The sequence below is a fragment of the Prosthecobacter sp. GW821-HT29F12 genome, from assembly GCF_058803405.1.
In genome coordinates this window covers 6474458-6530740 of record NZ_CM179517.1, presented here as the reverse complement: position 1 = coordinate 6530740, position 56283 = coordinate 6474458, and the positions used below count along the sequence as shown (strand labels likewise).

General features: G+C 59.5%; 53 protein-coding genes (2 of these 53 only partly in view). 16 read left to right on the top strand and 37 right to left on the bottom strand.

From position 1 onward, the window contains the following. A protein-coding gene (locus AC3RLQ_RS26975) for a sulfatase (RefSeq protein ID WP_493031761.1) crosses the window boundary here: on the top strand, positions 1 to 526 show its 3' end. 1400 nt of this gene lie to the left of the window's left edge; the window shows 526 of its 1926 coding nt (coding positions 1401–1926); its start codon lies beyond the left edge, outside the window; the stop codon is at positions 524 to 526. A gap of 19 nt (positions 527 to 545) precedes the next feature. Beyond that, entirely contained in the window at positions 546 to 842 is a 297-nt protein-coding gene (locus AC3RLQ_RS26970) for a Dabb family protein (protein ID WP_493031760.1), read from the top strand. A 456-nt stretch (positions 843 to 1298) separates the two neighbouring features. On the opposite strand, the gene AC3RLQ_RS26965 is transcribed toward AC3RLQ_RS26970, so the two are convergent. Continuing rightward, positions 1299 to 1532: an SWIB/MDM2 domain-containing protein gene (locus tag AC3RLQ_RS26965; RefSeq protein ID WP_422319887.1), complete on the bottom strand. Its 234-nt coding sequence runs from the start codon at positions 1530 to 1532 to the stop codon at positions 1299 to 1301. On the opposite strand from AC3RLQ_RS26965, the gene AC3RLQ_RS26960 reads away from it, so the two are divergent. After that, positions 1531 to 1773 (top strand): hypothetical protein, encoded by a 243-nt coding sequence (locus AC3RLQ_RS26960; protein WP_461524195.1) that lies wholly within the window; start codon positions 1531 to 1533, stop codon positions 1771 to 1773. The genes AC3RLQ_RS26965 and AC3RLQ_RS26960 overlap by 2 nt on opposite strands. 193 nt (positions 1774 to 1966) lie before the next feature. Here AC3RLQ_RS26960 and AC3RLQ_RS26955 read toward each other — a convergent pair whose 3' ends face one another. The 4 genes from AC3RLQ_RS26955 to AC3RLQ_RS26940 all read right to left on the bottom strand — a co-directional run bounded on the left by AC3RLQ_RS26955 (position 1967) and on the right by AC3RLQ_RS26940 (position 5145). After that, positions 1967 to 2644 (bottom strand): response regulator, encoded by a 678-nt coding sequence (locus tag AC3RLQ_RS26955; protein ID WP_422319889.1) that lies wholly within the window; start codon positions 2642 to 2644, stop codon positions 1967 to 1969. Further along, positions 2611 to 3678, bottom strand: a complete 1068-nt coding sequence (locus AC3RLQ_RS26950; RefSeq protein ID WP_493031759.1) for a sensor histidine kinase — start codon at positions 3676 to 3678, stop codon at positions 2611 to 2613. The genes AC3RLQ_RS26955 and AC3RLQ_RS26950 overlap by 34 nt, the downstream gene beginning before the upstream one ends. 13 nt (positions 3679 to 3691) lie before the next feature. Further along, positions 3692 to 4597 (bottom strand): universal stress protein, encoded by a 906-nt coding sequence (locus tag AC3RLQ_RS26945; RefSeq protein ID WP_493031758.1) that lies wholly within the window; start codon positions 4595 to 4597, stop codon positions 3692 to 3694. 89 nt (positions 4598 to 4686) lie between these two features. Then, positions 4687 to 5145 (bottom strand): hypothetical protein, encoded by a 459-nt coding sequence (locus tag AC3RLQ_RS26940; protein WP_493031757.1) that lies wholly within the window; start codon positions 5143 to 5145, stop codon positions 4687 to 4689. Positions 5146 to 5183: 38 nt separating this feature from the next. Here AC3RLQ_RS26940 and AC3RLQ_RS26935 point away from each other — a divergent pair, with 38 nt between their 5' ends. From AC3RLQ_RS26935 to AC3RLQ_RS26920, 4 genes are all read left to right on the top strand, one after another. Further along, positions 5184 to 6551, top strand: a complete 1368-nt coding sequence (locus AC3RLQ_RS26935; protein ID WP_493031756.1) for an outer membrane protein assembly factor BamB family protein — start codon at positions 5184 to 5186, stop codon at positions 6549 to 6551. 205 nt (positions 6552 to 6756) lie between these two features. After that, entirely contained in the window at positions 6757 to 7110 is a 354-nt protein-coding gene (locus AC3RLQ_RS26930; protein WP_395730041.1) for a hypothetical protein, read from the top strand. Between the two features lie 108 nt (positions 7111 to 7218). Further along, positions 7219 to 7599: an NADH-quinone oxidoreductase subunit A gene (locus AC3RLQ_RS26925; RefSeq protein ID WP_397379988.1), complete on the top strand. Its 381-nt coding sequence runs from the start codon at positions 7219 to 7221 to the stop codon at positions 7597 to 7599. Between the two features lie 39 nt (positions 7600 to 7638). Next, on the top strand, positions 7639 to 7956 hold the full coding sequence (locus tag AC3RLQ_RS26920) for a Dabb family protein (RefSeq protein ID WP_422319894.1): 318 nt from the start codon (positions 7639 to 7641) through the stop codon (positions 7954 to 7956). Between the two features lie 19 nt (positions 7957 to 7975). On the opposite strand, the gene AC3RLQ_RS26915 is transcribed toward AC3RLQ_RS26920, so the two are convergent. The 4 genes from AC3RLQ_RS26915 to AC3RLQ_RS26900 are packed head-to-tail and all read right to left on the bottom strand — an operon-like array spanning position 7976 to position 12894. After that, the gene (locus AC3RLQ_RS26915; protein ID WP_493031755.1) at positions 7976 to 9055 is read right to left on the bottom strand and encodes a lipocalin-like domain-containing protein; all 1080 of its coding nucleotides are present in this window, start codon (positions 9053 to 9055) and stop codon (positions 7976 to 7978) included. A gap of 1 nt (position 9056) precedes the next feature. After that, the gene (locus AC3RLQ_RS26910; RefSeq protein ID WP_493031754.1) at positions 9057 to 11597 is read right to left on the bottom strand and encodes an ABC transporter permease; all 2541 of its coding nucleotides are present in this window, start codon (positions 11595 to 11597) and stop codon (positions 9057 to 9059) included. Then, complete coding sequence (locus AC3RLQ_RS26905; RefSeq protein WP_493031753.1) at positions 11594 to 12259, bottom strand: ABC transporter ATP-binding protein; 666 nt, start codon at positions 12257 to 12259, stop codon at positions 11594 to 11596. The genes AC3RLQ_RS26910 and AC3RLQ_RS26905 overlap by 4 nt, the downstream gene beginning before the upstream one ends. A gap of 35 nt (positions 12260 to 12294) precedes the next feature. Continuing rightward, positions 12295 to 12894 carry a riboflavin synthase gene (locus AC3RLQ_RS26900; protein WP_422319898.1) on the bottom strand — a complete coding sequence of 200 codons (600 nt, stop codon included), beginning with the start codon at positions 12892 to 12894 and terminating at the stop codon, positions 12295 to 12297. Positions 12895 to 12968: 74 nt separating this feature from the next. Here AC3RLQ_RS26900 and AC3RLQ_RS26895 point away from each other — a divergent pair, with 74 nt between their 5' ends. Further along, positions 12969 to 15578, top strand: a complete 2610-nt coding sequence (locus tag AC3RLQ_RS26895; RefSeq protein WP_493031752.1) for a DUF1549 and DUF1553 domain-containing protein — start codon at positions 12969 to 12971, stop codon at positions 15576 to 15578. A gap of 10 nt (positions 15579 to 15588) precedes the next feature. Continuing rightward, the gene (locus AC3RLQ_RS26890) at positions 15589 to 16956 is read left to right on the top strand and encodes a DUF1501 domain-containing protein (protein ID WP_422319900.1); all 1368 of its coding nucleotides are present in this window, start codon (positions 15589 to 15591) and stop codon (positions 16954 to 16956) included. A 227-nt stretch (positions 16957 to 17183) separates the two neighbouring features. On the opposite strand, the gene AC3RLQ_RS26885 is transcribed toward AC3RLQ_RS26890, so the two are convergent. Both AC3RLQ_RS26885 and AC3RLQ_RS26880 read right to left on the bottom strand, forming a co-directional pair. Beyond that, positions 17184 to 20300, bottom strand: a complete 3117-nt coding sequence (locus AC3RLQ_RS26885) for a PVC-type heme-binding CxxCH protein (RefSeq protein ID WP_493031751.1) — start codon at positions 20298 to 20300, stop codon at positions 17184 to 17186. Positions 20301 to 20357: 57 nt separating this feature from the next. Further along, positions 20358 to 21041, bottom strand: a complete 684-nt coding sequence (locus AC3RLQ_RS26880; protein ID WP_493031750.1) for a matrixin family metalloprotease — start codon at positions 21039 to 21041, stop codon at positions 20358 to 20360. 161 nt (positions 21042 to 21202) lie between these two features. Here AC3RLQ_RS26880 and AC3RLQ_RS26875 point away from each other — a divergent pair, with 161 nt between their 5' ends. Next, complete coding sequence (locus tag AC3RLQ_RS26875; RefSeq protein ID WP_493038763.1) at positions 21203 to 22435, top strand: LL-diaminopimelate aminotransferase; 1233 nt, start codon at positions 21203 to 21205, stop codon at positions 22433 to 22435. Positions 22436 to 22491: 56 nt separating this feature from the next. Here AC3RLQ_RS26875 and AC3RLQ_RS26870 read toward each other — a convergent pair whose 3' ends face one another. Genes AC3RLQ_RS26870 through AC3RLQ_RS26850 form a run of 5 tightly spaced genes read right to left on the bottom strand, consistent with a single transcriptional unit; the run spans position 22492 to position 26104 of the window. Next, positions 22492 to 23763, bottom strand: coding sequence for a deoxyguanosinetriphosphate triphosphohydrolase family protein (locus AC3RLQ_RS26870; RefSeq protein WP_493031749.1), 1272 nt, complete (start codon positions 23761 to 23763; stop codon positions 22492 to 22494). Between the two features lie 53 nt (positions 23764 to 23816). Continuing rightward, the gene (locus AC3RLQ_RS26865) at positions 23817 to 24011 is read right to left on the bottom strand and encodes a hypothetical protein (protein WP_422319906.1); all 195 of its coding nucleotides are present in this window, start codon (positions 24009 to 24011) and stop codon (positions 23817 to 23819) included. Positions 24012 to 24050: 39 nt separating this feature from the next. Further along, positions 24051 to 24419 (bottom strand): CoA-binding protein, encoded by a 369-nt coding sequence (locus AC3RLQ_RS26860; RefSeq protein WP_493031748.1) that lies wholly within the window; start codon positions 24417 to 24419, stop codon positions 24051 to 24053. Beyond that, entirely contained in the window at positions 24416 to 24769 is a 354-nt protein-coding gene (locus AC3RLQ_RS26855; protein WP_493031747.1) for a hypothetical protein, read from the bottom strand. Before AC3RLQ_RS26855 ends, AC3RLQ_RS26860 begins: the two co-directional genes overlap by 4 nt. A 6-nt stretch (positions 24770 to 24775) precedes the next feature. Then, positions 24776 to 26104, bottom strand: a complete 1329-nt coding sequence (locus AC3RLQ_RS26850) for a c-type cytochrome domain-containing protein (RefSeq protein WP_493031746.1) — start codon at positions 26102 to 26104, stop codon at positions 24776 to 24778. A gap of 76 nt (positions 26105 to 26180) precedes the next feature. Here AC3RLQ_RS26850 and AC3RLQ_RS26845 point away from each other — a divergent pair, with 76 nt between their 5' ends. From AC3RLQ_RS26845 to AC3RLQ_RS26825, 5 genes are all read left to right on the top strand, one after another. Then, a complete protein-coding gene (locus AC3RLQ_RS26845) occupies positions 26181 to 26957 on the top strand; it encodes a creatininase family protein (protein WP_493031745.1) in 777 nt (258 codons plus the stop codon). Further along, on the top strand, positions 26954 to 27874 hold the full coding sequence (locus AC3RLQ_RS26840; RefSeq protein ID WP_493031744.1) for an ABC transporter permease: 921 nt from the start codon (positions 26954 to 26956) through the stop codon (positions 27872 to 27874). The genes AC3RLQ_RS26845 and AC3RLQ_RS26840 overlap by 4 nt, the downstream gene beginning before the upstream one ends. Continuing rightward, entirely contained in the window at positions 27871 to 28740 is an 870-nt protein-coding gene (locus tag AC3RLQ_RS26835) for an ABC transporter permease (RefSeq protein ID WP_493031743.1), read from the top strand. Before AC3RLQ_RS26840 ends, AC3RLQ_RS26835 begins: the two co-directional genes overlap by 4 nt. 80 nt (positions 28741 to 28820) lie before the next feature. Then, complete coding sequence (locus tag AC3RLQ_RS26830; RefSeq protein ID WP_493031742.1) at positions 28821 to 29192, top strand: hypothetical protein; 372 nt, start codon at positions 28821 to 28823, stop codon at positions 29190 to 29192. A 111-nt stretch (positions 29193 to 29303) separates the two neighbouring features. Further along, positions 29304 to 30932: a peptide ABC transporter substrate-binding protein gene (locus AC3RLQ_RS26825; protein WP_493031741.1), complete on the top strand. Its 1629-nt coding sequence runs from the start codon at positions 29304 to 29306 to the stop codon at positions 30930 to 30932. A gap of 65 nt (positions 30933 to 30997) precedes the next feature. Here AC3RLQ_RS26825 and AC3RLQ_RS26820 read toward each other — a convergent pair whose 3' ends face one another. From AC3RLQ_RS26820 to AC3RLQ_RS26780, 9 genes are read right to left on the bottom strand one after another with little or no spacing between them, the layout of a single operon-like run. Further along, positions 30998 to 32812 (bottom strand): heparinase II/III family protein, encoded by a 1815-nt coding sequence (locus tag AC3RLQ_RS26820; RefSeq protein WP_493031740.1) that lies wholly within the window; start codon positions 32810 to 32812, stop codon positions 30998 to 31000. A gap of 17 nt (positions 32813 to 32829) precedes the next feature. Further along, positions 32830 to 34965, bottom strand: a complete 2136-nt coding sequence (locus tag AC3RLQ_RS26815; protein ID WP_493031739.1) for a bi-domain-containing oxidoreductase — start codon at positions 34963 to 34965, stop codon at positions 32830 to 32832. A gap of 16 nt (positions 34966 to 34981) precedes the next feature. Further along, entirely contained in the window at positions 34982 to 36343 is a 1362-nt protein-coding gene (locus tag AC3RLQ_RS26810; RefSeq protein WP_493031738.1) for a phenylacetate--CoA ligase family protein, read from the bottom strand. Positions 36344 to 36345: 2 nt separating this feature from the next. Then, a complete protein-coding gene (gene larB, locus AC3RLQ_RS26805; protein WP_493031737.1) occupies positions 36346 to 37104 on the bottom strand; it encodes a nickel pincer cofactor biosynthesis protein LarB in 759 nt (252 codons plus the stop codon). After that, the gene (larE, locus tag AC3RLQ_RS26800) at positions 37101 to 37901 is read right to left on the bottom strand and encodes an ATP-dependent sacrificial sulfur transferase LarE (protein WP_493031736.1); all 801 of its coding nucleotides are present in this window, start codon (positions 37899 to 37901) and stop codon (positions 37101 to 37103) included. The genes larB and larE overlap by 4 nt, the downstream gene beginning before the upstream one ends. Next, on the bottom strand, positions 37898 to 38548 hold the full coding sequence (locus AC3RLQ_RS26795; RefSeq protein ID WP_461524226.1) for a class I SAM-dependent methyltransferase: 651 nt from the start codon (positions 38546 to 38548) through the stop codon (positions 37898 to 37900). Before AC3RLQ_RS26795 ends, larE begins: the two co-directional genes overlap by 4 nt. Next, positions 38545 to 39258, bottom strand: coding sequence for an exosortase-associated EpsI family protein (locus AC3RLQ_RS26790; protein ID WP_493031735.1), 714 nt, complete (start codon positions 39256 to 39258; stop codon positions 38545 to 38547). The genes AC3RLQ_RS26795 and AC3RLQ_RS26790 overlap by 4 nt, the downstream gene beginning before the upstream one ends. After that, positions 39255 to 40229: an exosortase/archaeosortase family protein gene (locus tag AC3RLQ_RS26785; protein WP_493031734.1), complete on the bottom strand. Its 975-nt coding sequence runs from the start codon at positions 40227 to 40229 to the stop codon at positions 39255 to 39257. The genes AC3RLQ_RS26790 and AC3RLQ_RS26785 overlap by 4 nt, the downstream gene beginning before the upstream one ends. Next, a complete protein-coding gene (locus AC3RLQ_RS26780; RefSeq protein WP_461524229.1) occupies positions 40226 to 40381 on the bottom strand; it encodes a hypothetical protein in 156 nt (51 codons plus the stop codon). The genes AC3RLQ_RS26785 and AC3RLQ_RS26780 overlap by 4 nt, the downstream gene beginning before the upstream one ends. Positions 40382 to 40468: 87 nt before the next feature. On the opposite strand from AC3RLQ_RS26780, the gene AC3RLQ_RS26775 reads away from it, so the two are divergent. Further along, positions 40469 to 41479, top strand: a complete 1011-nt coding sequence (locus AC3RLQ_RS26775) for a glycosyltransferase family 9 protein (protein ID WP_493031733.1) — start codon at positions 40469 to 40471, stop codon at positions 41477 to 41479. On the opposite strand, the gene AC3RLQ_RS26770 is transcribed toward AC3RLQ_RS26775, so the two are convergent. The 12 genes from AC3RLQ_RS26770 to AC3RLQ_RS26715 form a co-directional block, all read right to left on the bottom strand. Then, positions 41465 to 42274, bottom strand: coding sequence for an FkbM family methyltransferase (locus AC3RLQ_RS26770; protein WP_493031732.1), 810 nt, complete (start codon positions 42272 to 42274; stop codon positions 41465 to 41467). The two genes, AC3RLQ_RS26775 and AC3RLQ_RS26770, sit on opposite strands and share 15 nt — an antisense overlap. A gap of 4 nt (positions 42275 to 42278) precedes the next feature. Next, positions 42279 to 43013 (bottom strand): class I SAM-dependent DNA methyltransferase, encoded by a 735-nt coding sequence (locus AC3RLQ_RS26765; RefSeq protein WP_493031731.1) that lies wholly within the window; start codon positions 43011 to 43013, stop codon positions 42279 to 42281. After that, the gene (locus tag AC3RLQ_RS26760) at positions 43010 to 44161 is read right to left on the bottom strand and encodes a glycosyltransferase (protein WP_493031730.1); all 1152 of its coding nucleotides are present in this window, start codon (positions 44159 to 44161) and stop codon (positions 43010 to 43012) included. Before AC3RLQ_RS26760 ends, AC3RLQ_RS26765 begins: the two co-directional genes overlap by 4 nt. Further along, the gene (locus AC3RLQ_RS26755; RefSeq protein WP_493031729.1) at positions 44158 to 45264 is read right to left on the bottom strand and encodes a glycosyltransferase; all 1107 of its coding nucleotides are present in this window, start codon (positions 45262 to 45264) and stop codon (positions 44158 to 44160) included. Before AC3RLQ_RS26755 ends, AC3RLQ_RS26760 begins: the two co-directional genes overlap by 4 nt. Further along, positions 45257 to 46807 carry a DUF3844 domain-containing protein gene (locus AC3RLQ_RS26750; RefSeq protein ID WP_493031728.1) on the bottom strand — a complete coding sequence of 517 codons (1551 nt, stop codon included), beginning with the start codon at positions 46805 to 46807 and terminating at the stop codon, positions 45257 to 45259. The genes AC3RLQ_RS26755 and AC3RLQ_RS26750 overlap by 8 nt, the downstream gene beginning before the upstream one ends. Positions 46808 to 46814: 7 nt before the next feature. After that, on the bottom strand, positions 46815 to 48116 hold the full coding sequence (locus AC3RLQ_RS26745; RefSeq protein WP_493031727.1) for a flippase: 1302 nt from the start codon (positions 48114 to 48116) through the stop codon (positions 46815 to 46817). A 21-nt stretch (positions 48117 to 48137) separates the two neighbouring features. After that, positions 48138 to 48719, bottom strand: coding sequence for an SIS domain-containing protein (locus tag AC3RLQ_RS26740; RefSeq protein ID WP_493031726.1), 582 nt, complete (start codon positions 48717 to 48719; stop codon positions 48138 to 48140). Further along, on the bottom strand, positions 48716 to 49711 hold the full coding sequence (locus tag AC3RLQ_RS26735) for a bifunctional heptose 7-phosphate kinase/heptose 1-phosphate adenyltransferase (RefSeq protein ID WP_493031725.1): 996 nt from the start codon (positions 49709 to 49711) through the stop codon (positions 48716 to 48718). Before AC3RLQ_RS26735 ends, AC3RLQ_RS26740 begins: the two co-directional genes overlap by 4 nt. Next, entirely contained in the window at positions 49708 to 50772 is a 1065-nt protein-coding gene (locus AC3RLQ_RS26730; RefSeq protein WP_493031724.1) for a 3-deoxy-7-phosphoheptulonate synthase, read from the bottom strand. Before AC3RLQ_RS26730 ends, AC3RLQ_RS26735 begins: the two co-directional genes overlap by 4 nt. A 375-nt stretch (positions 50773 to 51147) precedes the next feature. After that, on the bottom strand, positions 51148 to 51744 hold the full coding sequence (gene tsf, locus AC3RLQ_RS26725; RefSeq protein ID WP_493031723.1) for a translation elongation factor Ts: 597 nt from the start codon (positions 51742 to 51744) through the stop codon (positions 51148 to 51150). A 24-nt stretch (positions 51745 to 51768) separates the two neighbouring features. Next, entirely contained in the window at positions 51769 to 52461 is a 693-nt protein-coding gene (gene rpsB / locus AC3RLQ_RS26720; protein ID WP_422319933.1) for a 30S ribosomal protein S2, read from the bottom strand. 231 nt (positions 52462 to 52692) lie between these two features. After that, positions 52693 to 56283 carry the 3' portion of a beta strand repeat-containing protein gene (locus AC3RLQ_RS26715; RefSeq protein WP_493031722.1) on the bottom strand. Its footprint extends 222 nt past the window's final position, so the window shows 3591 of its 3813 coding nt (coding positions 223–3813); its start codon lies beyond the right edge, outside the window — the gene reads right to left on this strand; it ends in the stop codon at positions 52693 to 52695.

Here is a 56283-nt window from a genome sequence, read left to right as displayed (position 1 = left end):
TGATCTTGCGACGACGATGCCCGAGAAGGTGAAGGAACTCGATGCGCTGATTGATGGTTTTCTCAAGGATACTGGCGCGACTTATCCACGGCCGAATCCCGCTTATAAACCCGTGGCTGCCAAGGTGCCTGCGACAAAGACTGATCCGCTGGATGCGTGGAAGGAGCGCCAATGCAAGGCCACGGTGAACGCGGGTATTCTGACGATGAAGAGCACCGGGAAAGCGGGGACGGGATTCCTGGGCCATGGGATGGCCAAGATGAACGGACCTGCCACGGTGAAACTGCGGGTGCGCAGTGAAGCTGGCGGCGCAGGAAAGATTGACTCGCTGCCTCATGGTGCGGCTGATCCCAGTGTGGTGCATTCCGCCGCGCTTGAGGTGAAAGCGGGTGACTGGCAGGAGTTGAAGATTGAGCTGGGTGACAAGGGGCCGCTCGGCACGCTGCGTGTCTATCTGCCCGATGGTGAGATTGACTTTATTGAAGTTGCGCCTGCCAACGGGAAAGTGCAGCGGTGGGATTTTTGAATTCAACTCCCCTTCCCTTATGATCCGCCATACTGTCGCCTTCCGTCTCAAGCATGCACCTGGCTCCGCCGCCGAGCGGGATTTTTTACTGGCAGCCTGCGAACTCGCGAAGATCGAAGGCGTGCAAAAGTTTGAGTGTCTGCGCCAGACCAGCGTGAAGAACAGCTTCACCTTCGGACTCTCGATGGAGTTTGCGGATGCAGCGGCGTATGCTTTTTACAGCGAGCATCCGGAACACACGGCATTTGTGCAGCAACGGTGGATTCCTGAAGTGGTGGAGTTCATAGAGCTGGATTACGTGGCGCATGCGCCGTGAGAAGCGTGCCTGGGTGAGATTCAGCCGGGGCTCTTGAGGTGGAGAGGGGAGCGACGCTTCTGTGTCACCGCTACGCGGTTCCACCGAATATACTGGCGCGGGTCATGGGGATCCGTGGGTTGGCACCCACGGCTACCATTGTGCCAGCGCTACGCGCTTCCGAGCCTGCCAAAAGATGGCTTTGGATGAGATCACGAATTCCCCAAATGAATTTTCGAAAAGGATGCATGGGGACGTTCGGCGGAGGTTGGAGGACCAACCTCCCTACCTTCGCACAATGAATGATCGTGCGCCCTGGGTAAGCACGTCAACGGCGAGAGATATGCGGCTGGAATTCGAGGAGGTGGTTTCTCCGTGCTGAGCAGGCAGACGCGCGACAAGCTATGAAACGGAACCAAAAAAAAAAGCGCCGCGCCTGGTGTGAACCGGACGCGGCGTGAGGAATTCAGGATTGAATCAGGCGCTGATGTGATTGGAGACCAGCTTGGTCATCTCAAACATCGTCACTGTCTTCTTGCCGCCGAACACCGCCTTCAATGCGTCATCGGCATTGATGTTGCGCTTGTTCTTTGCGTCCTGGAGACCATTCTTTTTGATGTAGTCCCAAAGCTTCTTCGTGATCTGGCCACGAGGAGCAGGCTTGTTGCCGACGACGGCTCCGAGGATCGCGTCAGGCTGCACTGGCTTCATGAGCGCAGGATTGGGTTTCCGCTTTGCTTTGGCAGCCTTCTTGGCTGCCGGTGCTTTGGCAGCTTTCTTGGCTGCCGGTGCTTTGACAGCCTTCTTGGCTGCCGGTGCTTTGGCAGCCTTCTTGGCTGCTGGTTTTGCTTTGGTTGCTTTCTTGGCCATAGTGTTGTTGGCGGCTGTTGCCGTAGGAGCAGGTTATGAGAGCGCACTGCGGAGCGTCAACGCAAATTTCATCAATATTTGAGGTTGTTTCCCTGCGTACAGGCACTCTGCGCCCTGTGTAAATGCGGTTCCGCATATGTCGACGACAACCCTTTTTTCATTGCTGCATTTGTGCAGCATCGCGACCGAACACCAGCGTCAATCCATAAGCATCTACTGGATCAAAGATGGGTTAACCCCATGTCCATGAAGATGATTTCAAACCGAAAAGAAGGCTACACTTTCGCGCGGCTTTCAACCCATTGCACGGCGTAGCGAACCAGAGAGGCACCGTCGGTCATACCGAGTTTTTCTTTGATGTGAGCGCGATGGGCTTCGACGGTGCGGGCGCTGATGCTGAGCTGAGCGGCGATGTTTTTGGTGGGGACGCCACTGCCGATGAGCGAAAGGATTTCGAGCTCGCGGTCTGTGAGGGCATCCATGCCCGTGGCTTTGGAACGTGAAGCGCCGGTGACCTGCTCAAGCATGCGTGCGTTGAGAGATTCACTGACATAGAGACCACCGCTGATGACTTTGTGAATGGCGGTGACGAGGTGATCAGCGGCCTCCTCCTTCATCACATAGCCACGAGCACCTGCACGCAGGGAGCGCTCACCATAGAGTGTCTCATCGTGCATGGAGAGCACGATGCACTGGGTGGAAGGGTGCAGGGCGCGGATGTCTTTGACGAGTTCGAGGCCGTTCTTGTCCGGCAGGGTGAGATCAATGACCGCGAGATCGGGCTTGAGTTTGCCAACGACTTCGAGCCCGTCACGTGCGCTGCCGGCTTCACCGATGACATCCAGCCCCTCCTCGGCACGGATCAACTGTGCGAGACCATGGCGCATGATGGGGTGATCGTCGATGAGGACGAGGCGCTTTACAGATTTTTCGCTGGTGCGGGAACGCTGCATATGACCTGGGTGCCGCCGCCGGTGCGCGGCTCGATTTTGAGTGTGCCTCCTATCATTTGAGCGCGATGGCTCATGGTCAAGAGGCCCATGCCAGTTCCTTTGGCCGGCGAATCGGGAATGCCAATGCCATTGTCGCGGACATGGAGGACGATATTGCCACTCTGGCGGGCAAGATGAATGTCCACCCGGCCGGCCTGGCCATGCTTGACCGCGTTGGAGACGGCCTCCTGGGCGATGCGAAAGAGCTGCACGGAGAGCTTGTTGTCGGCCAGCTGCACCGGGTTGTCATAACGAAAATCACATGCGATCTCAAAGGCCCGGGCGGTGCTCTGGGCGAGCTCCTCAAGCGCTTTCATGAGACCGCCGGAGTCGATCACCACGGGCATGAGGCCGCGGGAGGTTTCACGGGCACGTGTGTTGGCCTTGCTGATGAGATCGACGATTTCCGCCAAGCTCCGGGCTTCGGCGCTGCCGGCCTTGGTGAGTTTTTTTTGCGCCACCTTCGCGAGGCAGCCGATGGCAGCGAGCTGCTGGCAGAGATCATCGTGGATGTCCTGGCCGATGCGCGCCTGCTCCTCCTCGCTGATGTGGAGGATCTTGTCCTCCAGAGCCTTGCGCTCCGTGATGTCACGGATGATGCCGGTGAAAATGCGACGGCCGCTGGGCAGCACGGCTTCACCGACGGAGAGGTCGATGGGGAAGACGGTGCCGTCTTTGCGCTGGCCCACGACTTCACGCCCGATGCCGATGATGCGCTTCACGCCGGAGTTCAGGTAGTTCTGAATGTAGCCGTCGTGCCGGTCGCGATAGGGCTGCGGCATGAGCAGGCTGATGTTTTTGCCGATGATCTCAGCGCGCTGGTAGCCAAAGAGACGAACCGTGGCGGTGTTGGCGGTTTCGATGATGCCATGGGAGTCGATCGTAACGATGGCATTGACCGCTGTCTCGACGATGGCGCTGGAGATTTGCTCGCTGGCCTGCAATGCCGCCTGCAACTGGGCAATGCTGGGATCATCAGGCGCTGGTCGCTGCATCGGCATAAGGATCTCAATCTGGAGCGATGACAAAGCCGTCCGGCTTCACGGCGAGGATCGAGCAGGGAGCATGCTGAACGATTTTCTCAGCCGTGGTGCCGATGAGCATCTCGCGCAGGCCCGTTTTGCCATTGGTGCCGAGCACGACGAGGGTGGCGTGCACTTCGTTGACATGATCCAGAATGGCTTCACGGATGTTCACGCGCTCCGTGACGTGCTGAGCGACCGTGACGTTTTCTGCATCACGTGTGAGCGGCTCCAGGAAGGCAGCCAGATCTTTGCGCCAAGTCGCCACAGCCTCAGGATCGTAGGTGGCAGGGAGCGAGGGAGCGAAGCCGCCGTAATCGAGCGACATGGCGAGGGCGCTTTGATACACATGAAGACAGTCGAGCGAGCCACCATCCTGCTGCGCGACATGGAGCGCGCATTGCACCGCCTTGGCGGAGTTTTCAGAAAAATCGACGCAGGCGACGATCTGCTTGAAGGGCCCCTGGGCATCTTCGCGCACAACGAGGACATCGACGGGGGCTTTGCGCACGCACTTGGCGGTGATGACGCCGATGCGGTGCGACTCATTGCGCGATCCCTTGGCCCCCATGACGAGGAGGTCGGCGCTGTGGGAGCGGCAGGCTTCGACAAGTTCGGAGAAGGGATTACCGATGCGTACTTCGGCATTCACGCCTGCACCCACTTCGGCATCATCCACAAACTTTTTGAGCCGTTCCACCCATTCAGCACGAATGGTGGCCTGATCGGCGGAAAGCGCGCTTTTGAGTTCATGCACGAGGAACTCGTCCATGACATGCACAGCGGTGATGGCGGCGCCGTCAAGTGAGGCGCGATGCACCGCCTCCCGCAGCGCGATGCGGCAGGAAGGGGTGAAGTCGATGGCGGCGATGACGTGATGGAGCTTTTTCATGGTGTGTTTGAATTAAAGTCATTTCACCATAGCCGTCGGAAAAAGGCAATGCCGCGCCGGGGTTGCGGCGTAGTGGGCAGAGCTTGTGCTCAAAGCCCGGCTTCTTCCTGCGCCTGCTCGACGGCGGCTTCAAGAGTCCACAGGGTGCGATCAAAGCTCTTCTGGCGTGCACGAAACTGGGCTTCGTCGGTGATGGCGGTGAGCGTTTCCAGTTCCTTGACCGCGAAGGCGTGATGCTGCTCCAGAGCGGCGATGCGTGTTTTGAAGTAATCGCGGCCGCCCTGATCCTTGAGCACATCGATGTCCGCCTTCCAGCCGGTGAGCGCAGTGCCGGCCTGCTGGAGGTATTCTGTGCGGCTGGTGGTCACATGGTCCTTGGCTTTTTTGTACCACTCGCGGCCTTTGATTTCGCCCTGCTCCTTCACTTTGGAGAATTCGTTTTTCAGCTTTTCCGCAGCGCGGCGGAGCTGATCATTGAGGCTGTCTTCGGCACGGAGCGAAAGAGCGCAAAGGCAGAGGGCGAGGCAGGTGATAAGGGCTTTTTTCATGGTCGTCGAGGGATACGGCTGGATGCCGCCAACCATGCATGCTCTTTTCCTTGGCGAAAGAATTTCCCACCAGCTCCGTCAACTTCACGCCCATGATCCGCACGACCGCCCTCACCGCCCTGTCCATTTCCCTGCTGAGTGTTCTTTCGAGCGCCCAGCCTGCCACGAAGCCTGTATTCTGGCCCGGGAAGGGAGGCCCGACGCAAGACAGCATCGTCCCGGCGGCCGATGTGGCGCGCATTCCTCTGGAGTGGGACAGCGCCTCCGGCAAAAACATTGCCTGGCGTACGCCGCTGGAAGGCCTGGGGCATTCCTCGCCAGTGATCGGCGGTGACATGATCTGGTTCACCTCCGCCACGGCGGACGGCACCAAGCAGTTCATCTATGGCATCGACCGTCACAGTGGGAAGATCGTGCATCATGACGTGGTGTTTGAGAACGTGGCTCCTGAAGACCTGGGCAACCCCATCAACAATTACGCAGCCCCTTCTCCTGTGCTGGAAGAGGACGCGCTGTATGTACACTTCGGCACCTATGGCACGGCGCGCATCGATCCTGCGACGGGCAAGAAAGTGTGGGAGCGCCGCGACATCAACGTGCGCCACTTCCGTGGTCCGGGCTCATCGCCAATCATCTACGGCGACCTGATCATTCTGACCTTTGATGGCATTGACCAGCAGTTCGTCACGGCGCTGGACAAGAAGACGGGCAAGAGCGTGTGGAAAACCGCCCGCACCACGGACTATGGCGACCTGGACAAAGAAGGTAAGCCGACCCGGGACGGGGACATGCGCAAAGCCTACCATACGCCAGGCGTGTTTAAAATGGGGGGCAAGGATGTGCTCGTCTCCATTGGATCCAGAGCCGCTTTTGGCTATGAGGTTTCCACAGGGAAGGAACTCTGGACCATCCGCCACGGGGGATTCAATGCCGCGATTCCGCCACTGCGTTACGAGGACATGCTGATCCTTAACACGGGGGCGGAAAGGGCGCACACCCTTTGCGTACGCATTGATGACAAGATGAGCGGGGACATCACTGAAAGCCATGTGCTGTGGGACCGGGAGAAGCGGAATGCGAGCGAGGCGGCCCCGGTGCTGGTGAATGGCATCCTGTATCAGACCACGCGTGGCGGCATCGTGAGTGCGGTGGATGTCAAATCGGGCAAGGATCTCTGGGATGACCGGCTGGCGGGCAAGCACGTCCCTGCCCCCTTGGTGCTCGGGGACAAGCTGCTGTTCGCCAATGACCGTGGGGAATGCTTTCTGGTCCGTGCCTCGCCGGAAAAATTTGAGGTCGTCGGGCAAAACCAGCTCGGCGAGCAGATCACGGCCTCTCCTGCGGTGGCAGACGGGGCGCTGTTTATTCGCAGCAGCGGAGCGCTTTACAAGATTGCGACCAAGTAGTCGGAAAGGGCAGATTCCCGGGTGAAGGCTGCTTAAGCCACTGAAAATTGGCCATCCAAAGTAAATACAAAAACGGAACTCCAGCCTGATAAAACGTTAGTCACGGGGGGCTTCTTTCAGTGCGCATGTGGCGTAGGGGAAAAATCCGCCCCCAATCACAAAACCGTCGCAAAGAGACCAAGGATGTGCTAGGTTTAAAGTCCATATGCCTACCACCACACCGACACGTAAGACACGCTTCTCCCGCCGAGTCCCTGATCATGTCACTGACGAGCTAGTCAATGTTCTCTCAAAGCCGGAGACCTATGAATTCAACACTCTGTTTGGATTGGTGTATGACAATCTCAAGCTGAAAAATGCTGTGAGCGGTGGCGAAGAAATGCTGCGCCTGCGCTCCTATGAGAAGCTGCAGAATCTCGTGAGCCGCGGCCTTTGCGCCAAGGTTGGCAAGACCTACCGCGGCCTTGATGGCCTGCGTGCCGCCCACAATGCCGCGATCGCCGCCCGCAGCGCTGCTGTTGTGGCCCGCACCACGGCTGCTGCGGCTGCCCGGGGCTGATGCTTCCGTCGATTTTGGGCCGCTCTGCCACAGTGCAGGGCGGCCCTTTTTGTTTCCGGGTTTGACGCTGCGCCGCCTCTCGCTAACCATTCGGCATCATTCACCCCCATGTTTGAGAATTACATCCCAGTCCTGCTCCAGATTGTCATCGCCGGTGGTTTCGCCGTGGTGACCCTCATCGCGTCAGCGCTGCTCGGCAAATCCGCCAAGCGCAACACGATCAAAGATTCCGCCTATGAGTGCGGCATGCTTCCCGTGGGAGACAGCCAGCCGCGTTTCAGCGTGAAGTTTTACATCGTGGCGATGCTCTTCGTGCTGTTCGACATCGAAGTCGTCTTTCTGTATCCCTGGGCCATCATTTACAAGGACTACCTCGCTGCCGTTGGCGGAGGCGCCTCGATCCTTGCAGTCGCCGCCGGCTTCGCTTCCATCCTGCTTGTTGCTTTCGGCTATGCCTGGAAGAAGGGCGTGCTGGACTGGAAGTCCTAGTCTGTCTGCAAGCTGCCACGGGACTTTCCTTCTGCCTTCATGATCGCCTACCTCAGCCTGTTTCAGCTCAAGCCCCAGGTCACGGAGGAGAAGCTGGAGCAGATGATGTCCCAGACGCGTGTGATGCTGCTTCGGGTTCCGGAGGTGTTGACGGTGAAGACGGGCAAGCGCGTCAATCCGTCTGATCCCTACCCGTGGTTTGTGTATCTGGAGGTCGAGACGATGGACAAGCTAGCCATCTGCCAGGACGATCCGCACTACTTCAAGTTTCGTGAGGAAGTGCTCAAGCCGAACATCTCTGAGCAGGAGTCCACGGCCTTTGAGATGGAGCCGCGCAAAGACGTGAAGTATTCCTGAGTGGTGTGGTGAGGGGCAGTTACTTTGCCTTGGGCGCCAGATGTCCGGAGAGGTCGCCTGCGTAACCTGCCAGCTCCAAGAAAGAGCGGCCTGTGATCTGCCCGTGTGAATCGATCACATCGCAGGCACCTTCCCAGTAGGGCAGCTGTGTGATGCCGCCGTCCTGCTCCTGATCTGGGGCCAGCGGTTTGAGTTCCAGCGATTCGCCCTCGAAGCGGAGTCGGACATGAGTGGGATACTCAGCAGCATTGCGCGGGCTTTTCCATGTGCCCAAGACTTCCCAGGTGAAGGCATCGCTGGAGAGATGGCGGACTTTTCCGTTGGGATCAATCACGGCGAGGGTGGAAGCAGGGTCTGAAGAACCGTCCTTCCTGCGCATGCGGTAGACCATGATCTCGCGGCCGTCCTTGAGCTGAAGAGCGGCCCAATCCCAACCCACCTGCCCTGCCTCCAACTGGCTGCTGCTGAACTCGTGATCCATCCATGCCTCGCCGGTGACTGCATGCTCCATGGTGCCGAGTTTGACGGTGCCGCTGGTCTTCAAGCGTGGCCAGGTGAGGTAGTGGCTGGCTGCTGTGTCGGAAGCGCCTTTGCGGGAGACCCCGTCTTTGCCGAAGATGACCAGGGGCTTCACGGCTTCGAGTTCGAGCTGCAGCAGGGCCTCGTTGTTTGCTGTCGCGACGATGTGCAGGTGCTGGGTTGTTTCATCGAGCTTGAGGGACCAGTTGCCATTCCGCACGGCGAGCGTCGTCTCAGATGATTCGGCATCCCAGCCTGCGCGGTTGAGGCGTTCCTGATGCAGAAAGCGGCCTGTTTTTGCATCCAGCAGCGCGGCATGGGCGAGGTGGAGCTGCAGGGTTTTGCCGTCTTCACGACGGGCCTGACGAAAGAAGGTGACCTGAAAGCCGAAGCGATGGCCGTCTTTGGAGTCGAGATGACCGGTGACATACCACCACTCGGTGCGGAATTCTGGGTGGCTGCCGTGGTCGCGTGGGAAGACAAAGACTTTTCCTGGCTGGGGCAGTGCAAAGCCATCCGTGGTGGTCTGTGCATGCAGCCATGGAGTGAGCAGGAGGAAGAAAAAGATGGTGTGCTTCATGTCATTCCTCGGTGTGTTCTGCAGGCAGCATGGCAGCCCAGCGTCCGACCAGGGCCGCGACCAGCATGCCGGTGGTGATCACCGCAGCGCCGAGCACGGCGAGATGCCACCACACGGCGTGAAACTGCAGGGTCCAGCCGAAGCATTGTTTATTGATGCGATAGACGAGCAACCAGCCGAGCCAGAGACCTGCGGCAATGCCGGTGAATGCGCCTGCGGAAGCAACACCGAGTCCTTCGAGTGCGGCTGACTTGGCGATCTCTCTGCGCGACATGCCAAGGGAATGGAGCGTGGCCAGAACGGCGCGGCGTTCGAGCAGGAGACTTGTGAGGGCCAGGCCAAGACCGACGACGGCGACGATGACGCCGATGACCTCCAGGGCATGAGTCACGGAGAAGGTCTGGCGGAAAATGCGCAGGGCTTCGCGGCGGAGGTGTGCGTTGGTGAACACGCTGAGTCCGGGCTGCTGCGTTTCGATGTGGCTGCGCACGGTTTCGGCATCCACGCCGGGTTTTAACATGAGGGCCACGCGCCAGGCTTCGTCGGTGTCGAACCAGGAGCGGAACACGGAGGAGGGCAGCGTGAGCGATCCGCGTTCATTGCCGTATTCCGCGTTCATCGCCACGACGCGCACTTTGTGACCTGCGAGATCAATGACATCGCCGACATGCGTGGCGAAGCGTTCACTCCAACTTTCGCTGATGATGGCGGGAGTGATGTCATCGTCAGTCTTCCACCACTCTTTGTGCTGCGGGGCCTGCACCCAGGCATAGAGATCATGCTTGTGCGCAAACACGGGATTGGTGCCGAGGATCAAGACTTCACCGCCCTGCCAGAGCAGTGTCTTTGCCTGAACGAAGGCCAGTTCTTCAACTCCTGCTTCCTGTCCCAGTTCCGCCACTGTCTTTGGTGTGATGGCGTGGGTGGAGGATGCGCTCTGCGCCCCTGCACTGCTGATATAAATGTCTGCCTTCATGGTGCGATCGATCCAGCCGCGCATGGTGTGATCAAAGCTCGCGACCATGACTGCCATGCCGGTGGTCATCGCCACGGCGCTGGCCAAGGCCGCAACGGCGAAGCGATGCCGCACGGTGGGACGGCGGAGGTGTGACAGAGCAATGCGCCAGACGGCGGACAGTGCTTTTTTGCGAGCGACGAAGCGCAAGATCGTGCTCGCCGCCAATCCGGCACCTACGAGCCAGAGCAAGGCGGCGGTGTAGCCAGCAAGGGGGAGGCGCGTGCCGTTTTCAAAGCGAAGCACGGGGAGTTGGGCGAGCATAAGTGCTGTGAGCAACATTGCCCAGCCGATCCATTCGACGCGCCATACGGTGCCGCCTTCAAAGGGCGTCGCATGATGTCCAATCATGTGCGCTGGAGGGGTGCGTGCGGCCATGCGAGCGGGCCACCATGCTGCGATGAGACTTGCGAGGATGGAGATGGACAGGGCGAGCAATGCCTCCGACACACTCAGCGAGGCCTGCTGTTCGCTGGTGGCACCGTAGAGAGCGTTCATGGTCTTGGTGACACCGCCGACGGCAGCCTGAGCGCCCAGCCAGCCGAGAAGCACGCCCAGACCACCACCGCAGAGGCCCAGCAAACCGGATTCGAGTAGGAAGGCGATTTGGATGGCGCGATCTGTGACGCCGAGTGATTTCAAAATGCCGATCTCATTGCGGCGCCTGAGCACGACGCCATCCAGCGCCTGGAAGATGAGATAGCCACCGACCAGCAGGGCGAGCAGCGAGAGGATGGTGAGATTGAGACGGAAGGCCTGAGTCATGGTGCCTGCGAGCTGGCGGCGGTCTGAACCGCCGCGCACCTGCCAGTGTGACTTGAGCAGTGTGCCGGTTTCTTCACGCAGATTTGGGAACAAGGGGCCGTCTTGTGAAAGGACCTCGACTCGATCTATGCGATCACCGCGCTGAAGCATAGTCTGGGCTTCAGGTAGATCCATCAGGAGGAGGTGAGCGGGGAGACTTGGAACTCCGGGCACCTCTGGCACGATGCCGGCGACCTTCAGAGTGATCACGCGATCATCGACGATGAGACGCAGTTCCTCGCCGGCTTTCGCGCCGAGCTTGGGGCTGACGTAGACTCCTTCATGCATTGACTGCATGTTTGAAGCGCCGAGTCCTGCGGGGGCTTCGCCACGAAGATTGAGAAGGGCGATGAAATCCACGCCGAGGAGACGCCATGTGGCACGCGAACCGATTTCTCCGTTTCCTTTGTCGAGGGCAGGCGTCACAGTTTCCTCCACCACGGGAAGCAGGCTCACGGGACGTGGGCCCAGAGCCTCGCGTATCATGCGCAGATCGGCTTCATGGAGGGAGCCGGTGAGAGCCTGCACCGTCCAGTCTGGCTGGCGGGTGACGCCATCGGTGAAGGTCTCGAAGCCAGAAAGAGCGGCGTTACTGGCGAGGCGCACCGCGAGATACACGCTGGAACCGAGTGCCAGGATGAGCATGAGGGCGAGCTGCTGTTTGAAAGCGAGCCGCCAGTGGCGCAAGGCACAGCGACGCAGGATGAGAAGCACGGTGCTCATGCGCCTTCGACGATCTGGCCGTCCTGCATGCGAAGCACACGCTGGCAGTGTTTCACGGCGTCCGGGCTATGAGTAACGAGAAGGAGGGCGGCCTGGGTTTCCTGCACGATTTCCGCCAGAAGATCGAGGACCTGTGCGCCGGTGATGGTGTCGAGACTGCCGGTGGGTTCATCGGCCAAAATCAGGGTGGGGCGATGAACCACGGCACGGGCAATGGCCACGCGCTGCATTTCGCCGCCGGACAACTGGCCGGGCAATGCGGCAGCACGGTGAGCGATGCCCACGCGCTCCAGAAGCTGCCGGACGCGTGTTTCGCGCTCGGAGGTGGGAATGCCTAGAAGCTGCAAAGGGAGCTCGATGTTTTCTGCGGCGCTCAGTGTGGGCAGCAGATGATAAAACTGAAAGACGGTGCCGATGTGGCTGCGGCGAAGCTGGGCGAGGCCATCTGCGTTTAAGCCTGCCAGCAAATGGCCTGCGATTGAGACGCTGCCGGTGTCTGCGCGATCCACGCCGCCGACGCAGTTTAGCACGGTGGTTTTGCCGCTGCCGGAGGGGCCGAGCAGCGCGACACGCTCGCCCTGGCTGAGATTGAATGAAACGCCACGCAGGATGGGGCGATCGGCGTAGCTTTTTGTGAGTGATTGGACTTCGAGGACCGGCATTGGAATGGTAACGGCCTGCCTGGACTCGTGGATGCTCACTTCATGGCGCGCATGAGCTCGCGCACGTATTTGCCGAGCATATCGAACTCCACATTGAGGCGGTCGCCGGGCTTTTTGGTGTGCAGATTGGTGAGCTGGAAGGTGTGGGGGATGATCCAGCAGACGACGGTGGTGTCTGTCACTTCAGCGGCTGTCAGGGAAATGCCGTCGAGACAGATGGAGCCCTTCGGAATGATGAGGCCGCGGTGCTCGGAGGGAATCTCGACTTCCAGGCGGTGGTCCTGGCCGTGCTCGCTCCAATCGAGCACCTTCACCGTGGCATCCACGTGGCCTTGGACGAAGTGCCCGCCAAAGCGTGCGCCGATGGACATGGCGCGTTCGAGATTGACGAGGGAGCCGGGTTGCAGATCTCCGAGGCTGGTGACCTTCAGGGTTTGCATGAGGAGATCGAAGCAGGCGGTTTGTGCGGTAGAGTCCTTGGTGGTGACGGTGAGGCAGCAACCGTTGACGGCCACGCTTTCGCCGTCCGCCAGTTCGGACGCCATGCCGCCGACGTGCAGGGTGAGCCGAGCGCTATCGCCGCGAGGTTCCAAGGAGATGACTTTGCCGGTGGTTTCAACGAGGCCTGTAAACATGTTCCGAAATAAACGGGCAAAGCGCGGCTGTCGAATGGAAGGAGACCTCTTTCTCGGAGCGTAGTACGAGCATCATGCTTCGTGTCCTTGTCCAGCTTGGTGTTCTAATGGTCTCCGCCGGTGTTTTCGCTGCGGAGCATTGGGCGTTTCAGCCGCTGCGGCCTGAGACGAGCGGGAGCATTGATGAATTTGTACGGCGCAAGCTGGCGGAGCAGAGGCTGAAGCCTTCGCCTCGGGCGGATGAGCGCACGCTGATCCGCCGGGCCAGCTTTGACCTGACGGGGCTGCCGCCTGTGGGTGAGCAGGAGGGGACTTTTTCGCAAGTCGTGGACAGATTGCTGGCCTCGCCGCAGTATGGGGAGCAGTGGGCCCGGCACTGGCTGGATGTGGCGCGGTATTCGGACATGAAGGGGTATGTTTATGCCCGTGAGGAAAAGCGCTGGGTGCATGCCACGGCGTATCGAGACTGGGTGGTGCGATCATTGAACCATGACATGCCGTATGACCGCTTTTTGCTGCTGCAGATGGCGGCGGACCAGGTGGTGCCAGCCAAGTCGCCGGACCTTGCCGCGATGGGATTTCTCACGCTGGGGCGGCGTTTTCTGGGAGTGTCGCATGACATCATTGATGACCGCATTGATGTGGTGACGCGTGGCACGCTGGGGCTCACCGTGGCGTGTGCGCGCTGCCATGATCATAAGTTTGATCCCATTCCCACGCGTGATTACTATGCGCTGTATGGCGTCTTCCAAAGCTGCGCGGAGGCGGTGGTGCCGTGTGCGACGGGGGAAGATCCGAAACTGGCGGAGCTGGTGAAAAAGAATCATGACCTCATGACGAAGAGACGTGAGGAGCAGATGGCGCGCACGCGGGCGAGGGTGAAGGATTATCAGAAGGCGCTGACGGAGCTGGAGAAGTATCCCGAGCAGGGCTTTGACCAGATCATTGATGAGAAGGACCTCAATCCTTTCATCGTGCATCGCTGGAAGGCGTGGGTGGAAACGCATCCTGGAGTCGAACTGACGGAAGAAGCGCTGAAGAGGCCCGATTCACCGGCCTATGTGCCTGACGAACACATCACGAACAATGAGATGTATTTTCCCTCGGGGATCATCACCGAGCTGTGGAAGTCGCAGGGTGAGGTGGATCGTTATCTGCTCAACAACAGCACTGCGCCGGAGCAAGCGACTGTGCTGGTGGACCGCGCACTGCCGAGCACGCCACGGGTGCTGCTGCGCGGGAATCCGCTGACGAAGGGGGATGCGGTGCCGAGGCAGTTTTTGAGTTTGTTTGGTACGCAGCAGCCTTTTACGAAGGGGAGCGGGAGGCTGGAGCTTGCGCGGGCCATCATTGATCCGCGCAATCCGCTGACGGCGCGGGTGATGGTGAACCGCATCTGGCAGCACCACTTTGGACGCGGGCTGGTGAGCACTCCGAGTGATTTTGGCAAGCAAGGTACAGCGCCGAGTCATCCTGAACTGCTCGACTGGCTGGCACGGCGTTTCATTGACTCGGGGTGGAGCATCAAGGCGATGCACCGGCTGATCATGATGTCTGAGACGTATCAGCAGAGCAGCGGCGGCGGCGCGGTGGATCCGGCGCATGCTGATCCTGACAACCGGCTGCTGTGGCGCATGAACCCGCACCGGCTCAGCTTTGAGGAGGCACGTGATGCGTGGCTGATGGCTGCGGGGCGGCTGAGCCTGGAGGTGGGTGGTGCTCCCCTGCCCTTGTTTGCGGCGGACAATCAACGCCGCACGCTCTACACGCTGGTGGACCGTGAAAATGTGCCCGCTGTGATGCGCACTTTTGATTTTGCCAATCCGGATCTCTCCATTCCGCAGCGCACGGAGACCACTGTGCCGCAGCAGGCGCTGTTTGGGATGAACCACCCGTTTGTGGTGCAGCAGGCGAAGGCGCTGCTGGGGCGTGCGGATGTCAAAGGGGCTGATGCAGCTGGGCGTGTGAGGCTCATTTATAGGCATCTGTTTCAACGGGTGCCGAGGGCGGATGAAATGGAGCAGGCGCTGCGCTTTGTGCAGGAGGATGAGCCGCAAGTTATCGCGGAGGTGGATCATTCGAAGTCGTGGCAGTATGGCGTCGGGGAGTGGGATGAGAGCATGGGCAGGGTGAAGGACTTCAAGCCGTTGCCTCACTTCACCGGCAGTGCATGGCAGGGAGATGAGGCATGGCCGAATGCAAAGCTGGGCTGGGCGCAGCTCACGGCGACGGGCGGGCATCCGGGGAATGACCGGAAGCATGCCGTGGTGCGGCGATGGATCGCGCCTGCGGACGGCACGTATGCGGTGAAGTCCACTCTGCTGCATGAGCCTGCTCCTGGTGATGGTATCCGCTCCTTCATCAGCCACAGCCAGCAGGGCCGCCTGCATGCGGGGAGGCTGCATCAGGGCAGTGCGGACCTGAACTTTGACACGCTGGCCTTCAAAGCGGGGGACACGCTCGACTTTGTGGTGGACATCGGTGAGGCGCTGAACAGCGACCAGTTTCTGTGGTCGATGCGGATTCATCAGACTGGCAGCGTCGGTGCGGGTGGTGATGACGTGCCCACGCAGACCTGGGATGCTGAAAAAGATTTCGCCGCGCAGCCGCGCTCTCAGCTCAATGGCTGGGAGCAGTTCGTTCAGGTGCTGATGCTGGCCAACGAGTTTATGTTTGTGGATTGAATCTTATCTTATGACACCCATCCTTACCCGCCGTGATTTTCTGCGCCGCTCCGGCATGGGGATGGGCATGCTGGGGCTGGCGGACCTGCATGCGGCCGCGAGTGCTAGGAGCAGTGCGCACTTTGCGCCGAAGGCGAAGCGCGTGATCCATTTCTTTCTCAATGGCGGGCCCTCGCATGTGGACACGTTTGACTATAAGCCGGCGCTGGCGCGGTATGAGGGCAAGGCGGTGCCGAGCCATCGGCTGACGGAGCGGAAGACGGGCGCGGCGTTTCCTTCGCCGTTCAAGTTTCAGCGCTATGGGCAGAGCGGGATTGAGGTGAGCGAGCTGTTTGCGAAAACGGCGGCACACATTGATGACATCGCGGTGATCCGATCCATGCAGGCGCAGGTGCCGAACCATGAGCCGTCGCTGATGCTCATGAACTGCGGTGACTCAGTGCAGCCGAGGCCGAGCCTGGGATCGTGGCTGACGTATGGGCTGGGCAGTGCGAATGAGAACCTGCCGGGCTTCATCGCCATGTGCCCTGGCGGCATGCCGATCAAGGGAGCGGAGAACTGGCAGTCGGCGTTTTTGCCGGGGGCGTTTCAGGGCACGTATGTGGACTCGAAGCACCAGCAGGTGGATCGTTTGATTGAAAACATCCGCAGCCCGCATGCTGATGCGCGAGTGCAGATGCGACAACTGGAGCTGATGCGGAGCATCAATGAGGCGCACCGGCAGGATCGTGGCGACCCACGGCTGGAGGCACGTATTCAGAGCTTTGAGCTGGCGTTTCGCATGCAGATGGAAGCGGCGGATGCGTTTGATGTGACGCAGGAGCCAGCGCACATCCGTGCGATGTATGGCGAAGGTGTGCATGGGCGGCAGACGCTCATTGCCCGGCGGCTGCTGGAGCGCGGCGTGCGCATGGTGCAGCTCTGGCATGGCGCGGGCCAGCCGTGGGACAACCATGACAACATTGAGACGAACCACCGCAGGCTCGCGGGGGAGATCGACCAGCCCATCGCGGCGCTGCTGCATGATTTGAAACAGCGCGGTATGCTGGAGGACACGCTGATCATCTGGGGTGGGGAGTTTGGCCGTACGCCGACGGTGGAGCTGAGTGGTGGAAAGTCCAAGCTGGGGCGCGATCACAATCACTATGGGTTTAGCGTGTGGATGGCGGGTGGGGGCATCAAGGGAGGAACTGTGTATGGCAGCACGGATGAGCTGGGCTTTGCGGCGGAGCAGGACCCTGTGAGCGTGCATGATCTGCACGCCACGATTCTGCATCTGCTGGGGGTGAACCACGAGGAACTGACCTACCGGTATGCGGGCCGAGATTTCCGGCTGACGGATGTGCATGGTGAGGTGCTAAGGCGGGTACTGGCTTGATTTGTCGGCTGCCCGCGAATGCATGGCTGGGTGCGTCTGCTTTGGCATCGCCGCACTGGCTACTAAGTACACGGTCAGGCTGCGTAAGATGGCTGCTTGATTCGACTTTGGGAGGCTGCGAATCTTGGGCATTGCCTTACGCTGGTGGACGGGCGGGCTGTCGCCACGCCCATCCTACGTCCGCGCATGCCGCGCCAATTGTGGAACTCGTTTGTTCGGGAACATGTCTACTGTTTTAAGTACGCGATCAAATCGGCCATCTGCTGGGGTGTGATGGCGGCTTCGAGGCCTTCGGGCATGAGGGAGATGCCGGGGCTGGTGAGGGATTTGATTTCGCTGCGGAGGACGGTGTCGGTGCCACCGTCGGCGCGTTTGAGGGTGAGGTTGCCGGCGGTCTCGCTGGTGATGAGGCCGGAGAGGGTGCGGCCGTCGTTGGTTTCGACGATGTAGAGGGCGAAGTTGGGTGAGACTTCGCGGTTTGGGTCGAGGACGTTGGTGAGGATTTGTTCGGCGGTCCATGCTTTGATGGTGCCGAGGTTGGGGCCGACGTCGTTGCCGCGATCAAGATGGCGGTGGCAGACCATGCAGAGGGTTTCGTAGATTTTGGCGCCGTGGGCGGGGTCTCCAGTCATGGAGAGCACAGGCTCATACTTGGTGATGACTTCCTTGCGATTTGAGGAGCCGCCATCGCCGATGAGTTTGGCGATGCGGTCGGCGAGGGCGGGAGCTTTTTGGCGGCCGAGCGTGGCTTTTGTGGCGGCACTGAGCTGCGAGGGGAGGATTTTTTTGGCTTCGATGGCGTCCAGCAGCTTTGCGATGCGGTCGGTGCGGGAGAGGATGATGGTGGTGGCCTTGTCACGTAGGGCCGGAGTGAGCTTGGGCCAGGAATCTATGAGGATGTCGGCGACGGCAGGATCGGGATATGTGCCTAGAGTTGCGAGGGCGATGAGTTGGAGTTCTGCAGGCTGAGTGGGAATCAGGAACTTAAGCACCAGCGGCGTCAGCTGTTTCAGTGGCTCAAACAAGGACAGCATTCGCAGAGCCTGCGTCTTGTCCGAGGCAATCGAAGAAGCCTGATCAAGCACCCGATGAGAGTCCGCCTGCCAATTAGCCACATACTCCCGGCCGCTTTGGATGTTACGCGGCTCGCTGGCTGTCAGCAGTTCTGCTGCGGTTCTACCCGATGCGACCAGGCCTTCGGCAATCGCCAGCATGACCTGCCGTTTTTGGGCATCCAAGAGCCGCTCGCTTGCAGCCACGTTGCAAAAACAATCCGACGGCGCAGACCACTTCCCATACTTGCGCCCTATCATCCACCCAACAGAAGAGAGCAGATGGATCTGAGGTGGCTGGAGCATTTCATGGTGGAGCAGACCGTCAAACAATTCCAAATCGTTATAGTCAGAACTTAGAAGTGCTGCTTCGAGCCACGGGTCTCCTGAATCGAGAAGAGCAATATCCGTCACTCCCATTTCTGGAGGACCTGACCAATAGCCATGTCTTAATCCACCAAGTGCAAATGCTGCTGCAAACCGAACCACCTTTGAAGGATCATTTCGCATGCTCTTGATCTCAGGTGCAGAAGACAAGCCTTCGAGACTTGCATAAAACTGGATGCTTTGCGCTCTCACCCGCGAGTCTGAGTCATGCAACGCTATCCGCAGTATCTCCTGACGATCTTTGGCAAGCCCCACCTCCTGACGACCCAAGTCAGAAAGCTCGTCTGGATGTAACGCCATAGCCTGAACCGCTCCTAATGCAGCGATCCGACCTTGCGCCGTTTTCCCTGTCTTCACGATTGTCCGCAGTGGCTCCAGTGATGACTTGTCCTGCCGCTCAAACAGGAGGCGCTGGGCGGTTTCGCGGTGCCAGGCGTTGGGGTGGTCGAGGAGGGCGACGAGGTCGGGGGTGGTGGCGGTGCTGAGCTTGGGGGTGGGGCGGGGGCTGAACGCTTTTGCGGGCGCGTTTCCAGAACCGCCTGAAGGCGGGACTACAATACGGGGAGCAAGACGGTAGAGGCGGCCTTTGTCGCGGCCGCGGAGGAGATCGACGGCGGAGTGGATGTCGTCGGGGATGCTCCAGGGGTGCTCGATGACTTCGCGGTACATGTCGCAGACGTGGAGGCAGCCGTCGGGGGCGTTGGTGAAGTTGACGGGGCGAGACCAGAGATCGTCGCTGGTGCAGAAGTTTTTCGTTCCATCCACCTGCATGGCTTTGAAGGTGACGCCGTCGGGGACGAGCTTCATGCGATAGAAGAGATTGCCGGCGACATCAGCGACGAAGACGAAGTCGCGGTACTCGGGGGGGTAGGCATCGCCACGATAGACGGTGATGCCGGCGGAGGAGGTGACGACGCCGGCGCCGACGAGTTCGCTCTTGGGGAGGGTGCTGCCTTCCTGCACCCAGCGTTTGGCGCGGAATTCGCGCCAGGGCTCCGGCGGACTGGTGCGATAGACGGGGAGCTGATCGCCGGCTTCGGCACAGTCGTTGAGGGCGCTGGGAACGACGAGGTAGGGATTGCGTGCGAGGTAGCGGTAGGGCAGGACGACGTGCTGGCAGGGATTGCGGATGTTGCAGAGGAAGCGGTTGCCCCAGTCGTCGAAGGTGTTGCCGAAACGGGCGCCGCCGCTTTCGAGGCGGACATCGCCGGTGCTAGGGTCAAAACTGAAGTCGTTGCGCTTGATGGACAGGGGTTTGAAGTCTGCGGGAAGCGGCATGACGGACTCGCTGCCGGGTGCGCGCTGGATTTCGCCGCCGTTGCTGCCGCCGGCGACGTAGATGCGGTGATCGAGGCCCCAGATGGGATTGTTCATCACGGCCTGGACGTTGAGCTTTTTGAAGCCGGTGAAGACTTTTTGCCGCACATCGGCGACGCCGTCGCCATTGGTGTCCTTCAGATACCAAACGTCGGGGGTGGCGGTGACGAAGATGCCGCCCTTCCAGCAGGCGGCGCCGGTGGGCCAGGAGAGGCCCTCGGCGAAGACGGTGGCCTTGTCGAAGACGCCGTCCCCATCGGTATCGGTGAGCAGGCGGACTTTGCCGATGGACTGATCGGTGGGGTTTTCCTGCGCGTGCTTATGGTGCTCCTTGTCCGTGTAGGGGTAGTCGTTCATCTCGCACACGTAGGCGCGGCCGTCTTCGTCATAGGTGATGGCGACGGGATCGGTGACGAGGGGCTCGGCAGCGATGAGCTGCATCTGGAAGCCATCGAGGACATGGAAGGTCTTCGCGGCGTTTTGCGGCTCGGTGGGCGGCGTCGTGGGGAATTTTAATTCATCCGCAGCCTGGCAGATGAAAGAGGTACACGATGTCAAAGCCAGCCACGCGATCAGTCTTCTTTGCATGCAGAATGGACGGCACAAAGATCCCTTTTCTTGCCCGCCAGCGATGCAGAAAGGGTGTTATTCGGCCTCGCCGGAAACATCCATGACACACTGCACCCAGGTGAAGACCGGAGTCTTGGGGGCATAGAGATGCTGCAACTGCGCGAAGCTTTTATTGCCGGGAAGGCTGTAGGGGCCGATTTCGCTCATGGTCAGATCTTCGCCAGGGCAGTGCTGCAGGCCCAGCACGTGGCCGATTTCATGAGGGAGCCATTTGGTGATGGGGTCACCGATCAGGGCGACTGACCGAGTGCTCCACCATTCGGAGGGATCGAGGTAGATGTGGCCGCGGTCGCGGCTCCATGGAAAGGAGGCATGGCCCATGCTGCCGAGCTGGCCATCCCAGGCTCTGCCGGGAGGAGTGCCAAAGCTGATCTTGATGTCTGCGGTCTCCCCGGCCTGGGCCTGAGCAAAGGTGAAGACACCGGCGGCTTCCCAGCTTTTGAAGCTCTCGTCGATCTCGCGCTGGAGCTCTTCCGCAGACAGACGGGTGGGGATGGGGGTGGTGGTATCGAGCTGCCAAGTGAGGTGCCGTTTGTTCCAGAGCTGGGGCTTGGTGTAGCTGACCGACTTGGCGGTACCGAGGGGATGGGAAGACGGGCTGATCTCATTCTTCTGCCAAGCAACCTCATGATAAGCACAGTTGCTAATCAGGCAGGCGGCCCATAAGGAAAGGCTTAAAGAGAATGCATTTTTCTTCATGGCAGGCTGGGATTCAACAATTTTGAATCTCAACCTTGATATGATTTCTCATATGTAAGAATTGTAAATGATTATTCAGGGCGATGTCACAGATTGGACACTGTTTCGACGCTCTTGCATCCCAGCCACGACTCGCCACACTGCCCGCCCTTTTCCCCGCCATGGCCTACATCAACGAAAACTACAACAAGCTCAAAGCCGGTTACCTCTTCCCTGAAATCGCCCGTCGCGTGAAGGTGTTCACGGAGGCCAACACCGAAGCGGCCAAGCGGCTGATCCGCTGCGGCATCGGCGACGTGACCGAAGCGCTGCCAGAGGCCGTGCGCACGGCGATGCACAAGGCCGTCGATGAAATGGGCGACCGGGCCACCTTCCGCGGCTATGGCCCGGAGCAGGGCTATGACTTCCTGCGCAACGCCATCGCGGAGCACGATTTCAAGGCCCGTGGCATCCAGGTGGAGGCCGATGAGATTTTCATCTCCGACGGCAGCAAGTGCGACACCGGCAACATCCTCGACATCTTTGGTGCTGGGAACAAGATCGCCATCACCGACCCAGTGTACCCTGTGTATGTGGACACCAACGTCATGGCTGGCAACACGGGCGATGCTGACGAAAGCGGCGCCTACGCGGGCCTGCACTACCTGAAATGCACACCTGCCAACGGCTTTGTGCCTGAGATTCCCAATGAGCCGGTGGATCTGGCCTACCTGTGCTACCCGAACAATCCGACGGGAGCAGTGGCCACTCGTGCGCAGCTTGAAGCCTGGGTGAAATACGCCCTGGCCAATGGCACCACGATCCTCTACGACGCGGCCTACGAGGCCTTCATCCGCGATCCTGAGCTGCCACGCTCGATCTATGAAATTGAAGGTGCGCGTGACTGCGCCATCGAGTTCCGCAGCTTCTCCAAGAACGGTGGTTTCACCGGCGTGCGCTGCGGCATCGTGATCATTCCGAAGGGCCTCATGGGCAAGACCAAGGCCGGAGGCAAGCAGGCGATCCATCCGCTGTGGAGCCGCCGCCACAGCACGAAGTTCAACGGCACCAGCTACATCGTCCAACGCGGTGCGGAGGCGATCTACTCAGCCGAAGGCAAGGCGCAGGTGAAGGCGCTCATCGAGCACTACATGGGCAATGCGGCACTGCTGGTGGAGGCCTGCAAAAAGGCCGGTCTGCAGGTGTTCGGGGGCGTCAATGCGCCCTACGTGTGGGTGGGCTGCCCGAACGGCCTGACGAGCTGGCAGATGTTCGACAAGATGCTGAATGAAGCGAACGTCGTGATCACCCCTGGCAGCGGCTTTGGCAGTGCTGGTGAAGGCTACTTCCGCATCAGCGCGTTCAACAGCCGCGCGAATGTGGAGGAAGTGTGCCGCCGGATTGCGAAGCTGTAGTCCGAGATTCCTGATTTCTTCCTGAGTGGGGCGAGCTGAAAAGCTCGCCCTATTTTTTATACAAAATCCGTGATGGAGCCGAAGTCGGCGTCGAAGAGGCGGCGGTAGGTGCGGAAGGCGAAGTGGTCGGTCATGTTGGCGATCCAGTCGCAGACGAGGCGGGCGCGGGCTGGCGCATCGGGTGCGGATTGGATGTCTTTTTCGATGGCGGCAGGCATCAGGTGAAGGCCTTTGGGCTGCACGGTGTCGATGTAGCGTTCCTTGAGCACGCCAAAGACGCGGGTGAGGATGAAGTCGGCCTTGTGATCGAGCTGCTGGAGCTGGGGGCTGAGGAAGACGAGCTCGAGGGCGATCTTTTTGTGGAGGTCCGCGCGGCGGCGCAATGCGGGGTCGATTTCCAAGGCAAACTGGTGTCTGCGGGTGCTTTGGCTGAGGAAATTGGCGGCAGGGACCAACTTCGTGGCGCGAATGCACTCACCAATGAGACGGTTCAAGCGGCCTTCGACGCGGTTTTCACGGACAGCTTTGCAGAGGAACTCCAGGTCGGCCTGGTCGGCCGCTGAAAGCTCCTGATCCCCTGCCCAGCGCTCCATCCGCTGCACGTTGATGAATCCGGCGTGGATGCCGTCGGCAATGTCATTGAGCGAGTAGGCGGTGTCATCCGCCCAGTCCATGATCTGGCATTCGATGCTGCGGAAGCCGTTGCGCACCTTGCCGGGGGTGAGTTCCAGCGGGAAGGCCTGGCCGCCGAGGGTGAAATCGAGCCAGCGTTCCTGTTCATCGTAGAGGTAGTGGTGCTTGGCCTGCGGGGTCTCGGTTTGCAGGGTTTTGTATTTCAGCACGCCGTCCAGCAAAGCGCGGGTGGGGTTCATGCCACTGCGGCCTTCGCTGAAGAGGGTCTGCGTCAGGATGCGGAGGGTCTGCGCATTCCCCTCGAAGCCGCCGTAGGGGGCCATGAGGTGGTGAAGGGTGCGCTCCCCGGCATGGCCGAAGGGAGGGTGGCCGAGGTCGTGGCTGAGGCAGGCGCTTTCGACGAGGTCGGAGTCGATGAAGCACTCATCATCCAGATACTGGCTCTGCTGGGTGAGCCAGCCGCAGATGCTGCGGCCGATCTGCGCCACCTCGATGCTGTGAGTCAGGCGGGTGCGGTAGAAATCGTACTCGCCGGACAAGAAGACCTGGGTCTTGTTTTGCAGGCGGCGGAAGGCGCTGCTATGGATGATGCGGTCGCGGTCGATCTGGAACGGGCTGCGATACTCACCGGCGTGAGCAGGGCGTGAATCGAGCGTTTCGAGGTCGAAGGAATTGTAGAAGCGGTTCGCGGGCATGCGGTGGGTACCGCGATGCTAGCAGGTCGTGGCGGGCGGGCAAGGCTGCTGCTTCAGCGAGGTCTGCGGAAGGCGAACTGCTCTGGAGGCACCTGGTTCTCGTCGGTTGCGTCTCTTTGGCGACGCTTTCCCTCCACGAAGGCCGGCTTGAAGGGCAGGTGCTGGACCTTTTCGATCTCTTCGTCGGTCACGCCTTTGGCACGCAGACGGCTGCGTTCGTAGAGGCGGAATTTTTGGATCTCTAACATGGGGGTTGTGGACTGAGACTCCCAAGCGAGGAGCCGCGTTCAAAACTGCCCCGTATTTAGCAGCACCAAGGTGCAGGCTTCCTCGCAGGCAATTCCGGCTTTTTGCAAAGCGTCTGCCAACAATGCATTTTCTGCGCCAGGATTGAAGATTATCCGACGCGGCTTGAGCGCGATCAGCTTGTCCTGCAATCCGGATGAGATGGCCGCGCCGACATACATCGTCACGGTATCCACCGGTCCTGAGATCAAGCCCAGATCGGCCACCACGGGGATGCCCTCGATCTCTGCCAGTTTGGGATGAACCGGCACGACTTCATGCCCGTGCTTTCGCAGCAGGAGCAGAGCGCGATGGCTGTAGCGCTCGGAGTTGTTGCTGGCACCGATGATGACGACTGTTTCTTTGTTCATTGCTTTTGATCCTCCTCATCCAGATGGAAATGATGCAGAGCACGATGCGCCGCAGGCGCGAGCACGATGCCCACGAGGGAAATGAACACCAAACCGCTGAAGAGGGCGTAGAAAGAGGCGAAGACCTTGGCGGCGTCCGACGGCAGGTCTCCCATAGGCCCCATGCCGCCCAGGATCATCGAGGCGTTTAAAAGACTGTCGATCCAACTGAATTTGGCGATGTAATGATAGCCCAGGATGCCGATGCCCAGCGCCACACCGATCACGATCAGCGCGATAGCGGCATACTTGATCACCCGCTGGATGAAAACCAAACGCGGGGCGAGAGGATCGGTGCGCGATTCAAACATGGTGAGCTACCATCCCGGCGAAGCCACGAATTGCAAGACCGGCTCCGCCTTTCCGAGTTCGTTGATGCGCACCGTGCCATCGTGGCAGCCGGTGATGATGCGTGTGAGTTTGTCGATGCGTTGCAACAGCAGCACATTCACGCGGTCTCCATACAGCGTGATCTTGTCCTTCGTTTTGCGGGCTTTTGCATCCATCGAAACCACCGAACCGCTGCCCATGGCGGCGAGAGGCGTCCCGGCATCCAGAAAGCCCAGCGCCAGCATTTCGGTGCGGCCGCCCGGCCTCAGAGCGCCGTCTTTTTTAGCATCGCCGTTGTGATCCCAGCGGCGGATATTACCTTCGACATCGCCGCTGAGGGTTTCCTTGCTATCAGGGGAGAAGACCACGCTGAGCACCGCAGAGTCATGGCCGGTGAAGGTGGCCTCGATTTCTCCTTTGGCAGCGTCAATGCGCTTGGCGGTGCGATCACGGCTGGCGGTGGCGATGTGCTGGCTGTCGGGAGAGAAGGCCATGCCCATGATCCAGTCCGCGTGCGGCTCTGTCTGCCATTTCAATTTGCCAGAGGGGATCTCAAAACAGCGCACTTGATTGTCGGCACCGCCACAGGCGAGCAGTTTGCCATCCGGACTGGCCACCATGGCCAGCACGCAGTCGCGTGCACTCATCAGACGCCTGCGCCCCTTTGGCTGCGAAGGATTGACCAACCATACTTCGCCTGAGCGCCCGGGGACGCCGCCAGCGACGGCGAGCTGATTTTCGGAGATCCAGGCCAGAGCGAGGATGCGCTCGGGCATGCCATCGATGCGCGCGGTGAGTTTGCCCGATGCCACATCCCAGAGGGTTGTTTCAAAATAGCCGCTGCAGGCGAGCGTGCTCCCGGCGGGATTCAGGGCAAGTGCGGTGACGGGGAGAGGACGTAGGTATTTCGCAGGTGCGTGAGTTTTTTCCTGTTCGGGAACGATGATGCGCAGGGGTGCTTTTTGATCAGCAACGTCCAGTTTGGCACCGCTGGCGATCCATTCGCGAATCAATTTTGTGTCCTTCTCAGGCAGGGCATCGGCCTTCTTGGGCATGCGGTCGTCTTCCTCATGGGTGGCGATCAAGCGGTAGAGCTCGCTTTCGTCCGGCTTGCCCGCCACGACGGGCGCAGTCTCGCTGTCGCCCGCCTTGAGCATGAGCTCGACGGTGTCCAGACGGTAGCTGCCTTTGGCCTTGCCGGCGCGGTGACACTCCACGCATTGATCGATCAAAATCGGTGCGATCTGCCTGGAGAATGAAATCTCGGCAGCGGAGGCCAAGACTGGCAGGGTGAGAAAAAGCAGCGTGCGAAGCATGGGGCGGAGAGAAACGTTCCTTGTGGCCGAGTTTGTCGGACGTTGCATCCATCGTTTGCCTCTTTTACATGCGACCATGAGCCCGAGACCCTGGATTATTGCCGAAACGAACTGGAAGAACGTCAAAGCCACGCGCTATGAAGCCGCCGTGCTCCCATGGGGCGCCACGGAGGCGCACAACTGGCACCTGCCCTACGCGACGGACTCGCTGCAAAACGACGCCATTGCCGCCGAGGCGGGCCGCATCGCGTGGGAGGCGGGAGCCAAGGTGGCCATCCTGCCGAACATGCCTTTCGGGGTGCAGACGGGACAGCTTGACGTGCCGTTCTGCATCAACATGAATCCGACCACGCAGATGATGGTGCTCGAAGACGTCATCAGCAGCCTCGAAGGCGTGGGTGTGATGAAATTTGTGATCCTCAACGGGCATGGTGGCAATGATTTCCGCCAGATGCTGAGGGAGCTGCAGGCGAAGCACCCCAAGATGTTTCTTTCCACGGTTTCGTGGTTCAATGCGGTGAAGGGTGATGACATTTTCAACATCGTGGGCGACCACGCTGACGAACGCGAAACCAGCCTCATGCTGCACTTTCACCCGCATCTGGTACTGCCGAAAGAGGAATGGGGTCCGGGCACTGACAACCGGTGGCAGCTGAAGGCCATCAATGAAAAATGGGCCTGGGCACAACGTGCCTGGAGCAAAGCCACCAATGACACCGGCTCCGGAGATCCGCAGCACAGCACGGCGGAGAAAGGCCGCCGCTACTTCGAGGCGCTGGGTGCCAAGATCGCGACCTATCTGATCGAACTCGCCGCCGCTGACATCAGCGATCTTTACGAGAAAGCGAAATGATCCGCTTCATTGTCAGCCGCATCGTGCAGGGAATCATCGTGATCTTCGCGGTGATCACCATCACGTTTGGGCTGATCAAGCTTTCACCAACCGGACCTTTTCAATCGGAGCGCGCCTCCTCACCGGAAGCATTGCAGGCCAAGATCAGCTACTATGGCCTGGACAAGCCGGTCTATGTTCAGCTCTGGAGATACTACACTCATTACGCGACGTTCACTTTTCGGGAGTCCAAAACTTTTCAGGGAAGAGGTGTGGATGAGATCATCGCCTCCGGCTTCCCGGTGTCTGCAACGGTAGGTGGGGCAGCACTGCTTATTGCACTGAGCATCGGAGTGCCGCTGGGTGCTTTCGCGGCTCTGCGGCCCAATACCTTCGAAGACCGCGGCAGCACTCTTGCAGCCACACTGGGCATCTGCACTCCCAGCATGGTGCTGGGACCGCTCCTGGCAATGTTGTTTGGACTGAAGCTTCGCTGGTTCAACGCGTCCGGCTGGTTTGATTCTTCGGACTGGGTGCTGCCCGCGCTGACGCTGGGGATCATCTACAGCGCCTACATTGCGCGGCTGACGCGCGGAAGCCTGCGCGAAACACTTGCGCAGGAGTTTATCCGCACCGCCCGTGCGAAAGGAGCGAGTGAAAGCTCGGTGGTCTTTTTCCATGCGATGAAACTGGCCAGCCTGCCGGTGCTCAATTTTCTTGGCCCTGCCGCAGCGGGATTGCTCACAGGTTCGTTCATCGTCGAAACGGTGTTTCAACTGCCCGGGCTTGGTCAATTTTTCATCGCGGCGTCTTTCAATCATGATGATGAACTGGCGATAGCGATCTCGGCTTTCTACGCGGCACTCATCGTCAGTTTCAATCTGCTGGTGGACATCATTCAGGCAGCGCTCAACCCACGCATCCGACTCCACGCATGAGCAGCGGACCGAACCAGAGCCTTTCACCGATGCAGGCCGCGTGGCGGCGTCTCATGCGGAACCGCCTGAACGCATGGGCGTTGGGGTTCCTGGCCGTGTTGGTGGTTCTGTGTGGCATTGGCCCGGAGCTGTCGCCTTACGATCAGTCACTGCAGAATCTCGAACTCAAAGCCACGAATCCCAGCCTGGCACACTGGCTGGGCACGGATCCGCTAGGACGGGACATGCTCACGCGCATTCTGCACGGGGGGCGTGTGTCCTTGGAGGTGGGATTGCTGGCCACGGCGGTGGCGGCGATCATTGGTGTGTTTTATGGCATGGTCTCCGGACTTGCAGGCGGGCGCACGGACGCGGCGATGATGCGCATCGTGGACATCCTGTATGCGTTTCCCTTCATCAATTTTGTCATCCTGCTCATGGCCATCGTGGGGCGTGAGTTTTGGCTGATTTTTGTGGCCATCGGTGCGGTGGAATGGCTCACGATGGCCCGCGTTGTACGTGGGCAGGTGCTGGCGCTGAAGAATCTTGAGTTCATCATTGCAGCGCGAGCCAGTGGCGCGGGCTTCTGGCACATCGTCTGGCGACACCTGCTGCCGAATGTGATGGGCCCCATCATCATCTACGCCAGTCTCACGGTGCCTGGAGTCATGCTGCTGGAGGCTGCGCTGAGCTTCCTGGGACTCGGTATTCAGCCGCCGGATGCGAGCTGGGGCGTGCTGATCCAGGAGGGTGCCAGATCGATGGAGAGTTATCCGTGGCTGCTGCTCTACCCTGGCATCTTTTTTTCCACCACGCTGCTAGCGCTCAACTTGCTGGGTGATGGCCTGCGTGATGCGTTTGATCCCAAATCGATGTCGCAGCAGTGATTGAAAAAAAATATTTCATACGGGCTGAATAGACTCGAAGCAGCCACGTCAGAGAGTGCGGAAACCAATTCCACACACTCATGAAAACACTCTTCTCAGTCCTCGCTGCAGCCGCAGTTTTTGGTTTTGCAGCTCCCTCCAATGCCAAAGCTGAATGCCAGGGCCAGACCCGGGTCGTAGGCTACACCTCCTGCGGCACACCCATCGTGGCCGTTTACCAGATCGTCGGTTATGACGGCTACGGCCGCCCCATCGGTCAGTGGGTGACTCAGGGAGCGCAGGGTGGCTACGGCTACGCTGGTGCCCCGGGTGGCTATGGCTACATTGGTGTTCAGCGTCCCATCATTGTTCAGCCCAGCATCAGCCTTGGCTTTGGTGGCTACAACTCCGGCTGCAATCCCGGCTATGGCTACCACCACGGTTTCAGCCATCATCATGGTTTCCGCAGGTAGTAGCGTGGAAACCTGGTTGATTGCTGCATCACGCGGCCCCGCCAGTGCACGGCGGGGCCGTTTTTTTGATGCCTCGTTGCACGAATGAGGTGCCTCGTGTCATGTTTGGGCATGCGCTGGATTTATCGTGCTCTCATTCTCATCGCCCTCATGGGTGGCGTTGCGTGGTTTCATCACTTTCGCACGCACCGGCCCACACGTGTCGAGGTGGCCAACCGCGCGGGCATTCTCCTGGCTGGCAACGGCAGCGAGCCCGCGACGCTGGACCCGCACCTCGCCAGCGGCCAGCCGGAGCATATGATTTTTCATTCGCTCTTTGAAGGCCTTATCGCCCCGGCGCCTGACAATCCTGATGGGGATGCACCTGGAGCCGCCGCTTCATGGAGCGCTGAAAACTTCACCGTCTGGACTTTCAAACTGCAGCCAAAAGGCAAGTGGAGCGATGGAACGCCGCTGACCGCTGCTGATTTCCTTTACTCGTACCAGCGCATCCTGACTGCAAAGCTGGGCGCTGATTATGCAAACATGCTTTACCCCATGCTCAACGCCGAGGAGTACCACACCGGCAAGATCAAGGATTTCTCACGGGTAGGAGTGAAGGCGCTCGATCCGCTCACGCTGCAAATCACGCTGAAAGGACCAGCGCCCTATCTGCTCAGCATGATCAAACATTACGCGTGGTTCCCCCTGCCGAAGCATGCCATCGAAAAATTTGGTAACATGACCGACCGCAACACACGCTGGACACGGCCAGCGAACATGGTCTGCAACGGCCCCTTCAAACTCAAAAGCTGGGAGGTCAATCAAGCCCTCGAAGTCGAGCGCAACCCGCATTACTGGGACGCCGCCACGGTCAAACTCAACGGCATTGTGTTCCTGCCCATCTCCAGTGACACGACTGAGGAGCGCGCCTTCAACGACGGGCAGCTTCACGTGACGCTGACGATGCCGCTGTCCAAGATCCCTGCGTATCGCGAGAGCAAGTCACCGTACTATCACAACGATCCGCTGCTCAGCGTTTACATGTACCGCTGCAACACCACGAAGAAGCCCTTCGACAATGCGCTGGTGCGGCGCGCGCTGGCTCTGGCCATCGATCGTGAGAGCATCACGCGGAACATTCTCCGTGCGGGACAGCAGCCGGCCACAGGCCTGACTCCTCCCGGCTGCAACCCTGACTACCATGTACCCAACATCATGCGCTTTGACCCCGCTGAAGCACGCCGGCTGCTTGCTGAGGCAGGATTTCCAGAGGGGAAAGGCTTTCCTGCGTTCGACATCCTCATCAACACGAGCGAGTCGCATCGCGCGCTGGCCGAAGCGGTACAGGCGATGTGGAAGGAGCATCTTCATATTCCTGCGGGCGTGCTGAACCAGGACTGGGGTGTGTACATCGAATCGCAACGCAAGCTGGACTATCAAATCGCCCGCTTTGGCTGGGTGGGTGATTATCTCGACCCTTCGACTTTCCTCGCCATCTGGCAGACCGGGGACGGCAACAACAACACGGGCTGGAGCAACAAACGCTACGATGAACTCATCCATCAAAGCTTTCAGGAAGGCGATGTCGCCAAACGTCTGCAGATTCTCAATGAGGCCGAAACCCTCATGCTCAATGAGGCCCCGATGCTGCCGATCTATTGGTCCACGCATTCGTATCTGATGCGCCCTGAGGTCAAAGGACTGCTGCCATCTCTGCTCGAACATCGCTGCTACAAGGCGGTGGAATTGAAGCCGTGAACTGAAAACAAAAAGGCGCGGGAAAAGATCCCGCGCCTTGTGCTTATTTAAAATGGAGAGAGCCGTCAGTCCGACTTGCGCCAGATCGTCGTCAGCGTGCCGCGAAAGGTGATCTTTACCGCTTGGGTCGTCATGAGTTCACGAAAGTGCGGCGAAGCCTCACGCTCCACGATTTCCCATTGCTCAATGGCATCGCCATTCAGCGTCGCATGCACGGGAATGGATTCAGCGTGATGGCAGACGAAACCGTTCTTGCGTTCATGCTCGATGCGCCAGCCGGGTGCAAGCTGCCACGTCACCACATGCGGGGCTGAAAGGCCGACATCGTCACAGATCTCCACATAATCCTGAGTGACATGGACAGCACGCTGGGTTCGAAGCCCTTCACTGACAAAGCTCATTAAGCAAATTTCGCCGTTGATTTCGAGTCCCGGCTTCTCGTGATGTCTGGCCCATAAGAACGGCCCCATGCGCCGGGGAGAAGAGCGGCCGGAGACTGGCACGGGTCCATTGTGTGCGTCCCATGACGCCAGTCTCGTCCGCAGTGCCGGGTTGTTGTAATAAGCGCCCGTTCCAGGATCGATGATGAGTGCGTGCTGCTCAAACCACAGAGACACATGCAGTGCATCGAGGTGGCCATGAGCCGCCATGCTGCCCAGACCGAGGGGGGAGGCATCTGCCCGGACCGTCCAGCGCGCGTCACGCCAGACTGCCTGCCCGCTTTGCTCATGCGTGAGCCACTTGCTGCGCATGGCTGCTTTAACGCCTTTGGGGGGCTCGCCCAGCCAGAAACGCAGCACTGCACCGTTTGCTCTATTGAGAAACCAGCCGCGAAATTCTGCGGCTGCATTGGTACGTTTCAGCGGCAATGGTAGCACCTGCGCATCATCTGAGTCGCCAAAATCCCAGCACTCGGGTGATTCGACGACATCAACGAAGTATTGTGCCGACTGGGTCAAACGCTGCTGCACTTCCGGCGTGAACCCACCTGCCGCCATACCTGCGTGCCAGCACATTTCCCAGGCAAACAAGTGGTAATGCAAGGCCTGCTCTTTGTTGCCGCCATCGGTGGCGAACTGCTGTAAAATTTCGTGCTCCAGAAGCTGCACCACGTGCTGCATGGGTCGGGTCATGCGGGACAGTGATGGCCAGCGCGCAAGCGCCAGAACGAGCGCACTCAGTTCGCCGATGAGATGATTGTTTGCTGAGGAGCCGAACGAACGACGGTGCCAGATCCACCACGCGTGGGTAGGAACGATGCGGGCGGTCAGATCATCCTGCCTGCGGGCCAGTTCGGGATCATTGCAGCCGCGCACCAGTGCATCGAACCAGCAGAAGTTCATCAGTCGCAGCCCTGCTTCCAAAGGGCTTGTCCAGTTGATCCCAAGTCCCGGTAGATTGCGGTCACACCAATCCTCCAGCCAGAGTTGGGAGCCGCGGATCGCATGCACATCACCATTCAGTGCGCTGTGCATGGCCATGCGCGTCATTTCGCTCCAGCGATTGATCTCCCAGATGGCGCGTGCGTCTGCATCGTGCTCCAGATGGCGATGATTGAGCATTCGCGCGGGGATGGCTGGATCAATCACGACACCGAGTGTCGCATCGCGGTGCCAGCATGGCGGTGCGCCCACCTCGACGGTCTTCCAGCCAAACAGTTCCCATTCGCCACGTATCAGCTTTTCAGCATCTGCGGCCAGCTGTTTGCGAAGTTCGGGCGGGACACGATCGCGCCAGGGTAGTTTGGGAACATCCGCGAATGTGCCGACCCATGGTTTGCGCGAGATGCGCCGGAGGCTCGCAATCTCGCTTCGCCGTCCCAGGCGCTCAGCCACTCGACGAGCGATCTCGCTCACACTCATCGCGCGCAAGCGCTGCATGTACCAGCCCAGGCTCATCACAATGCGATGCTTCGCCCTTCGCGAATGGACTCCAGCACTGCGAATGTCAGGCGCATGCTCTGCCGCGCTTGTTCATAGGGCAGCGGATGTGGTGCTCCGTCCTTCAAGAAGGCGAGCCATGCCGCCATTTCTTCGGCGTGCCCCTTTGAGGCGAATTTTTTCACGGTCTCTTTGCGCTGTTTGAAGATCGACAGCTTCATGAAGTTCTCGCACTCACATACCACCCCACTCGCGAACACACGAAAAGTTTCCTTCGGAAAGGCAGAGTCACCTTCAGCGGAGTAAATCACCTGCGCCGACGATCCGTCTGCAAATTCGATCTGTGCCGTGACTGAATCTGGCACCTTGGGCCGGCCTATCGCCTGCGCGGTGACTTTCACCGGCTTGCCGAGGACGTGGCAGGCAAAGTCAAAAAAGTGACAGGCCTCACCAAGGACGCGTCCGCCACTTTCGGCGACATTCGCATACCAATGGTCTGGCGCGAGCACACCTGCGTTGACTTGAAATGAGAGTGTCTTTGGGCCAGAGACCGTTCTCAGGACTTCCATCATTGCCACTGTGGCTGGGGCGAAGCGCCGGTTGAAACCCACCATCACGCTGCCCTTTGATTCGAGCATGGCTGTGTCGATCCAGGTTAGTTCCTCACATGTCAGACAGAGTGGTTTTTCGACAAACACCTGCTTACCGGCTTGCAGGGCTTTCAGCACCAGCGGTGCATGAAGATGATGGCGGGTGCCTATCATCACTGCGGTGGCCTCGTGATCATCGAATACTTTGGCAGCATCTGTTGCTGCGTGCTTGAAACCAAACTTCTCCTTCACATGGCGTGTTGAGAGACCCGTGGCATTCACGATTGTGCCGAGGGCGATTTTCCCTTTCACATGAGGGAGCAGCATCGTGCGCGCGAAATTGCCTGCACCGATGACATCGAGGATTCCGACGGTTGATTGCAGAGCTGTCTTTGGGAGATTGGAAAACTCTGATGTTGCTTTGGGTTCCCCGTTTCCAGACCGGCTAAAGCCGGGACTACAATACTCGATCACCACACCAAGTTCGCTCTCGAGCTTGTCGTAAATTCCGAGCACATCTCCAAATTTCACCCTGCGTGTGGTCACTGGACTTAAATCCAACTGACCTGTGCGCATCAGTTCCAGGCATGCTTCGAAGTTTCGGTTTTCGGTCCAGCGCACGTGGCCGATGGGATAATCCTGCCCGCCCCATTCATACTGTGGATCGTAGCGGCCCGGGCCATAGCTGCGCGAGTAACGCACCTGGATGTCCTTCATGTAGGCGGTCTTCCAGGACAGCTCCGCATCGTAGATGCCCACAATGACCATGACACCACGATCACGCAGGCATGAAATAGCAGTGTCCGCTGCATCGCGGCCTTTGCCGCCGACACAAAGCAAGACTGCGTCAACGCCGTGACCATCTGTCCATGCGCGCACCTCGTCTTCGAGCTTTGATTGTGTTGGATTCACAATGCGCTCTGCCCCCATGGCGAGTGAGGTTTGCAGACGATCTGCGAAAAAGTCCGCGCTCATCACGCGTGCACCGGAGGCCTTTAGCAGACTCGTTGCAAGCAGGCCGACGAGCCCCTGCCCCAGCACGAGCACACGCTCGCCAAGTCGCGCTCCGCTTTGGCGCACGGCTTCCATGGAGATCGATCCGAGCGTGGTATAGGCTGCCTGCCAGTCTTCAACGCCGTTGGGAATCGGTGCCGCCAGCAGATCTGGCACTGCGATCATCTCGGCATGAAAGGCACACTCCGCACCGCCGCAGGCCACGCGATCGCCCACATGAAAACGTGAGTTCAGTTCATCCACCGCCACCACGATTCCCGCCGCTGAGTAGCCCAGAGGGGTTGGTGATTCGAGACGGTTGCGCACCTTTTGCAGGGCGGCTTTCCAGCCGAGGGTCTTCGCTGTATCGATCACTTTCTTGACCTGATCCGGCCGCGCCTTGGCCTTTTGCAGAAGCGACATCCGGGCCTGCTCCACCTTCATGCGTTCCGTGCCGGGCGAGATCACTGAACAGGTCGTTTGCACCAAGATGCCTCCCGGCGGTGGCACAGGTGCAGGGACGTCCTGCAATTCGAGGCGTCCGTCTTGGTATTGGGCGAGTTGTTTCATCAATGAGCTTTTCAATTCACGATTTTAAATGGGTCACCAGCCACTTGTGCTTGCCAGCGCTAGTCTTCTCCACTTCCGATACCTGCTGCAAAGTGAGCGTGAAGTCGTCGCCCAGCTTTTGTGACAAGCCTGTCTTTATCGCCTCCAGGTTGCCTTTCCATTGCGGGCCGGGTTGAAAGCGACATTCCACCACGCCTGCTTGCGCTTGGAAGAACTGGACGGCCAGCAGGCCGTCGAAAATGCGGTCGTGCATGTTGATCGCGGTGAGCGAGATGCGGCGGCCGGAGGCGCTGACGAGGTATTCGTAATCGCGACCAACGATTTCAGAAGCCACGCCATCTGTGATTTTCGCATAATCTCCAGTGCGATACCGGATCAACGGCATGACGTGATTGTGAAAGGAGGTGCCGATGATTTCTTGGTTTCCTTCGGCATCTGGATTGCCGAACTCCACGAAGCCGTACGTGGGCCAGAAATGGAGATGATTGGAGGTGCGGGTCTGTGCGGCGAGAACGACGCGTTCGCTGTGACCATACCAGTGAAATACGGGTGCTTTGAAAAAGTGCTCCAGATATTGCTGGGATTCTGCGGTGAGCTTTTCTGAGCCGCAAAGAAGGGAGGTCAGCTTGAAGTCGAGCTTCAGGCCTGTCTGCTCCAGTCCGCGCGCGAGCATCAGTGCTGCGCTGGGATAGGCATGGAGGTGCTGAGGACGGAAGCGGTTCAATGCGGCCACATACTCGGGCAGGCGCTCAAGCGTGAGGTGATAGGAGGAGAGAATGAGCCAGTTTCGTGTGGCGTCGTAATAACTGATGGCACCACCGGCTTTGCTGGAGGTGACGCTCCCACGAATGACGGCCACGCGATCTCCAGTGCGATAACCGCGCCGTGACCACTGCGCCTCCAGATAGGCCTGCTCCTTCGGACGGCTCACGCCTTTGTGCAGATAAAATCCGACTGGCACGCCGCTTGATCCGCCTGTGGTGATGTAGAGCCGCTGCTTTGCATCGAACTCTGGATTGACCATTTGCTCACGCTGTAAAACCACATCCTGCTTTGTCAGCAGTGGATAATCGGCTAGCTGTTCCAGCGTTTCGAACTTCGCTGGATCGACGCCACTTGCTGCAAAGCGTTCCGCATAAAATGGGGCCTTCGCTGCCGCCATCAGAGACTCGCGTAATGCTTTGATCTGATAGCGTTGGATAGTCTCCGCATCCCATGTCTCAACCTCGCGTGCTTCGTTTTGAAATCGAGTGTAGGACGGACCATAACGCAGGGATGGCGGGATCGCTCGATATGCCCGTCCTGCCAGCGACTTCACGAGCTGAGGTGCTGCCTCATAGAGTTTGAGCAACGGATAAAGGGCGTCTTCAAGGGACATGATCAAGCCTTCGGCTGCATGTTCAGAATACGCAGCGCAGCAACAGCGGCACCAAAACCATTGTCGATGTTCACAACGGTGAGTCCGCTGGCACAGGAGTTGAGCATGCTGAGAAGGGCGGAGATGCCATGGAGATTGGCACCATAACCGACGCTGGTGGGTACCGCGATCACCGGGGCTGCGACGAGGCCACCGAGGACGCTGGGCAGCGCGCCCTCCATGCCGGCGATGGCAATGACGATGCTCGCGGCCCGTAAATCATCGAGACGTGCGAGCACGCGATGGAGTCCGGCGACACCTACATCGGTGAAGCGGTTCACTTTTGCGCCCGCGAATTCCAGGGTCTGCGCGGCTTCTTCGGCAACCGGCAAATCTGAGGTGCCGGCACACACGACCGCCACAGGCGCGGAGGAAAAGGAGGCGCTCATCTGACCGATGCGATAGAGGCGAGAAACGCTGTCATAGCTGCCGGTGGGAAAACGCTGCAGCAGCGATGAGGCGACTTCGGATGTTACCCGGGTGGCGAGCGCACCCCCATGAGCAGCGACGAGGGCGGTGAGGGCATCCGTGGTCTGGGTGAGAGTTTTCCCTTCGGCATACACGGCTTCAGGAAAGCCCTGACGGATCATGCGATGCGTATCGGCCAGCACCTGACCTGATTCGGCAAACGGAAGGGTGCGAAGGCGTTCCAATGCCTGGTCAGGAGGCAATGTGCCAGCGCTGACTTGAGCGAGGAGGTCGGCCAGTTTGGATTCGTTCATGCGGAGCGGGCTTTGAGCACTTCGTTCATGCTGCCGGAGCGCAACCCGGCGAGATCAAGGGTGATGTAGGTGTAACCGGTGGTACGCAGAGCTGTGGTGATGGCCTCGCGATGCTGCAAGGCGCGCAGCAGATCGGCCTCGGGCACTTCAAGGCGGGCGACATCGCCATGATGGCGCACGCGAAGTTCACGGAAACCGAGGTCAAAGAGTGCAGCCTCGGCCTGCTCAATCTGCGAGAGCAGTTTTGGTGTGACGCTCGTGCCATACGGTACGCGGGAGGCGAGGCAGGCGGCGGCGGGTTTGTCCCAATTAGGCAAACCGAGGGCCTTGGCGAAGTGACGCACGTCCTGTTTGCTGAAACCGAGGTCGTGCAACGGACTGAGGATATGCAGTTCACGTGCGGCGGCGCGACCGGGGCGAACGTCAAGCGTGTCCTCGGCATTCATGCCATCAAGCACGTGGTCGATGCCGTTCTGCTCTGCGAACTGACGTAGGGCGCGGTAGACATGGTCTTTGCAGAAGTAGCAGCGATTGGGTGCATTGGCCTGATAGGAGGGATCGTTCACTTCTGCGGTCGGCAGGAGTTCGAGGCGGGCACCGAGCTGTTGAGCAAGTGCGATGGCCTCGTCTTTTTCGCTTTGCGGCAGGCTGGGTGACACGGCGAGAAGGGCGATGACGTTTTCAGCGCCGAGCGCATCAAGCGAGGCCTTGAGCACCAGTGTGCTATCAACACCTCCCGAATAGGCGACGGCGACGCGTCCCAATGGTTGTAGATGATGAATAAGACGGTCGATCATAAAGTTTTTACGGCGATGTAACTCTTGGTGAAGAGGCCGAAGCAGACCTTCTCGCGGAAAATCTCGCAGCCAGGAAAGAGCTGCACCATTTCCGCATGGGTGAGGAGGCGGATGTCGCCGATGAATGCGGCGACCTGCTGTGCATTTGGACGGGTGAGCCAACCCCAGACGCTGAAGTTGCGCGTGAGACGATGCTGCCAGGATTTTGGCAGCCAGTGAATGAAGGGGGTCATGAAGTGCGGCTCGATCCAAAACTCCTGCGCCGGTGTCTGCACCCACAAGCGCCTGCCTGTGCGAATCACCTCAGCGGCGAAGGCTTTTTGACGTTCAAAATCACCCACATGCTCAATGACGCTGTTGGAAAAAACGATGTCGAAGGATTGGTCTGCAAATGGCAGGGCGCAGCCATCTGCGACCTGGAAACGAAAACGCCCCGGATTGGCAGGCGGGGTGATTTCGTGGACATTGACGATATGAATCTCCGCAGCGATCTGCTCATGCCCTTCCCAAGTGGCCGGATAGCCGCCGATATCGAGAATGCGCTCATGCGGCTGCGGCTGAATACGGTCCACAAACTGAGCGAAGCGCTTTTTGCGGAAGGTTTTGAAGATCAGCCGCCAAATGTGATGGATGAGGGTCTGCTTCATGAGCGAGGCATGAGATTTTTTTGAAACTTCGGCGCCAGAGTGCGCACAAGATTGAGCAGCATCGTGATCGTTTCTTCATCACTGCGCATGCGCTGGCCCGTTTTCTCAGGCGACATGCCTTCTGTGACCCAGGCCATGACGGAGGGATAGGCCCAGCGGTGGTTGATATTATGCAAAATGTTGTCGCGGAAACTCAGAAGCTGACGCTCCAGATTACTCGGAGTGGTGACATCCGCGCCAACGAACCAATAGATATAGTGAGCGCGCAGCGGCAGTTTTTTGCCGTTGCCGAGCAGCACTTCGCGCACAATGGCGAGGTCGCGCACCTGCAAAGCTTCGCCGGAGAGCAGCCTGACCTCGCGCACGCGGGAGTCGGTGACCGTCCACCCCTGGCCATCGAGGCAGACCTCAGGGCGGTGGATACTGCGGCTGTCATTGCCTGCAATGACGAGCGACGCCTGGACGAGATCGCGACTTCCAACGGATCGTCCAGGTGTGCGATACGCACGTTTGACGATGATCGTATCACTGGGGAGCAATGCGATTTCCTGCTCGCCTGGCGCTTCGCTCTCGCCGACGAAATCACCTGCGACCATGGGCAGCTCGGCCAGCACGCCTGATTCATCGCCGCCTTTCATCGCGGGCGAAAACTGGCAGAGCAACGACGTCATGCCGCAGAGCAGCAGAAGAATGAAAGCACGAGCAATCATAAGACAGGGGCAACCACCTGACGTGAGACAGTGCGCGAGTTTTTGAAGCCCGGTCCGCCGCACGAGCGATCCAGCAACCAGGAGGCGAGCTGCAGCAGAAGCAGCGCCACGAGGAAGACCACGATGCCAGTGAATTCGTGGAAGACGGACACTTCCTTCTCGGCATCGCCAATGGCCCACTGCTGCCCGAAGACCATGGCCGTGAAGATCAGGACCAGGATGCGCGTCATGTTTGCCACGATGGCGATGGGCAGAATCATGCTGAACAGTGCAAACCTGCGCCACATGACACGCTGGCGGAAATAGCTGAACAGCGCACCGACGACGAGCAGCGCAAACAGTGAACGCATGCCAGAGCACGGCGCGGCGATGCCAACGCTGAACAAATCGCCCGCCTTGCGGCCCAAGTCGATGTTGGGCATGGATTGCAGAGCGGTGCCGGAGACGAGGGAATCGACGCCCACGGCATTGAGGACAAAGCCTGTCGACTTCACCATGAGGAGCCGCATCTGGTAGCCGATGCTTTCCTCCAAAAAGGGCAGCGGCCACATGAGCCCGAGCATCAGCCAGGCGAACAATCTCGCGCGGCTGCGCTGAGCGCCTTCCAGCCACAGCGATGTGCCTGCAATCAAAGTCATGATGCCCAAGTAGCCGCAGTAGAAGTTGTTGGCGCGAAATCCGGCAAAGTAGAAGAACAAAGCGAAGAGGATCAGCGCCAACCCTGAGCGGCTAGAAGAGGCTGGAAGCTGCGCCACCTCATTTTGACGCCGCCAGAGCAGAAAGCCGACAATGAGCGGCAGCAATGCGCCATGCTGCCAGGTCGGGTCCTTCCACTGCATGAGGAGTTCGGAGAGAATCGTCCGGCGGAAGTGACCGTAACCGGCCGCGTAAGGCTGAAAAGCAATCAGGAGCAAGCCACAGGCTGCCAGCAGAGCCAGCACGAGCCACGATGATCTGCGTAAACGACTCATGATGATTGCTGGAGAAAGGAACCGTGAAAAGAATCGTCAACGCCTGGCATGGTCAGCGATTTCTTTAACTGCTCCTTCCATTCTTGAATTTCATTGAAGGCAAAAGTCAGCGGTGCGATGGTAGAAGTCTCGTAGATGCTATGATGGGCCATGGGGTCGCATCCAAGACAGTCAGGCTGAATCATTGGGATAGGATTCAAGTCGAAATGGATTCCAGGACAAGCCTGTCAAAACATTCAATGCTCAAGACACTGCTCATTTCCAAAGTGAACCAACTCGGCGACAACGTCGTGTACCTGCCTGTCGTGCAGTCACTTGTGGAGGCGCATCCGGACTGGCACATTGTGGTGCTGACGAGTCCGACAGCGGCTAGATTGTATGAAGTCTGCTGCCCTGAAGTGGAAGTCCACACTTACGAAACGGCTGAGTTTAATGGTGCCTGGCGGCATCCCGCGCGCCTGTGGCATTTTTGGCGGGAAATTCGAAGCCTCAAGCCGGACGCATGCCTGCTCGGCAGTGATCAGGGAAGTGTGGCTCATTTCCTAGCAAGGTTCAGCGGCACCCGTGCGGTAGCCGGACCGCTGTCCGAGCGGGTGAAGCTGAATGCGCTCCTGAATCTTCGTCTGCCTTCCGAAGGTGAGGAACATGTGGCAATCCATAACTGGCGCATCGCCCAGGCGCTGATCCGCCATCTGGAGCTGCCTGCTTTGCCAGAAAAAATGCCTCCCCCGGACTTGAGCGCCTTTGGCCGTGAAGAACATGGATCGGTGGTGATGCATGCGGGTGCGAGCCGCGCCTACAAGCGCTGGCCGCTGGAACGCGGCATCGAGCTGGCAAACCGGCTGTCTGCCCAGCACGCGGTGACTTGGTTTGAACAGGGTGAAGCCGGGGAGGACAAGCTGAAGCCGCAGGTGAGAAGAATGAAACCTGGATCTCTGGATGAGTTGGTGCGCGTGATGGCGGGCGCGAAGCACTTCATCGGGAACAACTCGGGTCCGATGAACATTGCCTCGGCGCTCGGTGTTCCTGGAACAATCTTCAACGGTCCTTCGACTGCCAACTGGGATCCGCCCTGGCATACGGATGGTTTTGATATTTTGCGTGATCCCAAGCTGGCCTGCCAGCCGTGTGACCTGCTTTCGCACCCGGTGAATGCCTGCCAGAACAAGGAGCGGCCGATGGCCTGCATGGACCGCTGGAGCGTGGACGAGGTGCATCGGAGGATCGAAACGCGATTAGCTGCGGCTTGAGTCCGTCCACTGCCGATTGACGAACAGATGAACGTCATCGCAGGCGGTTGAGGTTTTGATGCGTTCAAAACCCTGGGTCTTGAGCTTTCTGAGGAGTGCGTCCTGCCTGGCAGACTCCACCGCGTGGATTTCGATGACGAGGTAGTGAACATGGTGCAGGCTGTCGGCGGAGTCACCGAGCAAGACTTCGTACTCAGCGCCTTCGACGTCCATCTTGCAGAGATCCACGGCTTCATCACCGAAGCCGCGATGCATGATTTCATCCAGCGTAAGCACCTCGATAAGCGCATTCTCATTCGCGGTGCCATCCGCCGCGCCATAGATAGAAAAACCGGTGCCACCTGATGGAAATGAAAGCGTGAGTTCACGCGGATGACCGCCGATGGCAACGTTCAGGAGCTTTGGACGAAGCCCGATGTTTTGCCTGATATTGAGAGAGAGCCGGGAATGAGTGAAGGGATTGACCTCGACACAGGTGAGGGCGGAGAATTCGAAGCCGAGGTCGAGGCAGAGCAGAGGGAAACCGCCGCCATTGGCACCGAGGTCCAGCAATCGTAACTGACGCGGCAACTGCATTTCCTTGAAAAGCTCCCGATACATGGGGCCAGCAATGCAGTCGCGGGTTCCGCTTTGATCACCGGCAAGATGATCGACCAGGAACTTAAGGCGGCCCTTCGCATAGATTGTCCAGCCAAGCTTTCTGCCGAGCAGTCGCTGGCAGAGCGTGAAAAAAATCCGGTCGAACTGGGTGATGGTACGGAGGCCGCAAAGAACGTTGGAGAGCTTTTGATGCATGCGATCAGGCTTTCACCGCTTCGACAAAGAGATCTGGACTGGCCGTCATGCGATCGATGCCAGGAGTCTGCGGTCCTTTGCCATGGCGAAGCTGGATGAGCACGCGGCAGCAGCCGTAAATGAAGGTGCCAAGCAGGGCGCGCAAACGGCCGCCGAGGCTGGATGAGCAGTAATGCAAGCCGGTGACTCGGATCTCAGCAAAGCCGCAAGACCGGAGGCACTGGGCCAGGCTGCTGGGCGTGTGGCCGGTCTCATGCGTGAAGTCACCGTAGCGTGTGACGGAGGACATGGGGCTCTGAGCATTGAAGGTGATCATCCACAATTTCCCACCGGGCTTGAGCGCGTTTCTGGCGGCAGTCAGGAAGCGGATGAACTCGTCTTTGGTGAAGTGCTCGATGATGTCCTTCGCATGCAGGAGATCGAAGGCTTCAGTGTGTGATTCGAGGAAGGTGATGACGTTTTCCTCGACCCATTTGCGGTTGGGATTGTTTTCCCGGGCGATGGCGAGATCTGAGGGCGATAGATCAACACCGGTCAGCTGGGTGAAACCTTTGGATGAAATCCAGGCGATCCACTCGCCTTTACCACAGCCGAGATCCACGATGCTGGAACTGCGATCCGAAGGCAGGTGAGTGTAGGTGGCCTCGTATTGATCGTGCTGCATGCCGGCATCGAAGGCTTTTTGGCCTTCAAAAGAGGCGGAGTAGTTGCGATAGAGGATGTCCCGATAACTGCTCATGCGGCGAGCTGGTGCTGGATGAAGGCGGCCCACTGTGCAGCGACGGCGTCATGGGTGTAGAGCCTGCGGGTGCGATCGAGCTGGCTCTGAGCGATGGTGGAATCATTCATCATGGCACGAATGCGACCGGCGAGCGCAGTGGCATCGCCATGAGGAAAAATGGCCTCGTCGTGACCGATGACTTCGGGGATGGCACCGCTGCTGGAGCCTATGGTGGCGACGCCGCAGGCCATGGCTTCGATGAGGACATGGCCGAACTGCTCCTCCCAGCAGAGCTGCATGGTGCGCACTGGTTTGCTGGCAAGCACGAAGACATTCAGGCAGCGCAGGAAAGCGGGGATTTCGAAATGCGGACGTGGCGGCAGCAGATGCAGCCATGGCCGAGTTTGCTGCTGTTCCTTGAGCCAGGATTCGAGCCTGCCAGAACCGAGAATGGCGAGATGGACGTTCTGCAAGGCATCGCAGGCTTGCAGCAGCTCATGGAGGCCTTTTTCTTCGGTCAATCGACCGCAGTAGCCGACGATGAAAGCGTCAGCGGGCAGTCCGCAGTCCTGGCGCAGCGCTGCGCGCTCGGCAGATGCAGCGGGCTGATGATTGTCGAGATCGACGCCGAGCTGCGGAGCGACGAGCACTTCGTCTGCGCGCGCGCCATGCTTCTGCACAAGCTGTGACGCGGCCTGATTGCCGGCGATGATGAAGTCGGTCGTGGCGGTCATGGCCCGATAGATGGGAGCGAGCATGAATCCCTTCCAGCCGGGGCGCTCGACGTTCTCCCAGGTAAATTCACCGAACAATGCGTGAGCTTGGAAGAAGGATTTCAAAAATCGTGCCTGCAAGCAGACACGGGCCCAGGGTTCATTTTCGACGAGCACCACATCGAAACGTCTCGAACGCATAACCGCGGCGAGGCCTGAGTAGTGAAAGGTGGTGCTGGTTTGACCCGAGCGCGGCAGGCGGATGAGCTGGTAGTTGCGCGCGGGGGCGTCGGAGTCGTTGTCGAAGTCGGACGAAGGGCGACCAAGCACCAAGTGCTGCTCGCGGGTGGAGGTGACGCAGACGAGGTCGAAATGTGCGGCGAGCGCCTGCAACTTCTTGCGATTTTCGAGAGCGGCGTAGGTATGGCCGATGAGCAGGAGGCCGGGTCTCATGCAGGGGATGAGGCCGCGCCGAAAGCAGCTTCAGAGATGGAAGAATCAGCGGTAGATGCCTCGGCGAAAATTTGCTCCCAATCTTCGCCCGCAGGCAGGATGCTGTGGCGTTTGAGGAGCAGCTGACGTGAGTTTTCCAGAGCGGCAAGGAAGTCGGGAGAGTCGCGCTGGTCTTCGATTTGATGACACGCCCGCGCCCAGGCATCTGGATCGAGATTGTGGAGCATAGGCACGGGATAGTGGCACTCTGAAAAGAGCTCGGTGAGACCCATGCTGTGATTGGCGAGTACTGGCACACCGGCGGAGATGGCTTCCATCGCGGCGGTGAGTCCCGCAGGATTATCACAGGGCACAATGGGGAGCAGCACCATGGGAGCCGCATGCAGATGCTCCAGGTACTCACGATGCGAGGCGTTCATGACGAGCTCAAAGCGAGGATTGGCAATCTCGTTGGCAAAGCGGGGGGGCAAAGACGGAATACGAGCCATGCGGGTGATGGAAAGACCGCCATGCAGCAGCGGGGCAACGATGGATTCGTCACGACTGATGTTGCCAGGGAGCAAGATGCGGGTTTTTGGCACATCGTCTGGAGGCTGAAACCAGCCGGTGTCGATTTTCCACGGACGTAGAATCACCCGGCGGCTTCCCAATTGCCGCGCTGTGGTGGCGAACTGCTCGGATGTGATGCAGTCGAGCTGAAAGGCGGGCGAAGCATTTTGCAGGCTGGAGGTGAGTCGTTGAAGAGCGGTGTCATGGTAGGCGACACGACGAATGATTTTTCCTGCGGTGGAAAACAGGCCGCAGCGAGAAAGCAGGAGCAGGGCCGTGTAGTGCATGCCATTGAGGCAATAGATCATGCGCGCCCGGCGGAGGGTGGCGTAGTGCTTCCAGACAAGGCCGAAAGCAGCGCTGAGGCGGCGGAGAGCACCGCCTTGTTTCCGGCTGTAATCGCATTCGAGCTGCTCATCATTCTGGAACCATGCGCCGACAATGGCACGGCCATGGGACGGCATGGGCACAGCATCCAAGAAACGACGAGGCCTGCCACTGTAATCATACAGTGCATGAGGAGCCAGGACGACCAGTTGTGACGAATCAGCCATAGGGTAGATTTCGATTGAACGGTGACGTGGCTGCATGCGCGAAAGAAGGGTGACGCATGTGGGGTGGAGGTTGTTCCGGCAGCTGCTTTTTCACCCGCAATCCTTCCTGATGTATGATGCAGGCATTCAGTCCTCCAGCGATGAACCAGCAGAAGAAATTCACCGGGAAAGTCGAGGTGACATTACCAGCAAAGATGTTGTGGACGAGGAGACCGAACAGGATGCCAACCATCCAGAGGCAGATGCTGAATACGGGCGTGCCGCGAAGTCCGAGCACGCTGCGGTGAAACGAATGGAGGGCCAACGCCGCAATGATGAGCAGGATGCCGAGCGGCAGCCAGCCGATTTCCAGCAGCAGATTGGATATGAGATCATGGCTGGCAACCAGGTGCGCGTCATGCAAATCTGCCGCACCCTTGGTGCCGTAACCAAACATGGTCCACATGAGAGGATTGTGCGCAATGTCATGCATGCCGTCGAGGCGGTCGCAGATGGTCCAGAAACGCGAGAATTGCACACCGATGGCGGTGCCGCCAAAGTTTTCGAGTGCCCAAAGCGTGAGCCTGGTGACGGCATTGATCAGCTCCTGGGCAAAAATACAGGCGGTGACGAACATGGTGGCTACGGTGGCGTAGAGAGCCGCGGTACCGCGTGCGCTGCGCAGCACCGGCAGCAGCAGGATGGGCAGCATCCAGTTGAGGTTGGCGATACGCGCCATGCTGGCGATGCAAGCGACGACGAAGAGGACGAAAAGCACGAAACTCATGCCGCCCCAGGCCCGGGTGCCGGTATCGCGATGATGGCGGCGGACCAAGAGTGCCAGGCAGGCGCAGACTGCGCAAGTGGTGCCAAAGGGAGAGCTGTCCACCAACGTGGAGAACGGGCGGGGACGGACGTCATCGAGATGCTTGGAGAGCACGGTGAGACCGGACTGCAGGTATTCGATTTCGAAGTCGCTGAGGCCGAAGATCTGCTGCTTGATGCCATACAGAGCGACGGGAATGAAGACGATGAGGCAGTATTTGATGAAGGCGATGATCTGCGCCGGAGTGCGGAAGATGCAGGGAACCACAAAGAGCAGGAACATGTAGGCCGCGCCATCGGCAAGCTGCGTGGCGGCCGCATTGAAGCCACTGCCGCTGCGCAAAGCGGAGACACCGGAAACGATGAAGCCGAGAAAGCAGACGAGCAGTGAAACGAGCTTGCGCCTGTGATGCAGGCTGCCGTCGTGGAGTGAACGAACCAAGGTGCCAATGCAGATACCAGCCAGGGTCAGCGGGCAAAGAGCACGCACCCACAGGATGTCGTTCATGGTGACATGACCGTCGAAGACCATCATGCGCTTGAGCAGGTCGCTGTAACCGGCATAGAGCACCATGAGATAAAGTGCCAACCGCGGCTGGAGAACGGCGAGGATGAAGGAGCCGATGGAGAGAAACTGAGCCAGTGCGCCGATGGTGTTGCCACCACCGAGCAGCACAGACAGCATGACATAGACAGCGCCGATGCCGCCGAGGAAGATGATGAAAGCCCTGCTTTGCATAAAAAAATCAGGAGTGCAGCAGCGAGCGCATGCGCAGCCATGTGAAACGCGGCAGGCCCATGAACGCACGAGTCATGAGGCCTGAGACGTTCAGACGGAGCCAAGGCGAGAGATAGGTCCACACCACCCAGGCCAGCGTGTAGGAAACCAGCGTGGCCCATGCCGCGCCGACACCGCCATGAGCGGGAATCCACAGCCTGTTCAACGCGGCGTTGACTGCGACGGCTACAATGACGGAAGGGAGGTTTGCGGCCAGCTTGTCTTCCACTGTCAGAACCTGCGTGCGGGCGATGCCAATTGCGTACGGAATGAAGGCCCAGGCATGTATACGCAGCATTTCAGAACTGCGGGAGAATCCAGTGCCGAATGCCATGGACATCCAGGGTGAGAGCAGCAGCAGTCCGGCAGCCACGGCGAAGGCGAGCATGACGGAGGCGGAAAAGTAATCGACCACGCTTTTTTCAAAGCGCTCGGCGGTGCTCTGGCGATCCTGCATCAGCCGCGGTAGAAACAGCGTGGCAAGTATGCCCGGCATGAAGTAGGCCATTTCAGAAACGCGCACGGCGGCACCGTAGATGCCGGCCTCCTCCGTGCCGCGCAGCCACTCGATCATCATGGTATCGAGACGGAAAAGCAGGATCAACGCAGCCTGGGAGGCAAGCTCCGGCCAAGAACGGCTGACGAGCGCGAACGCACGTGAGCATTGAAAGGCACCCCATTTGACGCTGCCGCCACAACGATGGAAGACGAGTGCACAGAGGGAGATGAAGATCCAGCCTTCCAGCGCATACGTCAGGGCAAAAAACCACAGCGGTGCCCGATACCAGATGCCCGCCGCAATGCAGGCGGCACTGACGATGAAGCCGGTAAACTGGGCGATGACGGACTGCGACACACGCCCATGAGCCTCCAGCCAGGAGAGGATTTCGGTGGCGGGATTGGTAAGCAACTGCAAGCCGTAAACGACGAGCAGCAGCGTTCCTTCCGGTTTGCGCCAGCCGATCCATGCGATCAGACCGGCGAAGAGAGATGCGGAAACGATGAACCGGGCCGTGATCGTGATGCCGAGCACGGCGGACTGGTCTGTGCCCTTCTTCATGAGTTCGCGGACGGTATAGCGGGCGAAGCCGAGTTCGCCAATGCTCGAGAGAACTGACACAGCTGCCATGGCGACGGCTATCTGGCCAAAGCCACTGCCACCGAGATAACGCGCGAGCGCGCAGGTGAGCATGAAGCTCAACACAAGGCGTACCACGCGCAGCGTCGTCGCCAGCGAGAAGGTTTTGAGGATGTGACTGCCAGCGGCCATGAAGGACGCAAAACGCGGGCTTTAAGCCGCCGCGAAGCTTTGCTCCGCCACATCGCAGAGGAGATGCCCGATGAGAAGGTGGCATTCCTGAACGCGTGCGGTGATGGAGGAGGGGGCTTTGAAACTCAGCCTGGCTTCAGCCGCGCAATCTGCGCCTTTTTCGCCGGTGAAGGCGATGGTGACACAGCCGCGCTTGTTCGCAGCCTGAAGGCCGAGAAGAACGTTTTTGCTGGTGCCTGAGGTGGAGATGCCGAGCACGACATCGCCCGGCTGAGCGAGCGCTTCGATCTGGCGTGAGAAGACAGTGTCGTAGCCGAAATCGTTGCTGTGAGCCGTGAGGATCGAAGTGTCGGTGGTCAAGGCGAGACCCGCCATGGCAGGGCGGTTGATGCGGTAACGCACGACGAGTTCGGCAGCGAGATGCTGCGCATCGGCGGCGCTGCCACCGTTGCCGAAGAAGATGATTTTCTTCCCATCCTTGAGCGCGGTGAGCCAGGCGGCGGCAAGTGGAGCGATCTGATCACCCATCGCACTCAATTTGGCGATAGCGTCTTGATGCTCGCTGAGATGTGTTTTGAAAAGAGAGGCGAATTCGGTGCTCATTTGGATGAGAAGGCTGCCAGCAACTCGTCTGGCGTCAATGTGGCGGTGCCGAGCTTGCCAACGACGATGCCGCTGGCGTGGTTCGAGATATCAGCGGCTTCGCGCAGGCTGTGGCCGCTGGCGAGAGCGAGTGTGAGCAGGGCGATGGCGGTGTCGCCAGCGCCTGAAACATCGAAAACTTCACGCGCACGCGTCGGGATGTGATGAGGGGGCTGTCCACGCTCAAACAGCATCATTCCCTGCTCCCCCAGGGTGACGAGGACACTGGCGACGTTCCATTTGGCGAGCAGCACGCGGCCCACTTCGAGGAGCTCGTTGTTTTCGAGCGGAGCTTCGGTCAGCAGATGATCTTCGAGACCGGCAGCGGCAAAGGCTTCGAGGCGGTTTGGCTTCACCAGCGAAACGCCGGCCCAGGGCAATGGATTGCGCGGAGATGGATCGACGGTGACGATGAGCTTGTGCTCGGCGGCGATCTTCGCGACGAGCTGCATGAGCGGCTCTGTCATGAAGCCCTTGCCGTAGTCTTCCAGAATGATGGCGTCGAGGTTGGGGGCCAGATCACGCAGGCGCTGCTCCACCTCGATGAGTTCGGCATCCGTCAGTGGCAGCAGTTTTTCGCGATCAACACGAACGATCTGCTGCTGGCGGGCGGAGACGCGTGCTTTGGAGATCGTGGGCAGTGTTTCATGCACCAGCAGCGGGGCGGGATCGACCTTGTCCTCGATCAGGAGGGAGCGGAGCTTGTCCGCTGCCATGTCCTTGCCGACGCGGCCCATGAGATGGGTGTTTGGCGAGAAGGGCGAGATGTTGCGGGCGACGTTGGCGGCACCACCGGGATAGAATTCCTCACGGGTAACCTCCACGATGGGGACGGGCGCCTCCGGCGAAATGCGGCGGACGTGGCCCCAGATGAAGTGATCGAGCATGACATCTCCCACCACGAGGATGCGGCCTTGCGCGAGGCGTTGGAGATGATCGCGAGTGAAGGTCATTTGCGGCGGCGTGTGCGGACGGCGGCGGCGAGTTCGTCGAGCATCCCTACCGTGGTCTCCCAGGAGACACAGGCATCGGTGATGCTCTGGCCATAGGTGAGGGGCTGGCCGGGCTTGGTGTCCTGGCGGCCTTCGACGAGATGGCTTTCAATCATCACGCCGGTGATGGCGGTGCTGCCTGCGGCGATTTGTTCGGCCAGTGAAGCAGAAGCGATGGGCTGCTTGCGGTAGTCCTTGAGACTGTTGCCGTGGCTGCAGTCCACCATGACGCTGGCGGGCAGGCCACGTGCGGTGAGTTGGTCTGCAACGGTCTTGATGGAGGCGGCATCAAAATTTGTCCCCGCTTTGCCACCACGCAGGATGACATGGCAGGCGTTGTTGCCCTTGGTGTTCACGATGGCGGCGACGCCGTCCTTGGTCACGGAGAGGAAGCAATGCTGGCCTTTGGCGGCCTCGATGGCATCCAGCGCGACCTGAATGCCGCCATCGGTACCGTTTTTGAATCCCACGGGCATGGACAGGCCGGAGGCGAGCTGGCGGTGCACCTGGCTTTCCGTGGTGCGTGCCCCGATGGCGCCCCAGGCGACCACATCGGCGATGTACTGCGGGGTGATCACATCCAGGAACTCTGTGCCGGCAGGAACGCCGCGTTTGGTGAGCTTGATGAGGAGATCGCGTGCGCCACGGAGGCCTGCGTTAATATCGAAGGTACCGTCAAGATGCGGATCGTTGATGAATCCCTTCCAGCCAACGGTGGTGCGCGGCTTTTCAAAATAGACGCGCATCACAATCTCGAGATCGGCCGCGTATTTCTCGCGTGCCTGAATGATGTGCTGGGCGTATTCGAGCGCCGACTTGGTGTCGTGAATTGAGCAGGGCCCGACAACGACGAGGAGGCGGTCATCCTTCAGAGTCAGGATGGCTTCGGCACGTTTGCGCGAGTCTTCGATGAAGGCGGATTCCAGCTCCCCCAGGCGGAACTCATGCATGAGCAGAGCGGGCTGGATGAGGGGAAGGATTTCAGCGACGCGAAGGTCGTCAGTGGGGTGGGTTTGGCTCACGGCAAAAGGGGGGGCAAAAAGCGGGCGCGCAGAATGGAGGAAACTGGCGGCAGTGGAAACCGAAAGTTCAGCGAAGATGCGAAATCTCAGTCATGCGGCAAGCTGCCGCCCGTGGTGCCCATCTCTCAGGCACCACCGCAGGTCGATGGATTTCGGGTGCGCACAGGACGCAGGCTGTGATGCCAATTGTGGGTCTCCACTCATAGCAAATATGCCAATTACGGAAATTTTGCATGATTTAGGTATTTTAGCAAAGCTAAATATCCGGCAATCCTTCACGAAACACCTGTGCGAGGCTCTCGGATTTGCTGCGTGAACAAGAAAAAAGGCGGTCGTTGCCGACCGCCTTTCGTGAGTTGTTGAAGGAACTAGCTCTTAGAGGTCTTCACCCACGGCGTAACGCACGAAGCGGCGCACGACGAGGTTTTCGCCCAGCTCGGTGATCTTGCCTTTGATCAGATTCGCGATGGTGATTTCGGGATCTTTGATGAAGGCTTGTTCGAGCAGGCAGTTGTCGGCATAGAATTTCTCCATTTTGCCGTCCACGATTTTGTCCACGATGTTCGCGGGCTTGCCTTTGACCAGTTCGGCACCGATCTCGCGCTCCTTGGCGACGAGGTCCGCTGGGACGTCTTCGCGCGTGAGGTAGCGAGGGTTCGAGGCGGCGATGTGGAGGGAGATGTCCTTCACGAGGGCCTGGAAGTTGTCATTGCGGGCGACGAAGTCGGTTTCGCAATTCACTTCGATGAGCACACCGATGCGGCCGGCCATGTGGATGTAGGAGGCGATGATGCCTTCCTTCGTCTGGCGGTCGGCCTTCTTCTCGGCCTTGATGGTGCCGCTTTTGCGGAGGATTGTTTCAGCCTTCTCAAGGTCGCCGGCGGCTTCCGTGAGGGCTTTTTTGCATTCCATCATGCCTGCGTTGGTCTTTTCACGCAGGGTCATGACGAGTTTAGCGGAGATTTCAGCCATGTGTCGGTTGGGGGGTGAAAGGGATTACTTCTTGGCTTCAGCAGTGGCGACGATGACGGGGTCGATCAGCTTCTGCAGGATGATGCGGATGGAGCGGATGGCGTCGTCGTTGGCGGCGATGGGGTAGTCGATGATGTTCGGGTCGGCGTTCGTGTCCACGAGGGCGACGATCGGGATCTTCAGACGGCGGGACTCATGAACGGCGATGTGCTCGCGGGCGGAGTCAACGATGACGACAGCGTCAGGGATCTTGCCCATGTGACGGATGCCGCGCAGGTTGCGCTCAAGCTTGATACGCTCGCGGTTGAGGCCGGCAAGCTCCTTCTTGGACATGAGCTTGAACTCAGGCTTGCTCTCGATCTCTTCGAGGTAATTGAGACGGGCGATGCTCTTCTTGATCGTCTCCATGTTGGTGAGAGTGCCGCCCAGCCAGCGATGATTGACATAGTACTGACCGCAAGCTTCGGAGGCCTGCTTCACGGCTTCCTGAGCCTGGCGTTTGCAGCCGACGAACAGGATTTTTTTGCCGCGGCGAGCGAGGTCGGCCAGGAATTCAGCGGCCGTGTCGATCTGCTTGACGGTTTCCTCGATGTTGAGGATGTGAATCTGGTTTTTGGTGCCCATGATGAAATTCTTCATCTTGGGGTTCCAGCGCTTGGTTTGATGTCCGAAATGGACTCCGGCTTCGACGAGCTCGGCGAGGATCTGTGTTGACATGTATTTGGTATCTAAGGGGCCTGTCTTCCGCACGTTTTGGGGGCAAAACGCTCAGCCACAAGGGCTGATCCGGTCGAACGGGCTTTGGTTTGAATCCTTTGGCCTGACCAACATGGCCCGGCAAAAGGGGCGCGATGTTACCGGCATCCCCAGCTACGGCAAGCAGTTTTTCTCCTGCGGAATCGCCACAAAGAGACGGTTTCCCCGGGGGCAGCGACAAAAACGAGCCGCCTAGGACCGCCTGCGGCGCATCCATAGTGGTAGGATTCCCAGCAGCAGGAGCAAAGCGCGGGAGGGTTCAGGAACGACGACCGCGGTCAGCGATCCGCTGCCGCTGAAGTCGAGGATCTGCCAGGTGAGGCCATAAGTGCTGAGATCAGGCAGGTCCAGATTGCCCTCGTTGCCGATGTTGGCCCCCGTGCGGTTGTTGGTTCCGATGCTGAAAACGGAGGTGGTGCCGGTGTCGAGCACCGTGTTCCAGTCCAGCAGCACGAAGGTGTCGCCAAGGGTGGGATTGTAGGTGTCGCCCTTCACCACGATATTGCTGTTGCCGTTCAGGGTGAGCGCGCCGCCAATGAGAATTTTGTCAGAGGCGAGGGTGGACGTTCCGCTGGAGCCCGTGATCTGGAGTTCGATCACGGTGGTGGCGGTGACCGGGGTGAAGATGAGCTCGCTGGTGGTCAGTGTCCCGACTGCGGTGCCGCCGGCGTCACCAGGCCGGACGGTGCCCTGAGTGACGGTGGTGGTGCCTTGAACCTGGCCTGTGCCGGAAAGCACCGCGTCGGCACCATTGAGAATGATCTGGCCAGTGCCTGTCTGGCCACTGCTGGAGGCACCCACTTGAAGATTGCCCGCTGTGACGGTGGTGGTGCCGGTTTGTGTGCTGGTGCCGCTGAGCACCAAGGTACCTGCACCTGTCTTGTTCAAAGCGCCTTCTCCACTGAGAGAGCCGCTGACGGTCAGGGTCTGGCCGGAAGCGACATCGAGGGTGCCACCGTTGCTGCCGAGAGTGATGTTGCGCTTGGCGCTGCCGCCGTTGTCGAGCGTCACCGAGGAGGTGGCGGAGAGGGTGCCGCCATTAAGATTGACCGAGGCACCCGTGGCGACGGCCCCGAGGTTGGCATTGCTGCTGATGCTGGTGGTGCCGCCATTGAGATAGGTGGCACCGGTGTAGTCATTGGTGCCGGAGAGGATCAACTGGCCGCCACCGCTTTTGGTGAGGCCGACCGCACCGGTCAGAGTGGCGTCCAGAGTAAGAGCGGCGCTGGTGTTGTTTTGGATGATGATGATGTCCTGGCCGTTTCCAGAAGTGATGGAGCCACCGGTGATGCGGGTGGCATTGCCGGCGACGGTCGGGGTGACTAGAATGCCGCCGCTGTCGATGGTGTGGGTGCCGTTGAGGGTGAGCGTCGTTGGGGTCGTACCATTGTTGAACCGGATGCTGCCGACGGTGACGTTGGCATTGAGGGTGAGGCTGGAGGTGAGGTCGAGATTGGTGGACGCGGTCGTGGCAGCGGTATTGGAGTAAGAGCCAGCGCCCAGAGCGACGATCTTGCCACCACTGAAGGTGGCCCAGTCTGTGGTATTGCTGAGGGTGGCACCGCCATTGGTGGTCAGGTAAGTGGCATAGCCGCCGATGATGCCGGAGGCGGTGTTCGTTCCTGTGGCGGCGATGCCCGAGGTGCCGCTGCCATTGGCACTGAAGGCCACGGTGCCACCGGTTTCACGCGTCACAGAGCCGAGGGTGAGCAGCATTACGCCTCCTCCCACGCGGATTTGGTTCACCACGGAAGATCCCGCGCGGATGGTCACTCCGTTCAGAGTCTGGGAGTTTGGCCCCGATGTGCTCTGCTGCTGCAAAAACGTGCCGCCGCCAAGGATGAGGGCAGAGCCGGGATCGATGATGTTGCTGGTCGGTGGACCACTGCCGAAGAGAATCTTCAAGGTGCCGCCATTGACGGTCGTTGCCCCCGTGTAAGTCTGGGCGGTGCTGAAAGTCTGAATTCCTGCTCCCACCTTGGTGAGGGCGCCGGATCCGCTCAGGATACCGGAATAGGTTTGTGATGTGCCGTTGTTTCCGATGATGAGTGTCACGGCTCCTGAGGCGTTGTCGGTGAGCGCGAGGTCGGTCGTGCCACTGAGGCCGCCGAAGGTGAAGGTGTGGCTGGCGACGGATGCATCGAACACGAGGCCGGCACCGCCCGTGATGACGGTGCTGCCCTGCAAGGCGAGGCTGTGGGTGAGGACGAGACTGCCCGAGGTGACGGTGGTGGCTCCGGTGAAGGTGTTGGCTCTCGAAAGAGTGAGCACAGAGTCTGCCGCGCCATTGAGGGTGAGGGCCAGCGCGCCGGTGCCGCCATTGCGCAAGGTGCCGGCATAGGTGTTGGTGATGCCGGAGCCGAGGGAGACGGTGAGAGTAGCGGCGGTGGTGGAGCCGTTTTCCACAGTGGCAGTGCCAGGTGTGGTGGCATCCGTGCGCAAGCCGGTGACGGTGAAGCTGTTGCCGTTGAGCTGGAACTTGGTGCCAGAAGTTGCGGCTGCACCAAAGAGGAGCGCGCCATTGGCCGTGCCGTAGGCGGCGTTGCTGCCGGGAGCACCGAGTGTCAGGATGCCGCCTGCATTAACGGTGAGCGTTCCGCCAAAATTGATCGTAGCGGTGCCGGAGCTGCCGCCATTGGCCTGCGGAGAGAGGTAGGTGCGGGTACCCGCAGAAACGTTGATCGCATTGGCCAAGGTGAGCGAGCTGCCACGGGCCACGCCGACCTGAAGAGTGCCCCCGCTGGCCTGAATGGCGCTGGTTCCTGCGGAACCCGCATTGAGGAGCAGCACGGTGCCACCGCTGAGCGAAAGGCCGTTGGTTATCGTGTTGGCCGCAGAAAGCGTCAGCGCGCCGCTGGTGACGTTCAGATCGGTGAGAGTGATGGTGCTGGCCAAGGTTTGGATGGCTCCCGAGACAGTCAACCTGCCACTGCCGGTGAAAATCCCGCTGTAGCTTTGGGCCCCGGAAGTAAGGGTCAGCGTCTGCCCGGTGGCAAGATTCACCACACTGAATGCGGCGGTGCCGCCACTGAGCGCACCGATGATTTCGCTGGTCTGAACATCCAAAGTGTTGGAGGACGATCCGATGCTCATGGCGACGAGCCCTGTGTCCGCAATGGCAGAACCGCCCGTGATCTGGAGCGTGGATGCAGTGACTGTCGTGGTTCCGGCATAGGTGTTGGCTCCCGAGAACACCAGGATACCCGCCCCGCTGATCGTCACACCACCTGCTCCGGAAATGTTCCCATTGATGGCGAAGATGCTGCCAGTGCCAAACGCGCTCAAGGTGGCTGTCTTCCCGCTGGCGATGGTGATGTTTCCCAGCCAGGTGACTGATGAAGTGACTGCAGTGCTGATGTTGGTGTTGAGTCCGCTTGAGTTGACGAAGTTCAGCGTGGTGCCGGAGGCGTAATTATAATTGGTGGAACCGCTGAGGTTCTGCCGGATGTCGAGACCACCGCCAATGGTGTTGACGTTGATGGTGGCGAGGCCGTTCAAGGCACCGCTGTTTTCCAGCAGGGTGGCGTTGGAGGTGTTCGCATTGAGAGTACCTCCACCGTTGAACGATGAGTTGTTCAGCCAGATGCGCGTGCCGGTGAGGGTGACGGAGCCGGTGGCGATCAGCGCGGTGGAAATGGTGGGGATCACGCCGGTGATGTTGTTGATGATGGCTCCATCGCTGAGCGTGATGGAGGTGCCGCCGCTGAGCGTGACAGCGCCTTCTTCAAAATAGAGTCCGTTGGCAGACTGTGCGCCGCTGACGGTGATGGTCCCAGTGGTGCC

Coding starts and splice junctions, on each gene's coding strand:
- AC3RLQ_RS26870 (WP_493031749.1), bottom strand. CDS start 23,763: ATGCCCGCGAACCGCTTCTACAATTCCTTCGACCTCGAAACGCTCGAT.
- AC3RLQ_RS26960 (WP_461524195.1), top strand. CDS start 1,531: ATGAGCGCAGGATTGGGTTTCCGCTTTGCTTTGGCAGCCTTCTTGGCT.
- AC3RLQ_RS26745 (WP_493031727.1), bottom strand. CDS start 48,116: ATGGCCGCTGGCAGTCACATCCTCAAAACCTTCTCGCTGGCGACGACG.
- AC3RLQ_RS26770 (WP_493031732.1), bottom strand. CDS start 42,274: ATGCATCAAAAGCTCTCCAACGTTCTTTGCGGCCTCCGTACCATCACC.
- AC3RLQ_RS26860 (WP_493031748.1), bottom strand. CDS start 24,419: ATGAACAAAGAAACAGTCGTCATCATCGGTGCCAGCAACAACTCCGAG.
- tsf (WP_493031723.1), bottom strand. CDS start 51,744: ATGGCTGAAATCTCCGCTAAACTCGTCATGACCCTGCGTGAAAAGACC.
- AC3RLQ_RS26940 (WP_493031757.1), bottom strand. CDS start 5,145: ATGAAAAAAGCCCTTATCACCTGCCTCGCCCTCTGCCTTTGCGCTCTT.
- AC3RLQ_RS26880 (WP_493031750.1), bottom strand. CDS start 21,041: ATGAAGAAAAATGCATTCTCTTTAAGCCTTTCCTTATGGGCCGCCTGC.
- AC3RLQ_RS26755 (WP_493031729.1), bottom strand. CDS start 45,264: ATGGCTGATTCGTCACAACTGGTCGTCCTGGCTCCTCATGCACTGTAT.
- AC3RLQ_RS26905 (WP_493031753.1), bottom strand. CDS start 12,259: ATGCCGGTCCTCGAAGTCCAATCACTCACAAAAAGCTACGCCGATCGC.
- larE (WP_493031736.1), bottom strand. CDS start 37,901: ATGATCGACCGTCTTATTCATCATCTACAACCATTGGGACGCGTCGCC.
- AC3RLQ_RS26810 (WP_493031738.1), bottom strand. CDS start 36,343: ATGTCCCTTGAAGACGCCCTTTATCCGTTGCTCAAACTCTATGAGGCA.
- AC3RLQ_RS26875 (WP_493038763.1), top strand. CDS start 21,203: ATGGCCTACATCAACGAAAACTACAACAAGCTCAAAGCCGGTTACCTC.
- AC3RLQ_RS26775 (WP_493031733.1), top strand. CDS start 40,469: ATGCTCAAGACACTGCTCATTTCCAAAGTGAACCAACTCGGCGACAAC.
- AC3RLQ_RS26830 (WP_493031742.1), top strand. CDS start 28,821: ATGAAAACACTCTTCTCAGTCCTCGCTGCAGCCGCAGTTTTTGGTTTT.
- AC3RLQ_RS26865 (WP_422319906.1), bottom strand. CDS start 24,011: ATGTTAGAGATCCAAAAATTCCGCCTCTACGAACGCAGCCGTCTGCGT.
- AC3RLQ_RS26815 (WP_493031739.1), bottom strand. CDS start 34,965: ATGAAACAACTCGCCCAATACCAAGACGGACGCCTCGAATTGCAGGAC.
- larB (WP_493031737.1), bottom strand. CDS start 37,104: ATGAACGAATCCAAACTGGCCGACCTCCTCGCTCAAGTCAGCGCTGGC.
- AC3RLQ_RS26955 (WP_422319889.1), bottom strand. CDS start 2,644: ATGCAGCGTTCCCGCACCAGCGAAAAATCTGTAAAGCGCCTCGTCCTC.
- AC3RLQ_RS26780 (WP_461524229.1), bottom strand. CDS start 40,381: ATGGCCCATCATAGCATCTACGAGACTTCTACCATCGCACCGCTGACT.
- AC3RLQ_RS26840 (WP_493031744.1), top strand. CDS start 26,954: ATGATCCGCTTCATTGTCAGCCGCATCGTGCAGGGAATCATCGTGATC.
- AC3RLQ_RS26785 (WP_493031734.1), bottom strand. CDS start 40,229: ATGAGTCGTTTACGCAGATCATCGTGGCTCGTGCTGGCTCTGCTGGCA.
- AC3RLQ_RS26795 (WP_461524226.1), bottom strand. CDS start 38,548: ATGAAGCAGACCCTCATCCATCACATTTGGCGGCTGATCTTCAAAACC.
- AC3RLQ_RS26740 (WP_493031726.1), bottom strand. CDS start 48,719: ATGAGCACCGAATTCGCCTCTCTTTTCAAAACACATCTCAGCGAGCAT.
- AC3RLQ_RS26760 (WP_493031730.1), bottom strand. CDS start 44,161: ATGAGACCCGGCCTCCTGCTCATCGGCCATACCTACGCCGCTCTCGAA.
- AC3RLQ_RS26820 (WP_493031740.1), bottom strand. CDS start 32,812: ATGCAGCGCTTGCGCGCGATGAGTGTGAGCGAGATCGCTCGTCGAGTG.
- AC3RLQ_RS26735 (WP_493031725.1), bottom strand. CDS start 49,711: ATGACCTTCACTCGCGATCATCTCCAACGCCTCGCGCAAGGCCGCATC.
- rpsB (WP_422319933.1), bottom strand. CDS start 52,461: ATGTCAACACAGATCCTCGCCGAGCTCGTCGAAGCCGGAGTCCATTTC.
- AC3RLQ_RS26895 (WP_493031752.1), top strand. CDS start 12,969: ATGCTTCGTGTCCTTGTCCAGCTTGGTGTTCTAATGGTCTCCGCCGGT.
- AC3RLQ_RS26900 (WP_422319898.1), bottom strand. CDS start 12,894: ATGTTTACAGGCCTCGTTGAAACCACCGGCAAAGTCATCTCCTTGGAA.
- AC3RLQ_RS26825 (WP_493031741.1), top strand. CDS start 29,304: ATGCGCTGGATTTATCGTGCTCTCATTCTCATCGCCCTCATGGGTGGC.
- AC3RLQ_RS26965 (WP_422319887.1), bottom strand. CDS start 1,532: ATGAAGCCAGTGCAGCCTGACGCGATCCTCGGAGCCGTCGTCGGCAAC.
- AC3RLQ_RS26915 (WP_493031755.1), bottom strand. CDS start 9,055: ATGAAGCACACCATCTTTTTCTTCCTCCTGCTCACTCCATGGCTGCAT.
- AC3RLQ_RS26930 (WP_395730041.1), top strand. CDS start 6,757: ATGCCTACCACCACACCGACACGTAAGACACGCTTCTCCCGCCGAGTC.
- AC3RLQ_RS26970 (WP_493031760.1), top strand. CDS start 546: ATGATCCGCCATACTGTCGCCTTCCGTCTCAAGCATGCACCTGGCTCC.
- AC3RLQ_RS26790 (WP_493031735.1), bottom strand. CDS start 39,258: ATGATTGCTCGTGCTTTCATTCTTCTGCTGCTCTGCGGCATGACGTCG.
- AC3RLQ_RS26850 (WP_493031746.1), bottom strand. CDS start 26,104: ATGCTTCGCACGCTGCTTTTTCTCACCCTGCCAGTCTTGGCCTCCGCT.
- AC3RLQ_RS26890 (WP_422319900.1), top strand. CDS start 15,589: ATGACACCCATCCTTACCCGCCGTGATTTTCTGCGCCGCTCCGGCATG.
- AC3RLQ_RS26945 (WP_493031758.1), bottom strand. CDS start 4,597: ATGAAAAAGCTCCATCACGTCATCGCCGCCATCGACTTCACCCCTTCC.
- AC3RLQ_RS26910 (WP_493031754.1), bottom strand. CDS start 11,597: ATGAGCACCGTGCTTCTCATCCTGCGTCGCTGTGCCTTGCGCCACTGG.
- AC3RLQ_RS26750 (WP_493031728.1), bottom strand. CDS start 46,807: ATGCAAAGCAGGGCTTTCATCATCTTCCTCGGCGGCATCGGCGCTGTC.
- AC3RLQ_RS26885 (WP_493031751.1), bottom strand. CDS start 20,300: ATGCAAAGAAGACTGATCGCGTGGCTGGCTTTGACATCGTGTACCTCT.
- AC3RLQ_RS26925 (WP_397379988.1), top strand. CDS start 7,219: ATGTTTGAGAATTACATCCCAGTCCTGCTCCAGATTGTCATCGCCGGT.
- AC3RLQ_RS26845 (WP_493031745.1), top strand. CDS start 26,181: ATGAGCCCGAGACCCTGGATTATTGCCGAAACGAACTGGAAGAACGTC.
- AC3RLQ_RS26855 (WP_493031747.1), bottom strand. CDS start 24,769: ATGTTTGAATCGCGCACCGATCCTCTCGCCCCGCGTTTGGTTTTCATC.
- AC3RLQ_RS26920 (WP_422319894.1), top strand. CDS start 7,639: ATGATCGCCTACCTCAGCCTGTTTCAGCTCAAGCCCCAGGTCACGGAG.
- AC3RLQ_RS26765 (WP_493031731.1), bottom strand. CDS start 43,013: ATGAGCAGTTATCGGGACATCCTCTATCGCAACTACTCCGCCTCTTTT.
- AC3RLQ_RS26835 (WP_493031743.1), top strand. CDS start 27,871: ATGAGCAGCGGACCGAACCAGAGCCTTTCACCGATGCAGGCCGCGTGG.
- AC3RLQ_RS26935 (WP_493031756.1), top strand. CDS start 5,184: ATGCTCTTTTCCTTGGCGAAAGAATTTCCCACCAGCTCCGTCAACTTC.
- AC3RLQ_RS26950 (WP_493031759.1), bottom strand. CDS start 3,678: ATGCAGCGACCAGCGCCTGATGATCCCAGCATTGCCCAGTTGCAGGCG.